The 57671-nt window shown below is 53.5% G+C and carries 51 protein-coding genes and 1 tRNA gene (2 of these 52 cut by a window edge); 22 read left to right on the top strand and 30 right to left on the bottom strand.

Annotation, left to right across the window (positions count from 1 at the left end; translation table 11 throughout):
• The 5 genes from CWO84_RS04760 to rpoH all read right to left on the bottom strand — a co-directional run.
• On the bottom strand, nucleotides 1-152 hold the 5' portion of the coding sequence (locus tag CWO84_RS04760) for an AlpA family phage regulatory protein (protein WP_117433613.1). 118 nt of this gene lie to the left of the window's left edge; only the first 152 of its 270 coding nucleotides appear in the window; the start codon lies at nucleotides 150-152; its stop codon lies off the left edge, out of view.
• A gap of 104 nt (nucleotides 153-256) precedes the next feature.
• Nucleotides 257-979, bottom strand: a complete 723-nt coding sequence (locus CWO84_RS04755) for a hypothetical protein (protein WP_101051918.1) — start codon at nucleotides 977-979, stop codon at nucleotides 257-259.
• Entirely contained in the window at nucleotides 980-2233 is a 1254-nt protein-coding gene (locus tag CWO84_RS04750) for an integrase arm-type DNA-binding domain-containing protein (RefSeq protein ID WP_101051917.1), read from the bottom strand.
• A gap of 186 nt (nucleotides 2234-2419) precedes the next feature.
• Nucleotides 2420-2504: transfer RNA gene (locus tag CWO84_RS04745), tRNA-Leu, on the bottom strand.
• A 48-nt stretch (nucleotides 2505-2552) separates the two neighbouring features.
• Nucleotides 2553-3407 carry an RNA polymerase sigma factor RpoH gene (rpoH, locus tag CWO84_RS04740; RefSeq protein WP_101051916.1) on the bottom strand — a complete coding sequence of 285 codons (855 nt, stop codon included), beginning with the start codon at nucleotides 3405-3407 and terminating at the stop codon, nucleotides 2553-2555.
• Nucleotides 3408-3647: 240 nt separating this feature from the next.
• On the opposite strand from rpoH, the gene CWO84_RS04735 reads away from it, so the two are divergent.
• From CWO84_RS04735 to CWO84_RS04725, 3 genes are all read left to right on the top strand, one after another.
• Nucleotides 3648-5309, top strand: coding sequence for a glutamine--tRNA ligase/YqeY domain fusion protein (locus tag CWO84_RS04735; protein ID WP_101051915.1), 1662 nt, complete (start codon nucleotides 3648-3650; stop codon nucleotides 5307-5309).
• Nucleotides 5310-5323: 14 nt separating this feature from the next.
• Nucleotides 5324-6208: a fructosamine kinase family protein gene (locus CWO84_RS04730; protein ID WP_101051914.1), complete on the top strand. Its 885-nt coding sequence runs from the start codon at nucleotides 5324-5326 to the stop codon at nucleotides 6206-6208.
• 189 nt (nucleotides 6209-6397) lie between these two features.
• Nucleotides 6398-7069 carry a response regulator transcription factor gene (locus CWO84_RS04725; RefSeq protein WP_346426960.1) on the top strand — a complete coding sequence of 224 codons (672 nt, stop codon included), beginning with the start codon at nucleotides 6398-6400 and terminating at the stop codon, nucleotides 7067-7069.
• Nucleotides 7070-7086: 17 nt separating this feature from the next.
• Here the strand turns inward: CWO84_RS04725 and CWO84_RS04720 are convergent, their stop codons facing one another.
• The 14 genes from CWO84_RS04720 to ilvA form a co-directional block, all read right to left on the bottom strand.
• Nucleotides 7087-7536 carry a hypothetical protein gene (locus CWO84_RS04720; RefSeq protein ID WP_205800343.1) on the bottom strand — a complete coding sequence of 150 codons (450 nt, stop codon included), beginning with the start codon at nucleotides 7534-7536 and terminating at the stop codon, nucleotides 7087-7089.
• Nucleotides 7537-8760 (bottom strand): type II secretion system F family protein, encoded by a 1224-nt coding sequence (locus tag CWO84_RS04715; RefSeq protein ID WP_101051912.1) that lies wholly within the window; start codon nucleotides 8758-8760, stop codon nucleotides 7537-7539. It lies immediately after the preceding gene.
• A gap of 1 nt (nucleotide 8761) precedes the next feature.
• Nucleotides 8762-10414 (bottom strand): GspE/PulE family protein, encoded by a 1653-nt coding sequence (locus CWO84_RS04710; RefSeq protein WP_101051911.1) that lies wholly within the window; start codon nucleotides 10412-10414, stop codon nucleotides 8762-8764.
• A gap of 4 nt (nucleotides 10415-10418) precedes the next feature.
• The gene (locus CWO84_RS04705; RefSeq protein WP_101051910.1) at nucleotides 10419-11144 is read right to left on the bottom strand and encodes a hypothetical protein; all 726 of its coding nucleotides are present in this window, start codon (nucleotides 11142-11144) and stop codon (nucleotides 10419-10421) included.
• Entirely contained in the window at nucleotides 11122-12936 is a 1815-nt protein-coding gene (locus CWO84_RS04700; RefSeq protein WP_033156646.1) for a hypothetical protein, read from the bottom strand. Before CWO84_RS04700 ends, CWO84_RS04705 begins: the two co-directional genes overlap by 23 nt.
• 288 nt (nucleotides 12937-13224) lie before the next feature.
• Nucleotides 13225-14418 carry a type II secretion system protein gene (locus CWO84_RS04695; RefSeq protein ID WP_101051909.1) on the bottom strand — a complete coding sequence of 398 codons (1194 nt, stop codon included), beginning with the start codon at nucleotides 14416-14418 and terminating at the stop codon, nucleotides 13225-13227.
• Nucleotides 14415-15092, bottom strand: a complete 678-nt coding sequence (locus CWO84_RS04690; protein WP_165786268.1) for a type II secretion system protein — start codon at nucleotides 15090-15092, stop codon at nucleotides 14415-14417. Before CWO84_RS04690 ends, CWO84_RS04695 begins: the two co-directional genes overlap by 4 nt.
• A gap of 134 nt (nucleotides 15093-15226) precedes the next feature.
• On the bottom strand, nucleotides 15227-16969 hold the full coding sequence (locus CWO84_RS04685; protein WP_165786267.1) for an O-antigen ligase family protein: 1743 nt from the start codon (nucleotides 16967-16969) through the stop codon (nucleotides 15227-15229).
• Nucleotides 16970-17424: 455 nt separating this feature from the next.
• Nucleotides 17425-18351: a type II secretion system protein gene (locus CWO84_RS04680; protein WP_101051906.1), complete on the bottom strand. Its 927-nt coding sequence runs from the start codon at nucleotides 18349-18351 to the stop codon at nucleotides 17425-17427.
• A gap of 183 nt (nucleotides 18352-18534) precedes the next feature.
• A complete protein-coding gene (locus tag CWO84_RS24120; RefSeq protein WP_133120646.1) occupies nucleotides 18535-18726 on the bottom strand; it encodes a hypothetical protein in 192 nt (63 codons plus the stop codon).
• Nucleotides 18727-18759: 33 nt separating this feature from the next.
• Nucleotides 18760-19239 carry an SEL1-like repeat protein gene (locus CWO84_RS04675; RefSeq protein ID WP_101051905.1) on the bottom strand — a complete coding sequence of 160 codons (480 nt, stop codon included), beginning with the start codon at nucleotides 19237-19239 and terminating at the stop codon, nucleotides 18760-18762.
• A complete protein-coding gene (locus CWO84_RS04670) occupies nucleotides 19236-21047 on the bottom strand; it encodes a type II secretion system protein GspD (RefSeq protein WP_133120645.1) in 1812 nt (603 codons plus the stop codon). Before CWO84_RS04670 ends, CWO84_RS04675 begins: the two co-directional genes overlap by 4 nt.
• A gap of 47 nt (nucleotides 21048-21094) precedes the next feature.
• Nucleotides 21095-21397, bottom strand: a complete 303-nt coding sequence (locus CWO84_RS24305) for a hypothetical protein (RefSeq protein WP_165786266.1) — start codon at nucleotides 21395-21397, stop codon at nucleotides 21095-21097.
• Nucleotides 21398-21714: 317 nt separating this feature from the next.
• Nucleotides 21715-23253 (bottom strand): threonine ammonia-lyase, biosynthetic, encoded by a 1539-nt coding sequence (ilvA, locus tag CWO84_RS04665; protein WP_205454003.1) that lies wholly within the window; start codon nucleotides 23251-23253, stop codon nucleotides 21715-21717.
• A 190-nt stretch (nucleotides 23254-23443) separates the two neighbouring features.
• On the opposite strand from ilvA, the gene rpiA reads away from it, so the two are divergent.
• From rpiA to CWO84_RS04645, 4 genes are all read left to right on the top strand, one after another.
• Nucleotides 23444-24121, top strand: coding sequence for a ribose-5-phosphate isomerase RpiA (gene rpiA, locus CWO84_RS04660; protein ID WP_101051903.1), 678 nt, complete (start codon nucleotides 23444-23446; stop codon nucleotides 24119-24121).
• A gap of 207 nt (nucleotides 24122-24328) precedes the next feature.
• The gene (locus CWO84_RS04655) at nucleotides 24329-26002 is read left to right on the top strand and encodes a formate--tetrahydrofolate ligase (protein WP_101051902.1); all 1674 of its coding nucleotides are present in this window, start codon (nucleotides 24329-24331) and stop codon (nucleotides 26000-26002) included.
• Nucleotides 26003-26136: 134 nt separating this feature from the next.
• Nucleotides 26137-28014 (top strand): methyl-accepting chemotaxis protein, encoded by a 1878-nt coding sequence (locus CWO84_RS04650; RefSeq protein ID WP_101051901.1) that lies wholly within the window; start codon nucleotides 26137-26139, stop codon nucleotides 28012-28014.
• Between the two features lie 21 nt (nucleotides 28015-28035).
• Nucleotides 28036-28419 (top strand): hemerythrin domain-containing protein, encoded by a 384-nt coding sequence (locus CWO84_RS04645; protein WP_101051900.1) that lies wholly within the window; start codon nucleotides 28036-28038, stop codon nucleotides 28417-28419.
• A gap of 110 nt (nucleotides 28420-28529) precedes the next feature.
• Here CWO84_RS04645 and CWO84_RS04640 read toward each other — a convergent pair whose 3' ends face one another.
• The 6 genes from CWO84_RS04640 to CWO84_RS25140 form a co-directional block, all read right to left on the bottom strand.
• Entirely contained in the window at nucleotides 28530-29075 is a 546-nt protein-coding gene (locus tag CWO84_RS04640; protein WP_033156655.1) for a chemotaxis protein CheW, read from the bottom strand.
• 17 nt (nucleotides 29076-29092) lie between these two features.
• Complete coding sequence (locus tag CWO84_RS04635; protein WP_033156656.1) at nucleotides 29093-30733, bottom strand: methyl-accepting chemotaxis protein; 1641 nt, start codon at nucleotides 30731-30733, stop codon at nucleotides 29093-29095.
• A gap of 120 nt (nucleotides 30734-30853) precedes the next feature.
• Nucleotides 30854-33046 carry a chemotaxis protein CheA gene (locus tag CWO84_RS04630; RefSeq protein ID WP_033156657.1) on the bottom strand — a complete coding sequence of 731 codons (2193 nt, stop codon included), beginning with the start codon at nucleotides 33044-33046 and terminating at the stop codon, nucleotides 30854-30856.
• Nucleotides 33043-33375, bottom strand: a complete 333-nt coding sequence (locus tag CWO84_RS04625; RefSeq protein ID WP_033156658.1) for an STAS domain-containing protein — start codon at nucleotides 33373-33375, stop codon at nucleotides 33043-33045. The genes CWO84_RS04630 and CWO84_RS04625 overlap by 4 nt, the downstream gene beginning before the upstream one ends.
• 31 nt (nucleotides 33376-33406) lie before the next feature.
• Complete coding sequence (locus CWO84_RS04620; protein ID WP_033156659.1) at nucleotides 33407-33775, bottom strand: response regulator; 369 nt, start codon at nucleotides 33773-33775, stop codon at nucleotides 33407-33409.
• Between the two features lie 20 nt (nucleotides 33776-33795).
• On the bottom strand, nucleotides 33796-35004 hold the full coding sequence (locus CWO84_RS25140; protein ID WP_101051899.1) for a methyl-accepting chemotaxis protein: 1209 nt from the start codon (nucleotides 35002-35004) through the stop codon (nucleotides 33796-33798).
• Nucleotides 35005-35132: 128 nt separating this feature from the next.
• On the opposite strand from CWO84_RS25140, the gene CWO84_RS04610 reads away from it, so the two are divergent.
• The 3 genes from CWO84_RS04610 to CWO84_RS04600 are packed head-to-tail and all read left to right on the top strand — an operon-like array spanning nucleotide 35133 to nucleotide 37695.
• On the top strand, nucleotides 35133-35978 hold the full coding sequence (locus tag CWO84_RS04610) for a protein-glutamate O-methyltransferase CheR (protein ID WP_346426961.1): 846 nt from the start codon (nucleotides 35133-35135) through the stop codon (nucleotides 35976-35978).
• Complete coding sequence (locus tag CWO84_RS04605; protein ID WP_033156662.1) at nucleotides 35975-36571, top strand: chemotaxis protein CheD; 597 nt, start codon at nucleotides 35975-35977, stop codon at nucleotides 36569-36571. Before CWO84_RS04610 ends, CWO84_RS04605 begins: the two co-directional genes overlap by 4 nt.
• A 29-nt stretch (nucleotides 36572-36600) precedes the next feature.
• The gene (locus tag CWO84_RS04600) at nucleotides 36601-37695 is read left to right on the top strand and encodes a chemotaxis response regulator protein-glutamate methylesterase (RefSeq protein WP_033156663.1); all 1095 of its coding nucleotides are present in this window, start codon (nucleotides 36601-36603) and stop codon (nucleotides 37693-37695) included.
• Nucleotides 37696-37708: 13 nt separating this feature from the next.
• Here the strand turns inward: CWO84_RS04600 and fucP are convergent, their stop codons facing one another.
• The 3 genes from fucP to nhaR form a co-directional block, all read right to left on the bottom strand.
• Nucleotides 37709-38980, bottom strand: a complete 1272-nt coding sequence (gene fucP / locus CWO84_RS04595) for an L-fucose:H+ symporter permease (RefSeq protein ID WP_240617964.1) — start codon at nucleotides 38978-38980, stop codon at nucleotides 37709-37711.
• 6 nt (nucleotides 38981-38986) lie between these two features.
• Nucleotides 38987-41179, bottom strand: a complete 2193-nt coding sequence (locus tag CWO84_RS04590; RefSeq protein ID WP_225893083.1) for a glycoside hydrolase family 3 N-terminal domain-containing protein — start codon at nucleotides 41177-41179, stop codon at nucleotides 38987-38989.
• 348 nt (nucleotides 41180-41527) lie between these two features.
• Nucleotides 41528-42430 (bottom strand): transcriptional activator NhaR, encoded by a 903-nt coding sequence (gene nhaR / locus CWO84_RS04585; protein ID WP_033156666.1) that lies wholly within the window; start codon nucleotides 42428-42430, stop codon nucleotides 41528-41530.
• A 112-nt stretch (nucleotides 42431-42542) separates the two neighbouring features.
• On the opposite strand from nhaR, the gene ppc reads away from it, so the two are divergent.
• From ppc to CWO84_RS04560, 5 genes are all read left to right on the top strand, one after another.
• Entirely contained in the window at nucleotides 42543-45464 is a 2922-nt protein-coding gene (ppc, locus tag CWO84_RS04580) for a phosphoenolpyruvate carboxylase (RefSeq protein ID WP_205800342.1), read from the top strand.
• Nucleotides 45465-45571: 107 nt separating this feature from the next.
• Nucleotides 45572-46012 carry a hypothetical protein gene (locus CWO84_RS04575; protein ID WP_101051896.1) on the top strand — a complete coding sequence of 147 codons (441 nt, stop codon included), beginning with the start codon at nucleotides 45572-45574 and terminating at the stop codon, nucleotides 46010-46012.
• Between the two features lie 21 nt (nucleotides 46013-46033).
• Nucleotides 46034-48127 (top strand): ABC transporter ATP-binding protein, encoded by a 2094-nt coding sequence (locus CWO84_RS04570; protein ID WP_101051895.1) that lies wholly within the window; start codon nucleotides 46034-46036, stop codon nucleotides 48125-48127.
• Nucleotides 48120-49430 (top strand): HlyD family efflux transporter periplasmic adaptor subunit, encoded by a 1311-nt coding sequence (locus CWO84_RS04565; protein ID WP_033156670.1) that lies wholly within the window; start codon nucleotides 48120-48122, stop codon nucleotides 49428-49430. The genes CWO84_RS04570 and CWO84_RS04565 overlap by 8 nt, the downstream gene beginning before the upstream one ends.
• A gap of 6 nt (nucleotides 49431-49436) precedes the next feature.
• On the top strand, nucleotides 49437-51248 hold the full coding sequence (locus CWO84_RS04560; protein ID WP_240617963.1) for a TolC family protein: 1812 nt from the start codon (nucleotides 49437-49439) through the stop codon (nucleotides 51246-51248).
• Nucleotides 51249-51323: 75 nt separating this feature from the next.
• Here CWO84_RS04560 and CWO84_RS04555 read toward each other — a convergent pair whose 3' ends face one another.
• Nucleotides 51324-51800 (bottom strand): peptidylprolyl isomerase, encoded by a 477-nt coding sequence (locus CWO84_RS04555; RefSeq protein WP_033156671.1) that lies wholly within the window; start codon nucleotides 51798-51800, stop codon nucleotides 51324-51326.
• Nucleotides 51801-51857: 57 nt separating this feature from the next.
• Here CWO84_RS04555 and greB point away from each other — a divergent pair, with 57 nt between their 5' ends.
• The 6 genes from greB (at nucleotide 51858) to CWO84_RS04530 (ending at nucleotide 55021) form a co-directional block, all read left to right on the top strand.
• Entirely contained in the window at nucleotides 51858-52349 is a 492-nt protein-coding gene (gene greB / locus CWO84_RS04550) for a transcription elongation factor GreB (RefSeq protein WP_101051894.1), read from the top strand.
• Between the two features lies 1 nt (nucleotide 52350).
• Nucleotides 52351-52515: a hypothetical protein gene (locus CWO84_RS24300; RefSeq protein ID WP_165385942.1), complete on the top strand. Its 165-nt coding sequence runs from the start codon at nucleotides 52351-52353 to the stop codon at nucleotides 52513-52515.
• Complete coding sequence (locus tag CWO84_RS04545) at nucleotides 52512-52922, top strand: gamma-glutamylcyclotransferase family protein (protein ID WP_033156672.1); 411 nt, start codon at nucleotides 52512-52514, stop codon at nucleotides 52920-52922. Before CWO84_RS24300 ends, CWO84_RS04545 begins: the two co-directional genes overlap by 4 nt.
• The gene (gene dtd / locus CWO84_RS04540; RefSeq protein ID WP_033156673.1) at nucleotides 52919-53365 is read left to right on the top strand and encodes a D-aminoacyl-tRNA deacylase; all 447 of its coding nucleotides are present in this window, start codon (nucleotides 52919-52921) and stop codon (nucleotides 53363-53365) included. The genes CWO84_RS04545 and dtd overlap by 4 nt, the downstream gene beginning before the upstream one ends.
• Before the next feature lie 313 nt (nucleotides 53366-53678).
• Nucleotides 53679-54248, top strand: a complete 570-nt coding sequence (locus tag CWO84_RS04535; protein WP_051669981.1) for a hypothetical protein — start codon at nucleotides 53679-53681, stop codon at nucleotides 54246-54248.
• Nucleotides 54249-54508: 260 nt separating this feature from the next.
• Nucleotides 54509-55021 carry a hypothetical protein gene (locus CWO84_RS04530; RefSeq protein WP_033156675.1) on the top strand — a complete coding sequence of 171 codons (513 nt, stop codon included), beginning with the start codon at nucleotides 54509-54511 and terminating at the stop codon, nucleotides 55019-55021.
• Nucleotides 55022-55083: 62 nt separating this feature from the next.
• On the opposite strand, the gene CWO84_RS04525 is transcribed toward CWO84_RS04530, so the two are convergent.
• Nucleotides 55084-55479 (bottom strand): CBS domain-containing protein, encoded by a 396-nt coding sequence (locus tag CWO84_RS04525; protein ID WP_033156676.1) that lies wholly within the window; start codon nucleotides 55477-55479, stop codon nucleotides 55084-55086.
• A gap of 411 nt (nucleotides 55480-55890) precedes the next feature.
• Between CWO84_RS04525 and CWO84_RS04520 the strand changes: the two genes are divergently transcribed.
• A protein-coding gene (locus tag CWO84_RS04520) for a methyl-accepting chemotaxis protein (protein WP_101051893.1) crosses the window boundary here: on the top strand, nucleotides 55891-57671 show its 5' portion. Its footprint extends 250 nt past the window's final position; 1781 of the gene's 2031 nt are visible here — the first part of the coding sequence; it begins with the start codon at nucleotides 55891-55893; the stop codon falls past the right edge of the window.

The following is a 57671-nucleotide window of genomic DNA, read 5'->3' as shown; positions in this document are numbered from 1 at the left end:
GTGCTTTTTGACACACCCAGCACTCCCAAGACCGATGGCAATCTAACGAAGCCTTCAGCCGGCAAAGGTGCTGGGGTATAAGTGATTTTATTCCGCTGTCTGCGGCGGTTTGCGGTTGGTGCGCGTTGCGCGTTTGCGGGTTTTGATAACATCGTTTAGCCTCCTTTGGGCCTTGTTGATCGATGTCGTCATTTTGCGGGCGTGTGTTTTGCGAAAAAGGGTAAAAACCAAGGGCAAAATTTACCCCCTTAATAGTTTATTTCGGTTTTCTCTTCTTGGGCTTGCTTGCTGCAATCGTATCGTTGAAATATTGGGCAAGCGTAGAATTTTTATGGCTAGAGAGTTTTCTCACCCTGAGTGTTGTTAGCATGTGCCAGCGATACGGATTTATTTTTATTCCACGACTAACCTGATTACATATATTTTCAATATGTTCAATAAGCTTATCACTATCCAAAAGTCTATTTTCCCTTGAATCAAGCCCCTCGGGGATTTCCTGATAATACTCAACTCCCGAAAGCAGATACGAATCGTTTTCTGTCAAAAGCCCTTCTTCCCTGAACATCAAGAACAAATCATAAATTTGCTTTTTCATCATGTCCTTATGGTATTTTTTCCCCCATCCCAACCAATTATTAATAAATTCTCGCCTATTCGTTGATAGCGAGTAAAGCACCCCCATGAGGCCAGAATGAACCCAGCTTGGAACAGGCTGTCGGGAGTGATAACACAGTGAAACCGCATCGGCTATCGCCCCTAAATGACCAGAAGAATAAACATTTTCCAGTTCAGCAAGCTTATCGTCAGTGTCAGAACAACCAAGGACATGCTCCAAGCCATAAATTACCCAATCCGGCAGAGGAATATCGTGTTTCGTACAAAGGCCAAAGGCTTCGCGTAAAGCCAACCTTGATCGACCTTGCTTCTCGTAATTTGTTTTGAGTTCCAACAGGCGTTGCTCAATTTCGTCAATCTTCATTTAAACCACTCGCCTAAATGGAACGATCTCAGCCCCAGCTTTCAGTCCGTCTAAATAATCCGCCCAGGCCTGCATCATTCGGCGGCGTTCGTCCAGGTACTGCGCCCGGTTATAGGCCGCCCTTACCTGGTCCTTAGGCATGTGGCATAGCTGCCGCTCGATTGCATCCGGCGACCAGCCTTGTTCATTGAGCAACGTTGATGCTGTGGTTCTAAAACCGTGGGCGCTCATCACATCCTTTTCGTAGCCTAGTGTTTTCAACGCTGTGCGAACGGTACCGTCGGACATTGGCCGACCGTCGCCACGACTGGACGGGAACACGTACTGACCAACCCCAGTTAACGGTTTGATGGCTTCCAATATCGCTACTGCCTGGCATGACAGCGGGACAATATGTTGCACTTCGGTTTTAGTGACGAAGTAACGCCACTCCATGGCCGCAAGATCGATATCTTTCCATTCCATTTGCCGAATCTCGCCAGGCCGCTGGAACAGGTAAGGCGATAGCCTGAGCGCGGTTTGCACAACAAAGGTGCCTTGATAGTGGGCGATGTCGCGCAGCAATTGGCCGACTTCCTTGGGGTCAGTAATCGCGGCGTTATGAATAACTTTTTGCGCGGGTATTTGAGCGCCGACGGCCTGTGCTGGATCGTAATCGGTGAAGCCGTGGGCGATGGCATAGGCAAAGGCGCCGCTGATGTCTGAGCGCACCCTATGCGCGGTTTCCAATTGGTTTTTGATAATCAACGGCCGCACGATGGCGAAAACATCCGGCGACTTAACCTCGCCAATCGGCATTTGGCCGACCGCCGGGAATACATACAGCTCAAAGCGGCGGAGTTTCTTTTGATGGGTGATGTCGCGGACGGTGTGAGCATTTGAGGCTAACCATTCGCGGGTAACATATTCGAAGCTGTTGATTAGTGGCAGGCCAGCATCAAGGCGATTTTGAGCTTCGGTGGTTTGTTGGATGTCGGCCTTTTCCTGCTTGCGAATTTCGCCGGGGTCTATGCCATTGGCAATCTGCTCGCGGGCGGTCACAGCTTTGCGCCTGGCGTTTTCTAGGGAGGTTTCGGGGTACGATCCAAAGCCAAGCCGATTCTGCTTTCCTTGAAATCGATAGATGAAACGCCAAAGTTTTGAACCGTTGGCTTTGACCAACAACGTCAAGCACTCGCCGTCGTTTATTGTGTAGTCTTTGTCTTTAGGCTTTGCTGCCCTGTAGACCGTGTCTTTATTGAGATTCTTAGCCATCGAGTGACACCGAAAGTGATTCGCAGTGATACGTTTTGGCGTTACTTTAGCCCGTATCATCAAACGTGTCACTGTTTGCGGTGTATGTCACTGCATTTTGTTGCACTTCTTTGGACAACAAAAAACCCGCTAAGCCAGGCGGCTTGCGGGTTTCTGTATGTTCTTGCACTTCTCTAAATCTTTCTTTGGTACCGAGGGTCGGAATCGAACCGACACTCCTTTCGGAACCGGATTTTGAATCCGGCGCGTCTACCAGTTTCACCACCCCGGCAAAGAAAGCGTCATTATACTGATTTTTGCAGAAATGCCAAACTATTTTTTACGCTGCCAATATTACCGCTGCTTTCAGCTTTTTCATGGCGTTTTGTTCAAGCTGTCTGATACGCTCGGCCGACACTTGATAACGGTCCGCCAATTCGTGCAAAGTGGCTTTTTCTTCCACCAACCAGCGGCTAGCCAGAATATCGCGGCTTCTGTCGTCCAAGCCAGCCATGGCATCCATCAGCAATTCTTCCTTGCGGTCTTCCCAGTCGCTATTTTCCAGCAATAAAGCCGGATCGGCACCATGCTGTTCCAGATAAGCGATGGGTGCTTGCACATGATCTTCGCTGTCATCGCCCGTTGGCTCAAGTCCTATATCGCGACCGTCCAAACGCCGTTCCATTTCGTAAACCGTTTTGACGTCCACGTCCAGGTTCTCTGCTATCGCTTTCGCATCGTCTTGCGATAGATAGTTCAAGTCGTTTTTAAACTTACGCAGATTAAAAAACAGTTTGCGCTGCGCTTTAGTGGTAGCAACTTTAACGATGCGCCAGTTTTTAATTACGTATTCGTGAATTTCCGCTTTGATCCAATGTACGGCAAACGACACCAAGCGCACACCCATGTCGGGGTCGAAACGCTTGACCGCTTTCATCAAGCCGATATTGCCTTCCTGAACAATGTCCGCCAACGGCAAACCGTAACCGGCATAGCCTCTGGCTACATGCGCCACAAAGCGCAAATTGGACATCACCAGCTCACGCGCAGCATTCAGGTCGCCTTCATCCCGGTAACGTAACGCCAAGTCCTGCTCCTGCTCGACGCTGAGTTTGGGCATTTGGGCGACTAAGTTCAAATAAGAATCAAACGTCCCAACCGATAAATTGATCGGCAAAGCCAAGCTGTTGTTCATATCACCCTCGTTTCCGCGGAATAAATTAACGTTAACCGAATTCTAGCACTCGAAACACGAGAGTGCTAATAATTTAGTAAAAATCTTTTGATACAGATAGTTACACTGACTTTTGCTTCAATTTTGCTGTGTAAGCAGCTAACGATGCCGCCTTTACGAATTCCGACCAAACTCGTTAAAATGCAGATTAAGTCAGAAATCTCCGCCTAACTCATCAAAACCACAGCCATTTACTCAAACATGTCAGCTTCCGATAGCCCCGTATCATCCAACTTTATTAGACACATCATTGCCGCCGATCTGGCCGCCAACAAAAACAACGGCAAAGTTGCCACCCGTTTCCCCCCCGAACCCAATGGCTATCTGCACATCGGCCACGCCAAATCGATTTGCCTGAATTTCACACTGGCCGCCGAGAACCAAGGCACTTGTAACTTGCGCTTTGACGACACCAATCCGGAAAAAGAAAGCGTCGAATATATGGAAGCCATCGAACGCGACGTGCAATGGTTAGGGTTTAAATGGGCCGGAAAATATCACGCTTCCGACTATTTCGAACAACTCTACGCTTACGCGGTGCAGTTGATTAAACAAGGCGATGCCTATGTCGACAGTTCGACCCCGGAACAAATGCGCGCGGACCGCGGCACCTTGACCGAACCCGGTAAAGAAAGCCCGGACCGTAGCCGCTCCATCCAAGAAAACCTGGATTTATTTACCCGCATGCGGGCCGGCGAATTTGCTGACGGCCAGTATGTGCTGCGCGCCAAAATCGATATGGCCTCGCCTAACATTAATATGCGCGACCCGACCATCTACCGCATTCGCCGTGTTCATCACCAACGTACCGGCGATGCCTGGTGTTTGTACCCCATGTACGACTACACCCATTGCATTTCCGATGCTTTGGAAGGCATCACCCACTCGATCTGCACCCTGGAATTTGAAGATCACCGCCCACTCTACGACTGGGTGCTGGACAAGTTGCAAACCCCTTGCCATCCACAGCAAATCGAATTCGCCCGCTTGCAATTGGAATACACCATCGTCAGCAAGCGTAAACTTCTGCAATTGGTCACCGAAAAGCACGTCAACGGCTGGGACGATCCCCGGATGCCGACTATTTCCGGCCTGCGCCGGGCCGGTTTTACCCCGGAAGCGATTCGCGATTTCTGCGAACGCATCGGCGTCACCAAAAACGATTCCTGGATCGAAATGGGCGTGCTGGAAAACTGCATCCGTGAAGACTTGAACGAACGCGCGCCCAGAGCGATGGCTGTGTTGAGACCGTTAAAAGTGGTGATCGGCAACTGGGAAGACGGTAAAACCGAAACTTATCAAATCGCCAACCATCCGCAAAAACCGGAAATGGGCAGCCGCGAAGTCAGCTTTTCCAAAACCATTTTGATCGAACAAGACGATTTCATGGAAAACCCGCCTAAAGACTTCAAGCGTTTGGTGCCGGGCGGTGAGGTGCGCTTGCGCGGTTCTTACGTGATCAAATGCGAGGAGGCTATTAAAGACGACGCCGGCAATGTTATAGAACTGCGTTGCAGCTACGATCCGGCCACCTTAGGCAAAAACCCCGAAGGTCGTAAAGTCAAAGGTGTGATCCATTGGGTATCAGAACAACACGCCCTGCCTGCCGAGCTACGTTTATATGACCGATTGTTCAGCCACCCCAACCCGGACACGCTGGATAATTTCCTGGACGGCATCAATCCCAATTCGCTGGAAGTGTTGACTGATTGCCGGGTAGAAGCCAGTTTGGCAGCCGCCACGCCGGATACCCGTTATCAATTTGAGCGCACCGGGTATTTTTGCCTGGACTATGCCGACAGCACCGCGGAAAAATTGGTGTTTAACCGTACCGTGACCTTGCGCGACAGTTGGGCAAAGTAGCAAGGTAATTAACCATGGCCGCGCTGCAACCCTTAGTTAGCCATCTCGAAACCCAAACCGGCCAGTCTCTTAACAACCACCGCCTCAGCACTATCGGCGGTGGCGACATCAACAGCGCTTACCGGCTGCAAGCCGCCAATATCGACTGGTTCATCAAATTAAACCGGGCAAGCCTGGCAGAGATGTTTGTAGCGGAAGCGGCCGGTTTACGCGAGTTGGCCGACATCGGCGCGGTGCGCGTGCCCAAGGTGATTTGCTTTGGCGAATGTCAACAACACGCTTATCTGGTGTTGGAATTCATCGAATTGGGCGCGTTGCATAGCCGTAGCGCCAGCTTATTCGGCGAACAACTGGCCTTGCTGCACCAGCGACCGCAAGCCTATTTCGGCTGGCACATCGACAACACCATAGGCTCCACGCCACAGCACAATACTAGATACGACGATTGGGTCAGTTTTTGGCAGCAACAACGCCTGGGCAAACAATTACAGTTTGCCGCCGCCAACGGTTATCGCGGAGCGCTGCAGAGCCAAGGGGGAAAACTGCTGGAAAGAATTGGCGATTTTTTTAGCGATTACCGCCCTCACCCATCCTTGCTGCACGGCGACTTGTGGGGCGGCAATGCTGCCGCAGACAACCAAGGACAACCGATAATCTTCGACCCGGCTTGCTATTACGGAGACCGTGAAACCGATCTGGCCATGACCGAATTATTCGGCGGTTTCAGCCGCGATTTTTATGCGGCTTATCAAGCCGAATATCCGCTGGACCCCGGCTACAAAACCCGTAAAACCCTTTACAACCTTTACCATATCCTTAACCATCTTAATCTGTTCGGCAGCGGTTGCTTGAACCAGGCCAACAGCATGATCGCTCAGTTATTGGCCGAATTGAACTAATCGCGCCCAGCGCCGAATGACCAACAGAAGCGATAGATTGACATAGCCAGTTGCAATTCCCCCTCCCCCATTTTCCCGGCTCATAAAAAGAATTTTTCCCGCATCAATCCAGGAATTTCCTCCTGGATAATAGCCGTCAACTTTAAGGCCGAAACATCAGCTTATATCCAGAGCCCCGTTTCGAAATTTATGACACCAATCCATTCCACCGCTGCCATGAGCAACACCCTAAAAATATTGTTAGTCGACGACCATGCCGTGGTACGCGCAGGATTTCGCATGCTGTTGTCGGTTAGTGGCAATGTCGAAGTCATCGCCGAAGCGGAACGCGGCGAACAAGCCATTCAGCTTTATGGCGACTCCAAGCCGGATCTGGTGGTCATGGATTTATCCATGCCGGGAATCGGCGGTCTGGAAGCCATTCGCCGGATCGTCGCGCGGGATGCTAATGCGCGGATTTTGGTATACAGCATCTATCACGAACAAGTTTACGTGCGGCGCGCCTTGGATGCCGGCGCGCAAGGGTACATCACTAAAAACATGGCACCGAATCTATTGTTGCCGGCGATAGAAAGCATTATGCAAGGTAAAGGTTATACGGAACCCGGCCTGCTTAAACCCGCGAACGAGCCTTCCGCCAATGTGCAGTATCAAGCGCTGATCGATGCATTCTCGCCGCGCGCGTTCGATATTTTCCGGCTACTGGCCCAAGGCCTGACGGTCTCGAAAATTTCCGTTCACCTGTGTTTGGGCAATAAAACCATCGCCAACTACGCGACGCAAATCAAGAAAAAACTGCAGGTGCAGACCACCACCGAATTGGCCCACATCGCCGTCAACCTAAACATACTCAATCAGTAAACCTTATCTAAAACCGCTCAGCGCAATACTCTGATCGAACCCAAGGTACCGGTTTCAACGGTCACGCTCAGCCGGGTAATTTTACTGACGCGGATCGCGTTCTTGGGTTGCGAGGGGTCGAAATTGAATTCATCGCCCTCGCGAACCATAAAAGTACCGACACCGCTGACTTCCAACAGAGCAATAAAGGCCTTGCCGGACGGATTCAATAAGCCGCGTAGTTTAAGGTTAGGCACCTTCATGGTTTCCTGATTTGGCATAAACCCATACGCACCGGCGGCGGTGCCGCCCTGCTCGCCAGCCGTTTCGTACATCAGTTCGCTGGGCGTGAACGGATCGCGCAACTGCTTCGGCGCCGCAGGCGTCAAAGGCAGCGGCGTGGCCGGCGCTTCCAGAGCCTGCGCGGCTAATGCCGCCATTGAAAAAACAAGGCCGGCAATCGGCTTGATTGAATTCGACAAACTCATTTAATGCCCCGATACCAAAGAGAATAAGGCTTGAAAGAATGCATAATAGACAAAGCCTACCATCAAGCCTATGACCAAAATCATCACCGGCTCGATCAGGGCCGACAGGCGCTTGATCGCAATTTCCAACAGCTTTTCGTAATAAAGCCCCAGTTCCTGTAACACCTCGTCCAGCGCCCCGGTCCCTTCGCCTACTGCAACCATCTGCACCACCAGCGGCGGAATGCGTGGATGATCGATGCTGCGCGCAATATCCCGCCCCTCTAAAATCTGGTTCGATGCGGCCAGCAACTGATCGACATAAACCCGGTTGCCCAGCAAATTAGCGGTAATTTTCAACGCTTCAAACACGGTGACACCGCTGCGTAGCAGAATCGACAGCGCCCAGTTCATCTGCGCCATGGCACCGGTCACCAGCAACGAACCGATCACCGGCAACCGCAGCAACAGCCGGTCTATCCACAAGCGGCCGTTACGGGTTTGATAAATCAACATTACCAGCAGCAGCAAAGCAGCCACACCGCCGACCAGCCACAGGCCATGCTGGCGCACGTAGTCGGATATATCCACCAGCAACTGGGTAGAAGGCGGCAAGGCTTTACCTTTGCCCATCAAAACCTTGCTGAATTTGGGGATGATTTTTACCACCATGAAAATACCCACGCCGATTGCCGCCAGCACCACAATCGCCGGATAAATCATCGCGTTGATAGTCTGCGCCCGCAATGCGGCTCTTTTATCCAGATGTATCGCCAACCTTTCCATGATCTGATCCAAATCGCCTGTAGTTTCGCCGGCGACCACCAAATTGATCGCCATTTCCGGAAACACCGCCTTGTGCTTACTCATCGCCGACGACAGCGATTGGCCGACCCGAATGTCCTTCAGCATCAGGCGTAAAGTCAAATTCAAGCGCGGATTGGTCAATTGCGCCTGGGCCAGCTCCAGGGCCTGGGCCACCGGAAGGCCCGCCCGCAGCATAAAACTCATTTGCCTGAAAAAGAATATCAACGCCGTATTCGTTACCGAACGTTGCGAGGCCAACCAGTCCGAAAAATTGGCCTGCCCAAAAAAACCGCTACTGCCGCGTCCCTGCCGCAATGCCAAAACTCGCAAACCGCGCTGGCGCAATTGTGATGCTGCATTACCCATATCGTCGGCTTGCAAGCGGCCACCAATCTCGTTGCCGCGCTCATCCAAGGCGGTGTAAACAAATTCAGCCATCTCAGTTTACGCCGCGCATACCGCGGCTTTTGTGGACCGCCACATCGCGTAACTCGTCCAACGTAGTCATGCCCAACAGCACTTTACGGCAGCCGTCCTCCCACATAAAACTCAGCCGCTCGCCGGCACTGGCTTCCAAGGTTTCCTCATCGGTACCGCGCGCCACCAAGCGTGCCAGAGTTTCATCCAGCCACAGGGTTTCGAACAATCCCAGCCGGCCGCGAAAACCGCTGCCCTGGCAGATCACGCAACCGCCCGGTTCGTAAATCTGCACGGCATCGTCATCCCGCCCCAGTTCCGCCAGCTCGGCTGGCGTCGCCAAGCGTGATTTGCGGCAATGCCCGCATAAGCGGCGCACCAAACGCTGGGCAATAACCGCCGCCACCGTGGAACCGATCAGGAACGGTTCGCAACCGATGTCGATCAAGCGCGTGACAGCGCTCACCGCGTTGTTGGTGTGCAGCGTCGAAAACACCAAATGCCCGGTCATGGCCGCTTTTACCGCCACATCGGCGGTTTCCGGGTCGCGAATCTCGCCTACCATCAGCACATCCGGATCGTGCCGCAAAAACGAGCGCAGGGCGTCAGCAAAGCTGACTTTCGGCCCGGTCTGCAATTGAGAAACCCCGTGCATCACATATTCGATCGGGTTCTCCACGGTCATGATGTTGATGTCGGCGCGGTTGATTTCCTGGAGCGCGGCGAACAAGGTGGTCGATTTACCACTCCCGGTCGGACCGGTCAGCAGCACCATGCCATAGGGGCGGTGGATCACCTTGCGAAAATGCTGTAAGTCGTCTTCCATCATGCCCAAATCGGCCAGCGTCAAGCCGAACGCCTCTTGGCCGAGCAGCCGCAGCGTCATCCGTTCGCCCAGCCGGGTCGGCGCCGTCGCCACCCGAATGTTAAAGCCCTTATCAATAGGCTTAGGCAAATGATAAGAAAAACCACCGTCCTGCGGCATACGCTGTTCGGCTATATCCAAGCCGGCCAGAACCTTGACCCGCGACACCAAAGCGGCAGCCGCGCCGGCGTTGGCGACCAACGGAAAGTCGCGCAATTTGCCGTCCACCCGCAAACGAACCCGCAGACCTTGCGCATCCGGCAATAAGTGAATGTCCGAGGCCCGGTAAAAATAGGCTTCGCGGATGATGCCGTCCAGCATGGCCACCAAATCGGTATCGGTCTCCGCCGTCACCGCGCCGCTTTGCTCGGGCGCCGATTTTCCGGCCAATGCCTGCTTTACCTTTAATTGCAATAAAGCCAGATCGGCCATTGCCAGCGGCAATACCTGCCCCAACAAGCGTTGCACCGAATCAATGCCGCCCCGGTCGCCCGGATCGCCACAGATCAGTAACACCTGTTCACCATCACTCACCGGCAACAGCAATTTGCGCTGTACCAGACTGGGCGGAATTTTTTTTAACAAGGTGTTTTCCACCTGTAGCGTATCCAGATCGACATACGGCACGCCGTATTGCTCGGCCACCGCCCGGTGCAAGGCCGATAAGGGAAAACGATAATGGGCCTGAACCATGCTTAGCAAACTCAAGCGTTGCCGGCGGGCGTCAATACGTAAGCGCTCCAATTGTGCGGCCTCAACCAAGCCGCAGCGCACACCGGCTTCCAGGAGATGTTCGTCATTGATAGCCATACGCTTACAACGCCAAAATCACTTCGGCCAGCAGGGATTGCGGATAGCCGGGCATCGCCAACACCGGCATGCGCTCGACGCTGATACGCAGCACCGCCACTTGAAACGGTAGCCGATCCAAATCGTGAATGAAGCGGTTCAAAGCCAGATAGGTGCCCTCCACCTCCAGGCGCCGCAACGGTCTTTCCAACAACGACCCCGGCGACATGCGCGCCACCCAACCAGCACTCAACGGCGGAATCACCGCAGCGATGGGCGCAGCGGCAGCGGCCGGCGTCACCGTCGCCGGTTTGTTTTTCCGGCTTTTCTTGGTGGTTGCCGGTGCCGCCGCAACCGGCGCGGCATTGTTGCTTACCGCCGCTTTGAAAACCTCGTTGGCGCGCACATGAATCTGCGCATCCCGCGCCACTTTGGAAATATTCACAATCAGAAACTGCGAGTCGTCCGGCGCCAGATGTTTTTCCACGCTGTCCGACTGCTCCTTGATAGCCGCCAGCAAACGCTCTTGTTCCGCTAATTGGCTCTTCAAACGCTCGATGTCCTCATCCGGTTCTTCCGGGATCTCGGCGGTACGCAGGCGCTTATCGGTGGCTTCCGCCGTTTGTTGCAATTGGCCGATTTCCCGGTTGGCCGGCACCCAGCGCAACCAGGCGTATCCGCCGATGACGATCACGCCGATAGCCAAGGCCGATAACCATTGTTCGCGCTTACTCAAAGGGGGTAGTTTCATGGGGGTTTGGATTGGATAAACGAATGATTTTGCCGTCCGGCTCGGCCAATTTGACCAGCCGCAAGGAAATACTGAAGCCGTTGCTCTGCAGCGGTCCTTTGCCGAAAGTCACTTTGGGCTCGCGAACCTGCAAATCCCAGCGGGCGGCGGCATCACCCACCCGTTTGATAAAGGTCTGCGCCGCGCTGTCGCTGAGCGCCCAGGCTTCCAGCACCAGGTTTTCCGCTTCGATGCGTTTGGCGTCGATAGGATTGGGCGGAGCCGCGTTCGGCGCCGCGGCCGGTTTTAATGCCGACTTGTCCGGCTCATCCAAACGCTCGATCACCACCTCATTGTCAACCAGCGTTTGCAGCATACCCAACACACCTTTGACCAAATCCATGCGCTCCGGAATATCTTCGTCGTAGAAGCGGGCCAGATTTTCCAGACGCGACTGTTCGGTGCGCAAACTCTTTATCTTGTCCTTGATCTGGGCGATTTCAGCCGCTTGGGCATTGATGCGCTTAATAGCCTCATCGATACTTTGCCAGCTGGTATCCACCTGCTGCTTGTAGCTCTCAACGCTGCTTTTGCGCGCCCACAAGGACAGCTCGGCCACGCCGACCACCACCAATAGCAGCAGCACCAGCGCCGCGGCCCGCACCTCCAAGCGATCACGCAGTGCCGGCAACGGGCCGCCCAAGCGCACCCCCACGCAACGCTCCGCTTCGGCCAAGCCCAGGGCGTGGTAAGCCGCTCCGGCCATGCCCGGCGAGACCTTATCGCCAACGACAGCATGGGTTAGCGGGTGCAAGTCCAGTTCCAGCATGTGTTCCAAATTAGCGGCCAGCTCGGGTGCCGGCGGCCAACTAGCCAACCACACCGGCTCGCGCGGCGGCGCATGCAGCGCGTGGTAGCTTTCCAGGCAAATATCCAGCGGCGCTTTGTGCAGATTCAAATAGTGGCGCAAGGCCGTAATCCCGTCAGCGGCTATCCGCGTGCTAAACCCCAAACCGGGTTGAGTCTCCAGCAGCACCGCTTGGGTTTCTGTCGGGGGCAATAAGGCCGCGCTGCAACCGGTCAAGGGATACATGGTTTGCAATTTCAAACCCTGCCGCGCAAAAGCGTCCGACCAGCGCTGCAACAAACTTTGGTGCACGCAACTAATCAGCCAATTGAAAGTGCCGGGTATATCTTCCACCGCGCTCTGCGCCGCCCAGCCCACTTCGATCGCCTCGTCAGCGGCTTTCAGCCATTCCTGCCCAGTCAAGCAAGCATTGAGCTGACTGCGCTTGATGTAGCCCAACTCCACCGCCAGATCGCCGAAACGCCGCAAGGAAAACTGCTCGGCCAACGCCAAGCCACCGCCGGCCCTGGATTTGCCTTGCTGCAAATCCATCACCGCCCGGGCCTGTTCCTCGGTCATATAACCTTGGCCCACCAATAAATGCCCCACCGACCAGCGGGTAACGTGCTGCAGCAACAGTGGCTCGGCTTCCCAGCGCGCCAGCTCCAACATCTGCAACAACGGCCGGGGTTTGCGAGGATTGACCGGTAACTCCACCAGCGTGGAAAACACCGCCGGCGACAACAGAATCGCCGAACCGCCGCCCTGCCAACCCTGGCTTTTTAGCGTAGTCAACACATCGCTCAGGCCTTCGGCCATATCCACCTGCTCGGTGTTTGCCTGATACAGCAATTCCATATCCTGATCGGCACGGCGCAGCACGGCGGCGCGCAAGGAAAAACCGTCGGTCTCGCAGACTAATAACTGCGACGGGATAGCAAAAGGGATAAAACGGTTAAATTTCATGGAGGCTTGGCATTAGAGATTTTTTAGCGGTTTCCGGACTGTGGCATTTTCGGCGCTGCCGCTTGGCGCCCCGACGATCCTCGATCGCTGCCATTAAGTTAACAGCAGGAGATTCCCTCTCCCCCAGGGAGAGGGTTAGGGTTAGGGGAATAAATAAAGGAAGAAGCGATATTTTGATCCCCTCATCCCAACCTTCTCCCAGGGGGAGAAGGGGCTTTTTCCTTAGCGTATTGGCAGTGACGGCCCGCAGTGAGAGCACATGGCGGGACCGATTCGGACAAAGTGGACTCATGGAATGATCCAATTTAGGGCCAAATTCAGTGTCTGGCGGGGTAAGACACTGAAACTGCGGATGTTGCTTACAGCCGGAACTGGATTTTCGGCCACACAATCGCCGTCGAAAATTCGGTAGTTATCCGGGTCACCAGACGGTACTTCGTGGCAAATGATTGCATACCCGCGTTGTCCGATAGGCAAAAGTGGCGGCGTGCTCAACTTAAAGCTCTCGGTTTTTTGACTGCTCCCCAATACTGATTCCTTTGTCAAAACCAAGTAATCAGGGGTTCCTTCGTCCGAATCGATGTAATCCGTCAAATCGGATAAATAAAGGCGCAACACCAAATTAACTGGGTTGGGCGTTGGCAATGGTGCCCCACTTTGATTCTCAAACGTCACACTCACTGCCGCCGGTAATGGCACCTGCCAATCGGCGCTGACAATCAGTTGCGGCGCGGCCACGTCATCGGTGGCAACAGCTAAATCCATGCCTTCGCTAGCTAAACTGGCGGTCGCTGCGGTTACGCTGTAATCCCAGCCTGAATCCAGCGCATCAGCGGCCGCATTCGCGCCCTCGTTGCCATAGCCGTCTCTAAAACGCAGGCCGCCGCCGGATTCCGGGATAACCTGTAAATAGGGGCCGCGCCAGCCCATGCCGACACCGGTGTCTTGATCCAAATGCCAATCGCTAACGATTTCGGTGTCGTCGCACGGCGATTCAAAGGTTTTCGGAACGGTGGCGGGAAGCACCTCGTCACCGAGCCTCAATAACTCCGCCAAACATAAGGGCAAGCGCCCCATATCGGCCACGAAGCCGCTAAGCTCCGGCGCGCCGTTCACGGTGCGAGTCGGGTCGCCGACGATGGCTTTACGGATCAGTTCCATCCGGCGTTTGGTTTCGTCGTATTTAGCTTGATCTTCCACGCCCTCGGTCAGCATCAGACCGGTGGACGCCACCAGTGCCATCAAAAAAATCACCAGCAACATTTCCAGCAGGGTAAAGCCGCGCTCGGATTTGTGATGTATCGAACCGACCGCAGGTAGGGTGGATAAGCGCAGCGCATCCACCGGGATAGGTTTGCATGCGGTGGATGCGCTGCGCTTATCCACCCTACTCGCTGTGCCCAAAAGCTGGCATCGATTCCCACGGCGGAGCGCGATAGCCTGCGCTTTGGCGTTTTTGGCGATTTCGATCAATAAGTTCATCTCAACAAACACAGCACGGTATCGTCACCACCGCCGGCCAGCTGGCAAGTGCCGGGCGTTGGGTTATCGTCGGTTTTATCCGGACCCAGGCTGACCAGCCGGGCTTTGTCGGCGTCATCCAAATCCAGCATGAGGTAATTGGCTTGATAGGCATCGGTAATCACCCACAAATTATCGACACCGGCATAACTCATCAGAGCGCTTTTGCGTTGCAAATACGGGCCGTTCCAACCACGATGGGTGTCCGGATTCCAGCCGTTGCCGGAAGGATCGGCAAACAGCATCCAGAAATTGGCCGGCGATTCGCACCAGGCCAGTTTTGCGGCGTCGGTAGTGCCCGCTTCGGAAGGTAAATTGACTAAATCCGGGTTGATTTTGCCGGCGTTTGCCGGGTCCTCGCAGACATAAACCCCCTGCCCCGGCAAATCGTTGCTACCGCTATCGCGGCGAAACTGCAACAACGCATTGCGGATTTCCGCGATTTCAAACCGGGTAGCGTCTTGGCGGCCTTGATCCTGCACGCCTTCGTAAGCCAGCACCGCCATCCCAGCCACCACGGCCATCAGCGCAATCACCGCCAATAGTTCCAGCAGGGTAAAACCAGCTTGCGACCGAATTTTCACGGTTTTGGAACGCACGGCGGCAACATCGCGCCAGGCGACGGACCGTAACATCCCGCTAAAAACAAACAATAAACACCTCATTTACTTGCTTGTGAAAATTAAAAACTTAGCCAGCCCTCGTTTCCGATTCACTGGCATTAAGTTGGCGTCACGCCGGCATCGGCACCCAATCAAATATGTCTCAGTTAAAGTTGCTTGGCAGGCGCGCCGCTGCTGGTGACCACTTTTGCACCCAGCGTGGAGGCCAGCATCGGCAACATGAAATTAACCTTGGCACTGTCCGGGCCTTTAAGATGGAAAAGGTCGACAATAAACTTTGAGGCATCATTCGGATAAGCGGCCAAGGCCCGGCTCAGCGTGTTTTTGGATGCTTGCTGATCGCCGTTCAGGGCTTGCATCAGCGCCAGCCGGTACACTAAATTGTTGGCCGGCACAAAACGCACGGCAACATCCGCCAATACAGTCAGTTGCGGCCGCATCGCCAAATCATCGGGCTGACCGGTAAACGTAAAAATCATCGGCACATAAGGCTCGAGCAGCGGCGCTTGCGTCACCGCTTTTTGACAGACATCCACCAGATGATCGGAGCGTTGCTGAGAGGGTTGCGCCACCGTCGCTAACAACGCCAACTCCATGCGCAGATAGTGGGTTTCATGTACAACTGCCACGGACGCGGCGGCAGCAATGCAGAAGCCGGCTATGACAGTGCCGGTTTTTTTCCAGGCTATCGGCCGGCTCAACTCATCACCCAAGCCCAATACCATCGCGGCAACCCCTAAAAACGGCGCGTACCACAGCGGGTATTCCAACATGCTGTGAATGCCCAAAATGGCCGCCAACAACATCAGCCAAGTTTTAAACGCTTGCTGCGTTGTCCCCTCGCCCACGGCCAGCACCGGACGAATCCAGCGGCTGATAGCCAACAACAGCAGCAATACCGGTAATAAACCCAGTTCGGCCAACAAGTGCAAAATCAAGTTGTGCGCGTGTTCGATGTAGGTGGGGAGTGCCGGAATATATTGACCAGCTTGAAAGTACGCAGTATCGAATTGCCCGAACCCTTGGCCCAGCAAGGGCTGCTGCAAAAACAAGTGCCAGGCCACTTGCCAGATATGCCAGCGCGGCGACGCGCCGCTGGTTGGTTGTAGCATGCGTTCCGCCGAGCTCAGTTGCGCGTCCGGCAAAACACCCAGAGACCACAAACCCTGCAAGGCTAGATAGCCGAAAAGGCCTAAACCAATGGGTTTCAACCAGGCGGAACGGTAGCGCCAAGCGATGACAAAGATGGCTAGCCAATACAATAAAACGCTACGAGAAGGCGTCAGGCTCAAGCCCAGCATCAGGCTAAACCCGCAGAATGCAAATACCCACCGAGGTAGCCGACCAAGCGCATGCCAGTACAGTAAAGACACACTGCCCAAGGCCAAGAAATCGCCGTAGTTGTTGGCTTGGCCGACGCCGCCCCAGTCGCCGATTTCCCCGGATAACCGCCCGAATAGCTCACGCCAGGCCACCAGCGCGGCAGCCGTTACCAAACCACCAGCCAGCCAGCCGCCGACCCGTTCGCCACCAAACTGTTGCCGCAAATGAGCCATCAAAACCATCATCAGCGCAGCCCAAGCCAAATAAGCGATCCCCATATAGGCATGGGGTACGACGACTTGTGGCAACAATGTGGTTTGTAACGCCAGATAGGCGGCCAGCGTTAAAGGCAACCACAGCGTGCGCGGCAGCTGCAAATGCTCGCTACGCCACAAGCCTGGCAATGCCGCCGCACAAGCCAGCAATCCGCCGGCTACCGCCAGCCATTCCAGATGAAAGGTGATTACCGGCTGTAAATGCCAGGGCGCCAGCCAAGGCAAAATCGGCAGCAAGCCTAATAGCAACAGGCTGAGCGGTGGAAGTTTGGAGAAGTAGAGCGATTTCATCGTTTGTTGTCGGTTTTGGTTGTGTTGCGCTTTTCGAAGCATGAGCGGCTCTTACGTCCTTGGGCATAAGCATTCGTCCTTCGGCCTTGCTCAGTATCCTCAAGGGCATTGAGGCGAACGGGATTACGGGCCGGAAAATAGGCCGCCATTCCGCCAGGGCTGCACTTCGAGCACTTACGACTAGCGAAATCCAGATTGCCGAGCGGTAAAACGCCGTCGCCATCCGGTGCCTCCGGACTCGGGCAATCTCTCCCGAGGTGGTGTTTAATAATTGGCTGTGACGCTTACACCCGGCAATGCCTAAAGGCTGCCATTTGCACTGCCAACCTGATCCAAATGCGACCGTCCGAAATGGCGATAGGCCCGGTACCTGCTAGCTCTAAACTCTGCAACAAAGCCCAGAGCTAGCAGGGATTCCCACGGCGGGCCGTGGGAACCGGCGTACCTAGCTAAACTTAGTTAGGATTTTGAGCGGCGATGTTTTCGTCGATCATACGGCCTTCGGTGTCAACCACCGCCAGCAGACGGGGTTTGGTGAACAACTCACCAGCAACGATGTTGTTATCCTCGGCCCCCCCATTCGCGCCATCTTGACCGACGTGGAACAAGGCGATGTAACGAGCATAAGTGGTTGCAGGATTGATGTTTTGGCTCACGAAAGTCGGCGCGGTCGAAATAGCCACAGAAGAATTGCTGGTGCTATGTGCGGCATCGTGACCAAAGCCCAGAGCAATTACCAAGTTGCATTGGTCGCTTTCCAGTGAGTCGTTGATGACGTTTTGACGATCACCGTCCGTAGCCGCCATAGCGGTACCGTCTAGCTTAGCGCCCAGTGCAACTGTGTTGACCTGACAAGCCGCAGTACCAAAGGTTGGCAGGATGGCGACGTTAGCTACGGCGGCCCAGTCGTTCTCTGCGGCGTCACCGTTATTGTTGGTGGCGCCTTCATTGTGTTGCAAGTTAGGTTCTACACCAGTCGTCGGTGTTGCAGTGGTCCGTTGCTGTATTTCCGTAATTCCAACTGCCGCCATCGCGGTGTTTAAAGCTTGACCAAACGGTGTGGCCGAAGTTGGTACCGCCCAGTTGGCAAAGCGCTGAGCAGTCCTTTCAGACAAGAAGCCAGGGCTGACACCACCAGTGGTTACCAAGTTATCCCATTGATCAGGGAAACGTTGAGTCACCGCGCGGTAGTTACGAATCGCGCCGTCAGCGGTAGAAGTGCTATTAGAAGCGGCAGTCGCTTGCGCGCTGTCGCCGATACCGTCATACGCCACCAATGCCGCAGTCGCCAACGTAGCGATCAGCGTGATAACCACCAACAGTTCCAATAAGGTGAAACCCGCTTGTCTGTGTTGCAGTCTTTTCAGTTGTTTGCCTTTCATACTGTTTTCTCAAATGTAAATGCCGCAACTGCCTCACGCAGCCTGTTGGTCATCTTATTTTTTGGTTTTTTGATGTGACCCCATCACACTCGTTTTACACTGCGCATCCGTGCGCGGATTAGTCCTGAATTCTCTGTTCTTGTCCCCGCTCTAAGGCTCCCGCGTGGGGATGCATACTCTGCTTCAAAAACCGCTATCCACCACAAAGCGATATTGTTTGCCGCAGTGCAGAATCACTTCTTTTTGCTGACGCTTGAGAATTTTGACCTCGACCCGGATTTCACCGAAGCCGTCGTGTTGCAATACTTCATCAAGCAATTCCATCAGCTTGCTTTTGACGGGTTGGGCTTGCATGTGGTTATCGTTTCTCGTCATCTGTTTTTTCTCCCTCATTCAATTCAAGCGTGTTCATTGCGCCGGCAAGGCCAGTTTGTAACCGCTATGGCGGGCCTGATTCAGCCAATATTCGGCTTTTTCCTGCTGCTCCGGATCGGGATTGGTGGCGTGCACCCGGTACAGCATGTATTGAGCGTGGGCATGCCCCTGGCGGGCGGCGGATTCGAACCAGCGCCCCGCCAGCGTCATGTCCTGTGGACCACCCAATCCCAGGTAATACAGTTCACCCAGCAGGGCCTGGCTATTGGCGTCGCCGGACCCGGCGGCGCGATGGCACCAATCGAAGGCTTGGGCAAAATTGATCTTGCGCAATTTGTCGCCGTAACGGTAGGCGTAACAGTTTTCGGTGGCGATGTCGGCCGGGGTATCCAGACCCATGTGGTTGGGCTGGCAGGCGCTGGAAAGTGCGGCGGCCAGTGCTAGACCGGAAGCTCTGCTTACCGAGCCCTTGCGGTGGGATACGCGGAGTGTGTTCAAAATGTCGCGGCTCATTGATCCGACTCCCTCAGGCGCGGCGGCGCGCAAAACTCGCCGCAAACAGGTTCGTCCGGATTTTCGGGTTTGGGCACCGGCTTGGCTTGCATGGCGGTGTCCGGTGCGTAGCGGTGGTATTTGTCAGTCGGATCGTATTGTTCGTGGTGATCGTTGCCTTGATTTAATACGTAAGGCGTAATCAGCAACACCATTTCGGATTTGCTGTCGGCGTCGGTGGTTTGTCTAAATATGTTACCGAGCAGCGGTATGTCAGCAAGGTAGGGTACCTTACGTCTTTCACGAGAAAATCTGTCGCGAATCAAACCACCCACCGCGACGGTATAGCCGTGCCGGGCGAAGATTTCGCCTTCCATGCGGGCCGTAGTAACGGTATCCACCGGTAATTCAACCACGACTCCACCCGTGCTATTTGTTACCGGAATGGATGCGGCTCTCTCGTTTAGTGTTGAGTTTTCCTGCCTGAGCTGGATGTGGATAGTACCGTCGGCATTGATGTGCGGGGTGACTTCCAGAGTGGTGCCAATTTCCTTTAACTCGGTTTCCGGGGTGGAAATGGTGCGAGTGGTATTCAGGTTATCAATGTTATCGATGGAATAGCCACGCACCATGATGCGTTCCTCGCCGATGAACAGGTTAGCCGGGCGATGATTGGATGCAACCAGCATGGGGTTGGAAACCACGTTGACGCGGTTGTTCTTCTCCAAAAATTCGATATTGGCCTTAACCTTATCACTAAGAAATTCGTAAACAAAGCTGCCGCCGCCGGTCATGGCCGCCGCGCCACCCATGATCAAGGGATTGAGGCTGTCACCTTGAATCTTGGTATTTTTGATTTCGAAGTTGAACAAGGAGCTAAAGTCTTCGCCAACCTTGACGTCGATAATCTTCATTTCCAGCATTACTTGATTTTGCGGTTTGTCGAGTTGCTCAACCAGGCTGGAAATGGATTTAAGAATGGCATTGTCGCTGGTCTTGACGATCAGCTGGTTGTGTTCGGCGTTGATGGTGACGTATATCACTTTGTTGATGCCGGACACCTCGGACAGCTCGCCGGGATCGACACGTTTGCCGTCGGCACCGAGTTCCGCGAGTTGTTCGACGCTTAAATCCTTGGGTACTTCTTCGCGGAAACCTTGCTGTAAATTGCCGTACCGACCGCCGGCTGCGCCTTGATTGCCCATGCCGCCGGAAAAACGGTTGTTACGTCCGCCGTACATATTGCCGCTGCTGCTACCCCCAAAGCCGCCTTGAAAACCTCCGACTCCGCCGCCCATGCCGCCACCGAAGCCGGTATTGCCCATACCGCGGTTATTGCCGAAACCGCCGCTACGGCCGTTGCCGCCACGCCCATTCATGCCACCCATGCCGCTCAACATCATCGCGTTGCCGTAAGACACTCGTACCCGATTGCCATACAGACTTTCGATAGCCATAGCCACCGCCATGACATTGGGGTTGCGCAATTGAAACACGCGCACGTTGTCGTCTTGGCCCATCACCAGATCTTTGCTGTACTCTTCCTTGGTCATCAGTCTGAAGGTACCGGCATCGCCGTTATCCTGGCGGTACCAAAGATCGCTGATGCGGCAAATCGTGCGAATGGCGTCTTCCAAGCTGACTTTTTTTAAAAAAATCGTCACATTCTTTTTGCCGGCTTCCGGGGTCGCAACGATATTGACGTTGGCGTCTTCGGACAGGACGCGGATGATGTCGGAGACCTGGGAGTTTTTGAACTCCAGCTCCTGAATTTCGAAAGACTTAGCGGCAGCAAGCACGGTAAAGCCTGCCGACAGCAGCATGAGCATGCATAACACCCTGATGTGCTTTGGTTTGACGATTTTCAATTACACCCTCAGTAACTTGATAATTCATGTTTTGCACTTATCGAAAACTTTGGCGCACCCGGACGCTTTAGTCCCAAGCCGCTTGTCGTTTGCGTATCAGCAGGCTGTTTAAAATTTGAATATAAAGATGCTTCCGCCACGTTGTAAAAACCGTTGATCAAGCCGTCCTTAACCGAGCCCAAACCGCATGGATAAGTCGAAGCGTGCCCTCCATGGCTCTGGCTATCCGCATCCTGGCGGGAACGACGGTTTTTTGGGTCTGACAGAAGCATCTTTATATTCAAATCGCCATAGCACAAAATGGCGCGCATTGTATGTTGGCGAATTCCCAGTTGTCGTTAGGAGGAAATCCCGAATTATTTGCCAATAATTCCGGGCGTTAAGAAGGGCGATGCAATAATTTTCCGTAATACCGCACGCATTAATTTGCAAGACCCGCGGCTTTCGGGCCTGGGATCTCGACATAAACGCAGTGGCAGCCGGTTAATCAAGCGGCTAGTGAACCGGCATTATTTAACGCCGGTATCTCGGCCTGGCAAAGCTTGTCGAGACCAGTTGGGGACTGGGGCTGCGACAAATTGTGTGGCAGCGGTGGGACAGGAGGGAGAAATTTGGAGCGGAAGTATTTTTAGTTTTTGATCTCGGCAGACTCACTACCGCCGACAAACAGGCGATAGGCCGGGTTGCCGGTTTCATCTCGATACGCAAGCGCCAAAGCCGATAAACATTGCTCGAAGCGCCTGCGTTGTTCGCCGTCGATCTGCAGACCGATCAACACCTTGCCAAACGCGGCGCCGTGATTGCGGTAATGAAACAGGCTGATATTCCACTGACTGCCCAGCGACAGCAGAAATTTCAGCAGCGCGCCGGGACGCTCCGGAAACTGGATGCTGTAGACGCTCTCCTTCAACTCGAATGGCGCATGCCCGCCGACCATATAGCGGATGTGGTCTTTGGCCAGTTCGTTGCCGGTCATATCGGTTACCGGAAAACCGTCTGCGACCAGCTGTTCGATCAGATGCTGGCGGTCGTTTTCCGCGCCGCTGCTGCTGATCCCTACAAACACTTGGGCCATGCGCGCGTCGAAATAGCGGTAATTGAACTCGGTGATGCTGCGCTTGCCGATCATTTTGCAAAACCTTAAAAAGCTGCCCGGCACCTCCGGTATTTCCACCGCCAGCAATATTTCCCGATGCTCGCCTACCAAAGTACGCTCGGCGACATAGCGCAAGCGGTCGAAATTGATATTGGCGCCGCTGTCGATGGCAATCAGCGTGTGCTGTTGCAGGTGTTGCTGTTCGGCGTATTTTTTCAATCCCGCCACCGCCAGCGCGCCGGCCGGCTCGGCAACCGAGCGGGTATCGTCGAAAATGTCTTTGATCGCCGCGCAGATCTCGTCCGTGCCGACAGTGACGACCTGATCGACATACTGCCTGGCAATGCGAAACGGTTCTCCACCAATTTGCTTCACCGCCACGCCGTCGGCGAACAAACCGACTTGTTCCAATATTACGCGCTGGCCGGCTTTTAAAGCTTGATTTAAACAATCGGCGTCATCAGGTTCCACCGCGATGACCTTGATGTCCGGGCGTACGAACTTGACATAGGCGGCGATGCCGGCCACCAGACCACCTCCGCCGACCGGCACGAATATCGCGTGAATATCGCCGTTGTGTTGGCGCAGGATTTCCATGCCAACAGTGCCTTGCCCGGCTATCACTTCCGGATCGTCGTAAGGATGGATAAACGTCATGCCTTTCTCGGCGACCAATTCCATGGCATGGGCATAAGCATCGTCGTAGGAATCGCCATGCAGCACGATTTTCGCGCCGCGTGCCTTGACCGACTTGATCTTGATTTCCGGCGTGGTTTTCGGCATCACAATCAGAGCTTTAATCCCCAATTTCTTGGCCGCCAATGCCACGCCTTGGGCGTGATTGCCGGCCGACGCGGCGATGACGCCGTGCGCGGTTTGTTCGGATGTCAGCGAGGCGATTTTGTTATAGGCACCGCGCAATTTAAACGAGAATACCGGCTGTAAATCTTCGCGTTTCAGATAAACCTTGTTGTTGATTTTCTCCGACAGCGTAGCGGCAAAATCCAGTGGGGTTTCCTCGGCAACGTCGTAGACTTTTGCCCGCAATATCTTTTCTATATATTTTTGCATTATTGTCCTCGGCAACTGCTGGCGCACTTGCCGTCCATACTTGGGTTCTGGGGCTGTGGAGGCGAAGCTGCCTGGAGCCGGTTAGGCGTAAAAACTGCTGAGAGATCAGCGTCAATCGGTTATTATCCCACACAATGACGGGTTAAACGCCGTGTCAGATTTATAAGAGCAATCCATCAGGACCATCACCATGACCCAAGACGAATTAAAAAAACAAGTCGCCCAGGCTGCCCTGCAATATTTGAAAAACGTGCCCATCATTGGCATGGGTACCGGCTCGACCGTCACGCATTTGATCAACTTGCTGGCCGACTGCGATTTCAAAAGAGACATCGAAGGCGCGGTATCCAGCTCGGCGAAAACCACCGAACATTTGCAATCCATTGGCATTCGCGTCATCGACCTGAACCAATCCGGCGATCTGGATATTTATGTGGACGGTGCCGACGAAGTCACCCCGCATAAAAAAATGCTGAAAGGCGGCGGCGGCGCACTGACCCGCGAGAAAATCATCGCCGGCGCCAGCAAGAAATTTGTCTGTATCGTTGACGAAAGCAAATGCGTGGACGTGATGGGCAAGTTTCCGTTACCGGTGGAAGTATTACCTTTGTCGCGCAGCTTCGTGGCTCGCCAATTGGCTAAACTGGGCGGCCAACCAGAATTGCGCATGAACAAAGATACCGGCGCCAGCTACATCACCGACAACGGTTGCGAGATTCTGGACGTGCATAATTTGAGCATCCTGGACCCTATCGAGTTGGAAAAAACCATCAACAATATCCCCGGCGTGATCACCAACGGTCTGTTTGCGATCCGCGACGCGGATGTGGTGTTGGTCGGTAAAGGCAGCGAAGTCATTACTTACTAAACCGCGTTACCCGCTATTGCGATAGGTTGTCCGGCGCGACGACCTCAGTCGCCGAAAAGCCGGCAGCGCCTTACCCATAAAGCCTTGCCGGCTTTTCCCCATTAAATTTCTGGCTGCCCCAGCCTTAGAACTCTACAATATCCGCCCATCGCAGCCGCCGGCTGCTCTGCTTTATTGCCACATTTCTCAGAGTATTTAGGAACTACCATGTCTGACATTGAAATTGCCCAACAGGCAAGCATGCGCCCAATTATTGATTTGGCCGGCGAAAAATTCGGCATTCCCGCCGCACATCTGGACCCTTACGGTCATTACAAAGCCAAGATTTCCCTGGAATATGTCAACAGCCTGACCGATAAAACCGACGGCAAACTGATTTTAGTCACCGCCATCAGCCCCACCCCGGCCGGCGAAGGTAAAACCACCACCACGGTAGGTCTAGGCGATGCCTTGAACAGGTTGGGTAAAAAAACCATTATCTGCCTGCGCGAACCTTCGCTGGGCCCTTGCTTCGGTGTAAAAGGCGGCGCGGCCGGCGGCGGTTACTCGCAAGTAGTGCCGATGGAAGACATCAATCTGCATTTTACCGGCGACTTTCACGCCATCGGTGTGGCGCACAATTTATTGTCGGCGTTGATTGATAACCATATCAATCACGGCAACAAACTGGACATCGACCCGCGCCGCATCCAATGGAAGCGGGTAATCGACATGAACGACCGGGCGTTGCGCAAAATCACCATAGGCCAAGGCGGGCCGGCCAACGGCTATTTGCGCGAAGACGGCTTCGACATCGTCGTCGCATCGGAAGTGATGGCCATCCTCTGCCTGGCCACCAGCCGCGCCGACTTGAAGGAGCGCTTGGGCCGCATCGTCATCGGCTACAAATCCGATAAAGTCACGCCGGTTTATGCCAGCGATCTGAAAGCCCACGGTGCGATGGCGGCGATCTTAAAAGATGCGATCAAACCTAACCTGGTACAAACCCTGGAAAACAATCTGGCGATTATTCATGGTGGCCCGTTTGCCAACATCGCCCACGGTTGCAACACCGTCACCGCCACCAAAACCGCGTTGAAGCTGGCCGATTATGCGGTCACCGAAGCCGGCTTTGGTGCCGACTTGGGCGCGGAAAAATTTCTGGACATCAAATGCCGGATGTCGGGTTTAAAGCCCTCGGCGGTGGTATTGGTCGCCACGGTACGCGCTTTGAAATTCCACGGCGGCGTGGCTAAAGACGATTTGAACCAGGAAAACCTGGCGGCACTGGAACAAGGTTTTGCCAATCTGGAGCGCCATCTGCATAACATTACCCAGCATTACGGCCTGCCCTGCGTGGTCAGTATCAATCATTTCACCTTCGACACCGACGCCGAAATTGCCTTGTTGCAGCAGAAATGCGAAGCGTTGGGCGTGAAATGCGTAGTCGCCAAGCACTGGGCCCACGGAGGTGCCGGCGCGGAACAGCTGGCTCAGGAGATACTGAACATCGTCGATCATCGCGAACCCGGCTTTAGCTACGTTTACGACAGCGAACTGCCGCTGTGGAATAAGATCGAAGCCATCGCCACCAAGCTATACGGCGCGGCAAACATCAGCGCCAGCCCGAAAATTCGCGCCGAGTTGAAGGCGCTGCAAGCCAACTACGGTCATTTCCCGGTCTGCATGGCGAAAACCCAAATGTCGTTTTCCACCAACCCCAATGCCAAGGGCGCGCCGTCCGACCATACGGTGGAAATCAATGAAGTACGTCTGGCTAACGGCGCCGGCTTCATCGTGGCGATTGCCGGTGACATGATGACGATGCCCGGCTTACCCAAAGTACCGGCCGCCGAGCGTATCGATATTAGCGACGACGGCGTGATCAGCGGTTTGTTCTAAATATCGCTAGGCAAATTGGGTCGATTGTTCGAATTTTTTGCAATGCAATCGGCCCGTTTCCTTCAACCTTACACGTAGCAGGTATAAGCACCCTGGACTATGCTTGAGCATATGAATAGTCGCCGGGAGTGGACATGCTTGACCTGAAAACCGTTAAATTCAGCCACAAAATAGCGGCCCTATCGCTGATACCCTTAGCAGGCTTACTGCTAATGGCCTCCTTCGTGGTCTACACCCATATTGTGGAGATGCAGTCAGCGGCAAAGATTATCTCCTTAGCCAACTTTTCCGTGTACGCCAGCGATCTGGTGCATGAATTACAAAAAGAACGCGGCTTGTCGGTCGGGCATTTGGGTAGTGGCGGCCAGAAATTTAAACAAGAACTGGAGCAACAACGCTTAGCCACCGACGAAAAACTGAAACAACTGAATGCTTTTCTCAAAGCATTCGACACCAAAGCCGCCGCCACCAATCTGGCGGCTGGTTTGGCTGCGGTAGACCGGCAAATCGACCAACTCGACGAGACTCGCCAGTCGGTCACCGCTTTAAGCGCCAGCGGCGAAGTTACCATCAATTACTATTCCAATCTAAATGCCGCCTATCTGGCCATCATCGCCCAGTTGCCGCAATTGAGCACCAATGTAGAAATCAATCACAAGCTGGATGCCTATGCCAATTTTCTGAAAGGCAAGGAGCAAGCGGGCGTGGAGCGGGCCGTGTTGGCGAACACTTTTGCCAAGGACGCTTTTGGCCCCGGCATGTATGAAAAACTGGTGACCCTGATCGCTTTTCAGAATACTTATCTGGATATTTTCGCCTCTGTCGCCCCCCAGCAGTACCTGGATTTTTTACAACACACGTTGCGCGGACAGTTTATTGACGAAACGGCGGCGATGCGCAGCAAAGCTCTGAGCAATGCCGATAAAGGCGGTTTTGGGGTAGACCCGGCCCACTGGTTTGCCATGCAAACCGGCAAGATCAATCTGTTGAAAGACGTGGAAAACTATATCGCCAAAGACACCATAGACTCGTCCAAGGCGATTGAAAACAGCGCCAGTCGCCGATTGTTGTTCAACGGCGTGTTTATTATTGTGGTAGCGGGGTTGTCTTTTTCGCTATTTTGGATACTGCGTAAGGACATAGCCGCTCAGTTGGGCGGAGAACCGTGGCAGGTCAATAATCTGGCGGTCAATATCGCCGCCGGGAAACTGGAACGGCGCGGCATGCCGCAAGCGGAGCAACATGTCGGCATTTTTGCCGCAATGTTGACCATGCAAAAACGTCTGGCCGATGTAATCGGCACTATCGGCAGCTGTTCGGCGCAAATCGCTCAAGCCTCTACTGAAGTCAATAATGCCGCGCAAACACTCAGTCAAAGCAGCTGCGAACAAGCGGCCAGTATCGAACAAACCAGCGCCGCACTGGAACAATTGACCGGGTCGGTGGAACACAACCACGAGAATGCCCAGACTACGGAAAAAATAGCGCTTACCGCCGCCGAATCGGCGCAAAGCGGTGAACAAGCGATCAGAGACACCGTGGAGGCGATGAACAAAATCGCCGAAAAAATCGGCCTAATCGAAGCGATTGCCTACCAAACCAACTTGCTGTCATTAAACGCTTCGATCGTCGCCGCCAAAGCGGGCGAACACGGCGCCGGTTTCTCGGTGGTAGCGACCGAGGTGCAAAAGTTGGCAACCCGCAGCCAGGATACCGCCAACGAAATCGGCGAACTAGCCAATACCGGCCTGGACATCGCCCTAAACGCCGGCCGTATCTTCAGCCAAATGCTGCCCAGCATTCAAAAAACCGCTACGCTCGTACAGGAAATAGCCATCGCATCCGACGAACAGGCTGCCGGCGTCCGGCAAATCAGTCAAGCGGTAGGACAATTGGATACGGCCATTCAGCATAACGCGGCAGCTTCAGAGCAATTGGCCGCCACTGCTGAAGAATTAAACGATCAAAGCCAAACGCTCATGCGAGAAGTTGGCTTTTTTAAGATGCAATAACAAAAAGATGACGGAAATAACATGAACGAATTCGTTTGGGAAAATCAATATTTGCTCGGAAACGAAGCCGTTGACCAACAGCACAGAGAGATTTTCGATCTGGCAAACCAATTGGTGAGCTCGAAAGATACGCAAGCGCTAGCCGAAAATATTATGTTGCTTTATCAACACGTTAGAGAGCATTTTCAAGCTGAAGAAGCCTTTATGAAACAGCACGACTATCCGGAATATCAACATCATGTGCAGACGCATAATGTGATGCTGGAGAAACTGATCGCGTTTAGTCAGGGAATCCATCAGCAAAAACGACAGGAAATAGACGTGTCCGGCTTCATGCGCGACTGGATTACTCATATGGCAGAGGAAGATGCTGCCATTAATACTTATTTAAAAACCCAGAAATAGCGGCAGATCATCCAACAGGATAGCAACGAGTGCTGCTACCTAGCCGTGAAGAAGACAAGCTGCTGGGAGAATGCCGGAAAATTCTTCCAGCATAGCTCCCAGATCAAAACCTAGTCCGCATTTGCGAGCAGATGGTCTTGAGATTGCGCCAAGTCGTTTAGTAACGATAGCTCGTCCAACGACAGTACCCGGCTAATCGCCAAAAGTATAATAAATACGTCGTCGACACGGGCCATGGCTTGAATAAAATCGGTACGAATATCGGTACCGAAATCCGGTGCCGGCTGGATATTGGCGGGCGGAATTTCCAAAATCTCCCGGACTTCGTCCACCAACATGCCGATCAGTTGCGAACCCTCGCCCGCTTCAACCGCCACCAACACAATACAACTGCGCTTGCTCACTTCCGAGCAATGCCGGCTTAATCGTGCCGATAAATCGATTACCGGCACCACGCTGCCGCGCAAATTGATCACGCCGTGAATATAGTCCGGCGTCAACGGCACCCGGGTCACGTTGGCAATTTCGATAATTTCCTTCACATCCAGAATGCTGACGGCAAAACTTTCTGTCCCCACTAAAAAAGTCAGGTATTGGCCTACCTGCTCCTGAACCGCCACTGCCTGGCCGGTTTCTCTCCGAATCAGATTACTCATGGTCTGTTCTCCAGAGATTAAAAGCGCTCAAAGTCTTTGTCGTTAAAATTAATCGACCCATCCGCTAAAGCCGGAGCCGCAGGCTTAGCAGCATAGCTGGGACTTACCGGACCTCTATTTGGGCGAGGTGCAGGCGGAGTCGATCTGTAATTTTGCGCTCTTTTGTCCTCCTCCAATTTAAAGAAGGCCACGGCGTGCTGCAGTTGGGTCGCTTGGCCATTTAATTCTTCTGAGGTCGCTGCTAATTCTTCTGAACTGGCGGCGTTTTGCTGGGTAGCCTTATCCAATTGGCGCATGGCTTCGTTGATCTGATTGATGCCACTGGATTGTTCGATCGACGCGGCATTAATTTCTTGAACCAAATCGGCGGTTTTAGCGATATTAGGCACCACTGCGCTGATCAAACCACCGGCTTTCTCAGCTATCGCCACGCTATTAGTGGCCAATTCATTGATCTCTTCGGCGGTGACCCGACTACTTTCCGCCAACTTACGCACTTCTGCCGCTACCACCGCAAAACCTTTTCCGTGCTCACCGGCGGACGCGGCCTCGATGGCGGCGTTTAACGATAGCAGGTTTGTTTTGTAAGCAATGTCTTCGATTAAACCAATTTTTTTGGCGATGTGTTTCATGGCCGTTACCGTTTCGTTCACGGCATTACCGCCATCGCGGGCTTCGCTGGCAGATTTGGTGGCCATTTGTTCGGTGATGTGGGCATTTTCGGTATTTTGTTGTACCGACGAATTAAGTTGTTCAATCGACGAAGTCGTTTCTTCCACGCTTGCTGCTTGCTCGGTGGCCATTTGACTCATCGATTGCGCCGTGGCACTAACTTGCTGCGATGCGCTCAACAAGGCCTCTGAATTGGAACGCACTTCCTGCACCACTCTGACCAAATGCCCGCGCATATCTTTCAAGGCGTTGGCAACCACGCCGATTTCGTCTTCACGATTGATATTAATGGCGGTACTAAATTCTCCTTGCGCCAGTGCGTCCACTACCCGTTGCAGTTCATTCAAGGGCAGAATAATGCCACGAGTAATTACCCAGCCCAGAATCCCCGTGAATATCAAGATCGATGCACTGATCACATTCACTATAAAGGTTGCGCTTTCCTTTTCAGCCGCCGCTTCGTCAGCAGACTTTTTGCCCTCTTCAATGACATATTCTTGGAAACTATCGATTTTGCTGTTGAACTCCTCAGCGATTGGCGCACCCGCTGTCAGCGCCGCTCGACTATCGGCATCATTATTTTTTCGAGAGACCTCGATAATTTTATCGATAGACAACCCATACTCCTTATAGGTTTTTGTCATTTCCTCGAACAACTTGCGGTCTTTGCCCTCGTCGACCGTTTTTTCCACCAGTGCAAACGCCTTCTCAATACCATCCTGCGCATCCTTGATCGTTGCTTCGACTTTTGCCTTTTCAGCAATATCCTCGGTCAATACATGCCGATAGACCCGAACCCGCAAACGTCCCAGTCGCTGGCCGGCATCACCGAGGGCCGAGAGCGCCGGTACGGTCTTCAAATTTGCAAAATTTGTTTTTTCATAGACACTGGTCATACTGCGTTGGCCTATCCAGGCGACAGCCGCCAAACCAATAATGGCCACCACGACCAGTAAAATCATTTTTCTTACCACGGTCATTTTCATTTTCTTATTCCTTATAAATTAAAGCCGGAACAGAGTGCCTTCAAGTAACGGGGAATTCTCCCGACAAAAGTGCAGCCTTTCACTGGCAAAAATAGAATCTACGGTCTTAAAGGGGACAGTTCACTGTTCATACATTGGCACTTTTCGGTGCTTAAAACTGGTTGCCGAGTCAATCAGACCCTGCACATCTAAAATTAAAGCTACATTACCGTCGCCCAACACCGTAGCGCCGGTAATACCTTTAAGTTTTTCGAAAACCCTGCCCAAAGGCTTGATGACAGTTTGATGCTCGCCATGCAATTCATCGACAACAAACCCGGCTTTGCTTTGCCCGAATTTGACCACCACCACGCTCTCGCGCTTCCTAGTGGTGTCATGGGAACCGTTCCGAAAGTAATCCGCTAAACGCAAATACGGTAAAACCTGGCCGCGTAAATTAATGTAATGCTGTAATTCATCAATCTCGCATTCGTTGGCGTTCATCTCGATGCATTCGTCCACCATACTCAACGGGATGATGTAGCGGTCCTGACCGGTGCCGACCATAAAACCATCGATAATTGCCAGGGTCAGCGGTAAGCGTATGGAAATGGTGGTGCCCTCGCCTTCTACGCTGTCTATCTCGACGGAGCCGCGTAAGGCTTCGATATTTTTTTTCACCACATCCATGCCGACACCGCGCCCGGATAAATTGGTGGCTTGATCCTTGGTGCTAAGTCCGGCGGCGAATATCAGATTGTGAATGTCTTGTTGGGACAAATCGTGATCGGGTTTAATCAAACCGTTAGCTAATGCTTTGGCGAGTATTCTGTCGCTATTTAAACCAGCGCCGTCATCGGCGATTTGAATCACGATATGCCCGGATTCGTGGTAGGCATTGAGTTGCACGGTACCTTGTGCCGGCTTACCTACGGCGAGCCGCTGCTCGGGACTTTCAATGCCGTGATCGAGGGCGTTGCGGATCAAATGCGTTAACGGATCGTTGATTTTTTCGACGACCGTTTTATCCAACTCGGTTTCGCCGCCGCTGATAAAAAGTTCGATGTCTTTATTCAATTCTTTACTAACGTCGCGCACCACCCGTTTAAACCGGGAAAAGGTTTCGCCGATTTGCACCATGCGCAATTCCAATGCGGTATCGCGAATACTGCCGACTAAGGCATTCATGCTGGCGGCCACGTCGCCGGCATCGCTGAGGCCATGCCGCTCAACGATCAAATTCATCGCCGCACTGGAAATCACCAGCTCACCGACCAAATTGATCAAATGGCCCAGTTTGGTAGCATCGACCCGGATGTAATTGGCTTCGCTTGCCAGTTTTTGTTTGGTCTGTTCCTGTTTTTTCAGCGCTTGATCGACTAATGGCTGCTGTACGACATGTTGCTCGACCAGTATCTCTCCCAAGGGTTTGCCGGGGACGATAACCAGTTCGGAATCAATATTGGCCTGCTGACGTTGCAAAGCATGGTTGACATCATTTTGAGTCAGCGCCCCAACCTGCACCAACATATCGCCCAAGCGGTTGACATGATTGTCATCCTGGGCATTCAACAGATTTAAATATTCCTCCAGCTTGGAATTAGGCGGCAAAATTTTGATATCGCAATCGTCCGAGGCAAAATCAAACACCGCCTCTATCGTCTGTTTATTCGCATCGCTCTGAAAAGCAATTTTGAAATGCAAATAGCAGCTTTCCGGGTCCATGTCGTCACCGACCGGCATTTCCGGGGCTACAGTAAGAATTTGTTTAATCTCACCCAAGGTGCGCAGATAGCGAATAAACGACAAGGGGTCCATGCCGTTTCTGAAGGCATCTTTCTGAAACTCTAGAGAAATTAGCCAGTTATCGTCCACCGATATTTCACCGCCGCCTTCAATTTCCAGCTGGACGCTATCGTCGCTTTGCTGCATGTCGGTCGTTTGCCGTCCGGTCAATTGCCGAATCAAACGTTCTCCATCCGCCGCCAAGCTTGCCGGTAACTCGGAGTCTTTCTGCGTCAAACAATGTTCGATCAATTTAGCAGTGTGATCCTTGCTGTCCAACAAGACAGAAATCAATTCCGCGTCGATGCCGCGTTCGCCGTTACGCACTTTATCCAGGACCGACTCCGCTTCATGGGTAAAGCCGACAATGGCGTTAAAACCAAACAATCCGGAAGAGCCTTTGATGGTATGCATGGCCCTGAATAAACTGTTGATGGTTTCGCTATCGTCCGGTTTACTCTCCAGAGACAACAAAGCGTCTTCCATATCAGTTAACAACTCTTCAGCCTCTTGGGCGAAAACCGTTAAGGCCGCATCTAATTCGCTCATGATGTTTTCCAATCTGCGGAGATTACGATAGGGTCGCCGAAATGCTTACTCAGGTTGAGCAGTTCCAGCACTTCAACGACCGCCTCGCTATGCTGAATAAGACTAAAGCGGATATCGCGGCTGACGGCTTCCTGCTTCAGAAACATCAGCAGTTGCACACCGGCGCTATCGATTTCAGTGACATCGGCAAGATCGATTTGCACGTCTTTAGCCGAGCTTAGATACGGGGATAGTGCTTGTTTGTGTTCCAGCACCGAGTAGATGGTCAATTCACCCTGAATGGCTAGATGGGTGACACCCTTTTTTTGTTGTTTTAGGTGGATAGCCAAGGTTTTCTCCCCTTGTGCAATGGGGTTGTTTTTAAGGCAACACCAATTTGGACACCGCGTCGAGTAAAGTGGGGGCTTGAAACGGTTTGGTCAGCCAGGCTTTCGCGCCGGCGGCCTTGCCAGCCTGTTTTTTATCGTCGGCGGCTTCGGTAGTCAGCATCATCATCGGGGTGAATTTGTATGCCGGGAGTTTTTTGGCTTCCGTCACAAAGGTTATGCCATCCATATTCGGCATATTCACATCGGTAATGATCAAATTGATTTTTTGTCCGGTTAATTTACTCAGTGCATCCCTGCCGTCGCAGGCCTCAATCACATCGTAGCCGGCACCCTTTAGGGCAATGCCGACAACCTGTCGAATGGATGCCGAGTCATCAACAATCATGATGGTTTTAGCCATTAGTCAATCCTTCATCAAATTTAGAAAAATGTAATCTCATCGTTGGCGGAAGTGCTTTGGTGACTGACCGCCGCACTTGAAGAGTGATTCAACAACTCTTCCGGCATCGTGTAACTAAGCTCCATTCTCGACAATGTGGCGCCGACATCCAAGCTATTTGCTTGGCGCTCGCCGCTGCTGCGCGTGGCATCTACCGCAGTTTGCAGGCTGTTTAGATTATGTTCGACATGCGACAGCATTTGGCTGACCCGATCCTGAAACTGGAACGCCGTCAACACCGAGAAAATCTCGTCGCGAATTTGCGCGCTGTTGCCGCGTAACTGATCCGCATCGTTTCTGAACATATCCAAAGCCACCCGCAAATCGTCCAGAGCGGTGCGGATGGCGTGTTCGGCATCTCGGATCGCTTTGTCATCGGAAGAGCCGGATGCCTCGGACATTTTCAACGTCGAGGCCATGGCTTTGTTGATATCGGCAATGGCGTGGCTGATTTTTTCCCCGGTGGAAGACGAAAATCCGGCCAGTTTACGGACTTCGTCGGCTACAACCGCAAAACCCCGGCCATTTTCGCCTGCGCGAGCGGCTTCGATAGCCGCATTTAGAGCCAGTAAATTGATTTGCTCAGCGACCTTGCGCACTTCCTGCGCCATCGTGTCCAGTTGACCGGTATGTGCGGACAATTTACGAACCTCGTCGACTACCGCATGCTCAACGTCCTGGATTTCACTTAAAACTTTTAACACCGCCGTCAAAGCATCCCGGGTTTCGCCGAATAACACATCCACGCTACGACCTTGACGATTCTGCGCACCGCCGGAAATCAGTCTCTCCAATTGATTAACCATAGCGGCGAAACGGCTGGTCAGGACGGTGATTTCCTGTTCGGTATGCGTTCTGGATGTTTGTACTTGTCTGAGCAAAATGGGCACTACTTGCAGAAACAACCGCTCCAGCTCGATGGCGTATGCTTCAAGCTCTTGCAGTTTTAAATCTTCGTCGCCACGCCAGGCGTTATTAGCTTCATTCAGAGCGGTTTGCTGTTTATTGTACAAAGCAGACCCAATCAGGACGCCGGCAAAACCAAGCGCGGCGGTAGCTCCCAAGCTGATCAAACTGAAACCGGTTTGCACGCAGGCCAACAATCCACCAGTCACTCCCAACCCAACCGTCAACAGATAAAAACCAAGTGGACCGGGGCTCTTGGCTACAGGATAAGGTTTTCGAAGCATGGGAATTCCGTCTGGGTTTTGGGTATGTTAAAGATAGTAGAGAGTTTTAAATTTGCATTCAACCCACTACCATCTTAGGTTTTTCGTTAATGTTAAGTTCTCAGCACTTCCTGTAATTATTTACTGACATAATTACGTCGCATATCCTTACTAACGGAGACGGTTTTATTACTATTGCCCCGATCACAACCGAAGAATTCGAACGCTTCAGACGTTTGATTTACGACCATGCCGGCATCGCTCTGACACCGGAAAAGAAAGTCATGGTAGCCAGCCGGCTAGCCAAAAGGCTGGACTATTACCAGCTAGAACATTACGGCGAATACTACCAATTGGCTACCAGTCCCGATTACCCCCATGAATTTCAAACGCTGGTCGACATTCTGACCACCAATGAAACGTATTTTTTTCGGGAACCTAAGCATTTCGAATTTTTTCAACAGCACATTCTTAAAATCTGGCGCGGCGAGCATTTTAGGGTTTGGAGCGCGGCTAGTTCGACAGGAGAAGAAGCCTATACTCTAGCAATGGTATTAGCGGAGAACCTAGGCACGCGCAACTGGGAGATTTTCGGCTCCGATTTGAGCACGCGAGTGCTGGAAGTTGCCCGCCATGGCGTCTACCCACTGGATAGACTGGATCATATGGATAAGCGCCTGTTAGAAAAATATTGTTTACGCGGCGTGCGCAGCCAGGAAGGTTTTTTTCGCGTGGACAACAAACTACGCAGCCGCGTCAAATTTGACCAGGTTAATTTGATGAGTTCACTGCCGCATACATTGGGGAGGTTCGACGTAATTTTTCTGCGTAATGTTCTAATCTATTTTGACCAAGACACCAAAAAGCAGGTCGTCGAACGACTGATTACCGCGCTGAAGCCTGGCGGACATTTCATCATCAGTCATTCGGAAAGCCTGCACCGGGTCACCGAACAGTTACAAATGCTGAAGCCTTCTATCTACCGGAAACCATGAAAATCCTGCCCTTCCGAGATACCCAGCGTATCGTCATCGATCCGGGCGAATTCTATGCCTCCCGCCAGCCGGAAGTCATTTCAACACTATTGGGCTCGTGCGTGGCTGCCTGCCTATACGACCCGATCAATCGGGTATTTGGTATGAATCATTTTTTGCTGGCTTATCGTTCCTACTCCAAAAACATGCCTATCATCGAATCCGAAGAGGGCCGTTACGGCATTTATGCGATGGAATTGCTGATCAACGAAATGATGAAACTGGGTGCCAACCGGCTCAATCTACAAGCCAAATGCTTCGGCGGCGGCAACGTATTAAAACTGCGAGAGGACAAAAACCGCAAGGAAACCGTGGGCGACGTGAATGTTTTATTCATCAAAGAGTTTTTAAAAAAAGAAAACATTCCTATGCTTAGTGCCTGTCTAGGCGGCAATATCGGCAGAAACGTCCATTTCGTCGGTACTGATTATTCGGTGTTTATCAAAAAAATCGACCACAATCAGCAACTGTCTCTTGAAAATGAAGAGCGCCGCTACTGGAAGAAAAATATCGACGAACATGAAAAATCCAGAAGCAGTGCCGAATTCTGGTAAATCATCCAAGACCATTAACAGGCAACACTATGACAGACACAAAAGTATTTATTGTCGACGACTCCGCCGTGGTCCGGCAGGTATTAACCGGATTGCTCGATAGCCTGCCTGGCGTCAAAGTGATCGGTGCCGCGCCGGATCCCATCTTTGCCCTGACCCGCATGGAAAAAGACTGGCCGGATGTCATCATCCTGGACATCGAAATGCCACGCATGGACGGCATCACCTTCCTGAAGAAGCTAATGCACGAACATCCCACGCCGGTCGTGATCTGTTCGACGCTCACGGCAAAAGGCGCGGAAGTGACGATGCAGGCCATGAGTGCCGGTGCCGTCGACATCATCACCAAACCGACCGTCAACCTGAAGGGCTTTTTGCAAGATTCGAAAACCCTGCTGGCGGATGCGATTAAAGGTGCTGCGCATGCCAGACTAAAAAAATCGGCTATCCCAAGCGGCAAACCTCTGGATGGCAGCCCGAAATTAACCGCCGACGCCGTCATTTCCCCGACCAGCCTGATCTCGATGACGGAAACCACCGATCGCGTCGTCGCCATTGGCACATCAACCGGCGGCACCCAGGCTCTGGAATACGTATTGACGCGATTACCCCGTACCACGCCGGGAATCGTCATTGTGCAGCACATGCCGGAGGCATTTACCGCCGCATTTGCCAAACGGCTGGACAGCCTGTGCCAAATTACAGTTAAAGAGGCCGAGCAAAACGACCGGGTCATTCCCGGCCTGGCTTTGATCGCGCCCGGCGGCAAACACATGCTGTTGCGCCGCAGCGGCGCCCAATACCGGGTGGAAATCAAGGATGGCCCCTTGGTAAGCCGCCATCGGCCATCGGTGGATGTGTTGTTCCGCTCGGCCGCGCAAGCTGCCGGCAAAAACGTACTGGGCATAATCATGACCGGCATGGGCGACGACGGCGCCCATGGAATGAAAGAATTACACGATACCGGCGCACTTTGCGTGGCCCAAGACGAAGCCAGTTGCGTGGTCTACGGCATGCCCAAGGAAGCAGTAAAACTGGGCGGCACCGACGGCGAATTGCCTTTATCAGCTATCCCGAATTTGATCATGCAATCGCCGAATCGGGCAAAATTCTTGAAAGGTTAAAGGCCGGTTTTATCTACAAGCGGCGACAGCGGTAACCGTAATAGGCGATATATAAATAACAGAGTAAAGGGATGAAAAAAGCCTGCTGAATGCCAATACGATCCGCAAACGCCCCTTGCAGCAAAGGTAAAATAGCCCCACCGACGATGGCGGCGCAGAGTATGCCGGAGCCTTGGCCGGTATGCCTGCCCAAGCCGGTCAAAGCCAGCGAAAAGATGGTGGGAAACATGATGGAATTGCACAAACCTACCGCCAGGATGGTAACCATAGCCAGTATGCCGCTGCCCAACATCGTCGCCAACACCAAACCAGCCGCCGCCAAGGCGTTAAAGGCCAACACTTTGCCGGGATGGATTTTCTGCATCACCGCCGACCCAATAAACCGGCCGACCATCGCCCCGCCCCAATAAAACGACACGTATTTGCCGGCCTCTTGCTCAGCCAAACCGGCTATATGCGGCTCGCCGAGAAAGTTAACCAGAAAGCTGCCAATCGACACTTCACCGCCGACGTACACAAAAATCGCCACGGCGCCCAATACCAGGTGCGAATATTGCCAGGCGCTGCCATCCACTGCATTTGGGCCGGTTGCCTCGGCTTGCTGGTTAATCTTAGGCAACTTCAACATCGCAAACACTGCCGCCATGAAAAACAAGACTGCCGCGAGACATAAATACGGATTCTGCACCGCCGCCGCTTCCGCGGCCTGATACGCAGACAATTGCTCGGCGTCGAGCAGCTTTATTTCCTCGGCGCTTTTCACCGCATTCGACAAAATAAACAATGCGCCAAAATACGGCGCCAGCGTGGTACCCAAGGAGTTAAACGCCTGCGTCAAGGTTAAACGACTGGACGCAGTGTGCGGATCGCCCAACACCGTCACGTAAGGATTGGCGGAAACCTGTAGCAAGGTAATCCCGGACGCCAACACAAAAAACGCCGCCAAAAACAAAGGATAAGAATGCAAGCCAGCCGCCGGATAAAACAGCAAACAACCGCCACCGGCAATCGCCAAACCGACGATGATGCCGCCCTTGTAATCGATTTTTTCCACCAGATAGCCGCTGGGCACCGACATCAGAAAGTAAGCGGTAAAGAAACAAAACTGGATCAGCATCGCCTGGGTGTAACTCAGCGTAAACACCGCCTTCAAATGCGGGATCAGGATGTCGTTAAGACAGGTGATAAATCCCCAAATAAAAAATAGCGAAGTCAGAACCGTCAGCGAGCCTGCATGCGAGGGTCTATCAAGGTTTTGTCGATCCGGCATGAGTGAATCCTGCATATTGATTTAGGGTTTGAGGACCTGGAAACGTGCGATCTCGTTACCGACCATCACCTCAAACTCGCCCGGTTCGACAATGCGCCGCATATCCACGCCGATAAAAGACATATCCTGCGGCGTTAAGCTAAATTGCAAGGTCTGCTCCGCGCCGGGTTTTAACTCAACTTTTTTAAACGCCTTTAGCTGTTTCACCGGCCGCGAAACCGAGGCCGCGACATCGTGCAGGTAAACCATCACGGTCTCCTTGCCGGTCAGCGTGCCGGTATTTTTCACCTTAACCGTCACGTCGATATTCTCGCCCATGGCAATATTGTCTTTGCTCAGACGCAGGCCGCTGGTCTGGAAGGTGGTGTAACTCAAACCGTGACCAAATGGATACAAAGGCCGATACTGATTGCTCTCAAAAGCCTCTATCGGCTTGTGATCGTACATCACAATATCGCTAACATCGCGCGGATAGGAAATCGGCAACTTGCCGCTGGGATTGGTGTCGCCGAACAAAATATCGGCCATCGCTGCCCCGCCTTCCATGCCCGGCAAAAAGCCCAACACCACCGCCTGCGCCTTGTTGGCAATTTCGGTGATGATGCGCGGCCGGCCGCCGAACGTGACTAAAACCACCGGCTTGCCGATTTCGAAAATCGCTCTAGCCAGTTGCAACTGTACCGGGTCCAAATGCAGGGATTCGATATTGCCTTCGGTTTCGGTGTAGGTTTTTTCGCCCAGCGCCAAAATCACCACATCGTGCTGCCTGGCTTGAGTCACCGCCTGCTCGATATTGATTTCGTCGCTGAAATTTTTGCCGCCCACGTACGTCACTTTGCCCGTGGTTTTCTGCTGAATGGCTTGTATCAAAGTGGGCTTGTCTTTGGGATATAAATGCTCTGCGGCGCCCTGCCAGGTAATCGTCCAACCGCCGTTCATCACGCTCAACAAGTTCGCGGTCGGCCCGGTGACCAAGATGCTGGCCTGCTTGCTCAAGGGCAGAATATGTTGGTCATTTTTCGCCAGAATGATCGCTTCCCGCGCCGCTTGCCGGTTAGCGGCCACCGCATCCTCAGTGACAAAGTTACCTTTTACGGCCAGCTCAGGCTCGTGCCTGTCAAACAAACCGCTTTGATATTTCACCCGCAAAATACGCGACACCGCTTCGTCGATACGGGTCATCGGCACTTCGCCGGTTTTGGCTAAATCCAGCAATAAGTCGTAAAACGAATAATCGAACGGCACCATGCTCATATCGATGCCGGCCATCACCGCCATTTTTACCGCTTCGCGCGGCGAGGATGCCAATTTATCGCGGGTATACAAGCGGCTGATGTCGGCCCAATCGGACACGGTAAAGCCTTTAAAACCCATCTCAACGCGCAAAATGGTGTTCAGGTAGTAATGATTGACGTGGCCGGGAATGCCATCCACCTCGGCGGAATTGACCATCACCGTCGGCGCTCCGGCTTTCACGCCCGCTTCGAAGCCCGGCAGAAAATATTCGCGCAAAGCTCGTTCGCCTATCCAGGCCGGGGTGCGGTCCTTGCCGTTCAAGGGATAGCTGTAGCCGACGTAATGTTTCAAGCAAGTTGGCGCTTTGTCGGCGTCCGCAAAATTATCGCCTTGATGACCTTGAATATAGGCACTGCCCATCGTCACCGCCAAAAGCACGTCCTCGCCGTAAGTTTCCCACAAGCGCGGCCACAGCGGTTGCCGGCCGATGTCCATAACCGGCATGAAATTCCAATCCAAACCCGAGGCCTTGGCTTCCCGCGCAGTCACTTCGCCTTCCTTGAAAGCCAAATCGGGATTAAACGTCGCCGCCATGCTGATGGCTTGCGGAAACAGCACTGCGTTTTCGGTGTAAGTTGCACCATGAATCGCGTCGATACCGTACAGCACCGGAATTTTCAGCCGGCTTTTTGCCGCCACGTCGCGTATCGCTTGGGTCATCCGCCGCCATTTTTCGATGGGCTGGGTTTGATTATTCGGCGTGGTGGGCGTGTTGAGTATCGAACCGATATGCCGGTTCAAAATGGCGTCTTCCAGTTTGGCCTGATCGATGGGATTGTCGGCTACCTCGCCATTCACGACCGAAACCACGCTAAAGTCGATCTGCGTCATCTGTCCGACTTTTTCTTCCAGGCTCATTTGCGCCAATAAGGCCTGTACCTGCGCTTCAACATTGTCGTTTGTTTCTTTTGCACTCACGCCGGACTCCAAAGCCAAGAATAGGGAAAGAATTAAGAAAGCTAATTTTGTTTTCAAGAGATTGATTTAAGGTTTGATCGATGCCCGCTCAATCGTTTTATCTACCTGCCGGCCGCACGGCAAAAATCCGATCAACGATAGCAAGGCATTTGTAGTTATCGGTAAAAATAGGCACATCATAGCCGGCGATAATTCGCTCATGTCAGCGGCAAGTGCCCATCAGGGACCCGGAATAGTTTATCCAGACCTGAAGATGCTGTCTTATATTTTAAGAGCAGCGGTGGCGTAGAGCCTGGCTTGGTGTTTTTCGTGGCAACTGCCACACCGGATGAAGTTTTCTCAGGATTGTTATTCCGGAAACAACTTATCCCGCGCATTCTCCAAAATCGCGGTCACGGCCGGATGCTTGAGTTTGCGGCGCATGGTGATGGCGTAAAAACGTTCATGCACCGAGTCGATACGGCCGATGGCTTCCACGCCGTATTGGCTTTGGATTTCGGCTTCGACATTACTCGGTGCGACAAACAAACCCACGCCACCACTGCCAAAGGTTTTGATCAACGCGCTGTCTTCAATTTCGGCCTGGATAGCCGGGCTGATACTTTCGGCGTCGAACCATTGATCCAGCGAGCGCCGCAGCGAAGTGTTGGCGGTGGGCAGCAGGAACGGTGCGCCGCTCAAGCAGCGTGGGAAATTTTGCCTATAGGTCGCGGCCAAAGCCGGCGCGCCGAACACGGTAACCCCGCATTCGCCCAGCAGATGGTTAAACGCTTTGGCGCCACTGGTTGGTGTCAGCGGCGCATCGGACAAGACTATATCCATCCCTTGCATGACCATCTCACTCAAAAGCCGCTCGGTTTTGTCCTCGTAACAAAGAATCTGCACCGACTCTGGTAAGCGGAATGCCGGCGCCAGCAAGCGATAAACCACCATTTTCGGTAACGCATCCGCCACGCCCACCACCAGACGCAGAGCCCTGCCGGTCGGCCGGCCTTTTAAGGTGTTAGTTAACTCTCGGCCCAGCGAAAAGATTTCTTCCGCGTAATTAAATACCACCCGCCCAGTGTCGGTGAGCACCAGTTTACGGCCTTGTTTATAAAAGAGTTTTTCGCCAATTTGCTGTTCCAGCACCGCTAATTGGCCGCTGATGGTAGGTTGCGCCAAATGCAGTTTCTCGCAAGCGCGAGTGATGCTTTCTTCACGCGCGACATTCCAGAAATAAAACAAATGTTGGTAGTTGATACGTTCCATAGCGCTCAATGTATAGTAATTTACGATGAATTAATTCTAAACATTCTATTTAACAATATCAAAATGCTGCGCTAGGCTATCACGCAACCCTAACCTACCCTGAGAACTGCACATGCAAAAGCTAAAAGCACTGCACAGCGAAGACATCGCGCCAAGTACCGGAGCCGCATTAGCGGAGTATGACAAGTCGGCGTTTGAATTGGATAACCTCGGCGCCAGCCAAATCCTCAGTGATCGCTTATCGGATGCTCACGGCGACGACAAAGAATTACGCAGTTCGATACGCCTGCTCGGTTCGATCTTGACTAAAGTGCTCACCGCCCAAGCCAAACCGGAGGTGGCCACCGCCGTCGCGCAGTTGCAACGCAAGTTTGCCAGCTTGCTCCGAGAGGGCAGCGCCAACCGCCGCCGCCAGTTCATGGAGATTCTGGAAGGCCTGGATGCAGAAGAAATAGGCGAAGTGGTACGAGTGTTTAACGGCTATTTCAGCCTGCTCAATATCGCCGAAGAATCACATAACCTAAATTTGCGCCGACAAAATCAGACCGGCCGCTATTGGCCCGGCTCGTTTCATGACACGCTGATTAAACTACGCGACAGAGGCGTCAGTGCCGATAAATTACAGGTGTTATTGGACGAAATGCTGTATTTGCCGGTGATGACCGCTCACCCCACCGAAGCCAAACGCCGCACAGTCAAAAGCGCGTTGCGCAATGTCTTTCTCAGCCAGGAGGCCTTGGACGATCCACGCCTACGCAGCCAGCAACGCAGCGAGGCCTTAGACAAACTGCAAGCACAGATTCAATTGCTGTTAAAAACCGACGAAGTGCGGGCCCGTAAACTGGGCGTGGCCGACGAAATCGACGCTGGTTTGTTTTATTTTTCACTGTCGCTATTTCAGGCTACCACCTTGGTTTACCGGAACTTACAACGCGCACTTAGCGATGTGTTCGGCGCCGACGTGGCTAGCCAAATCCGCATCCCCAGCTTTTTGCGTTTTGGTTCCTGGATAGGCGGCGACCGCGACGGCAATCCAAATGTAAAACCGGAGACCACCGAGCTGGCCTTACGCATGCAGGCGCAAACCATCATGCAGGAATATCTCGCCCGCCTGGATCAATTACGTGGCCAGTTGTCGCATTCTTATGGACTTTGTGACTTGGCCCCGGAATTTATCGACAGCCTGCACGCCGACCGCACCCTGCTAGGCCCGGTAGTCGCGGAGTTGGAAAAGCCCTATCTGCAGGAACCTTACCGGCACAAACTGATATTGATGAAATATCGCATGCAATCCACCTTGCAGCGCGTGCAACAACAGTTACAGGGCCAAGCGGAACAAGCCAATCGCCTTGCCTATGCCAGCGTGGCCGAGTTTTTACACGATCTGCGCTTGATCGATGCATCCTTGCGCAGCCACGGCGACGCCAATATCGCCGAGCTGGAATTAGCCGATCTGATCCGCTTGGCCGACGTGTTCGACTTTCACTTGATGCAACTCGACGTGCGGCAAGAATCGACTCGCCACAGCGAAGCAGTCGCGGAAATTCTGGCAACCGCATTGAACATTGACTACCTGGCGCTGGACGAAGCGCAACGCATAGCATTGTTAGCAGAGGCGATTGCCGCACCGGGTGGTTTGATATTCGACGCCGCCGCGCTGACGCCGGCCAACCGCGAAACCCTGGAGTTGTTTATGGTGATGGCGAAAATGCGCCGGGAAATAGGCCCGAACTGCTTTGGTAAATACGTAATTTCCATGACCCATTCCGCCAGTCATGTCTTGGAAGTCTTGCTGCTGGCGGCGCAAGCCGGCCTGGTCGGCAAAATCGGCGGGCATTGGCATTGCCATATCGGCGTCAGCCCCTTGTTTGAAACCATCGACGATTTAAATCGCATCTCCGAGGTACTGACCCAGCTATTCGATACCGAGTGCTATCGGGAATTGTTGCGCGTCAGCGATGACCGCCAGGAAATCATGCTGGGCTATTCGGACTCCTGCAAAGACGGCGGCATCCTGGCTTCGGCCTGGGGCTTGTCGCGCGCGCAACGGCAAATTATTGCGATCAGCGAGCGGTACGGTTTGAAATGCCGCCTATTCCATGGCCGCGGCGGCACCGTCGGTCGCGGCGGCGGCCCGACTCACGAAGCGATTCTGGCCCAGCCGCCCGACACCGTGCGCGGCCAGATCAAATTCACCGAGCAAGGCGAAGTGCTGTTTTATCGGTACAACAATATGGAAACCGCGGTCTACGAATTAACCATGGGCGTTACCGGCTTGCTGAAAGCCAGCGTCAGCCTGGTGCAAGCCGTTCCGGCGGATCATGCGGAAGATTTGGCAGTCATGGACGAATTGGCGCGGATCGGCGAACAAAGCTACCGCGACCTGACCGAACGCACGCCCGGCTTTTTGGATTATTTCTACGAAGCCAGCCCGGTCGGCGAAATCGGCGGCTTGAACATCGGTTCGCGGCCTTCGCACCGCAAAAAACTGGATCGCTCGAAAAACTCGGTGCGGGCGATTGCCTGGGTGTTCGCTTGGGCGCAATCGCGGCAGACGTTTCCGGCTTGGTACGGCATCGGTTTCAGTTTGGCCAGCTGGTGCGCCGGCAAGCCGGAGCGCCTGGAAACCCTGCGGCGAATGTATCGGGACTGGCCGTTTTTCCGCAACCTGCTGAGTAACGCGCAAATGGCTTTGAGTAAGTCGGACATGAACATCGCGCGAGAATACGCGCAATTGTGCAATGACCCGGAAACCGGCAAACGGGTTTACAACCTGATAGCCGGCGAGCACCAGCGCTGCGTGGAGTGGATACTGGAGATAGCCAACACTGACCGCTTGCTGGCGGAGAATCCGGCCTTGGCCGCATCCTTGCAGCGCCGCGATGCTTATCTGGGGCCGCTAAACTATATCCAGGTTTTTTTGATCCGGCGGCTGCGGGAAATGAATACCGAGAATCCCGCGGACAGTCCGTGGATGAAACCCTTGTTGCGCAGTATCAATGCGATTGCCGCAGGTATGCGCAATACCGGTTGATGTTATTAGCCCGGCCCTGAAATACCGGCCGTCCTGAACGGGTCGAAGGACGCGCCCCCTGAAAAGGGGAAAGGGCTTTTCGGCAGACTCTAAAAGGGAGGAGAACCATGCAATACGCCTACGCATTGGCACACTGGTTTAGAGTGATCATTATCAACACCGGGCGCTGGCTGTTTGAAAACAAGCCTGCCATGGCAATCTTGACCCTGATATTTTTGTATAAATTTGGCGACACCTTGCTACCCTTTCTATGGCTCATTCTGCACTTGGCCATTGAGGTGGTCGAGATGTTGTTCGAGCATTTTTTGGAACACGTGTTCGGGGTAACGCCGCGCCAAGCCGAGTTCATTGTGTTCTGGACCGGTCTGACTTTGCTCGGTACTGTGGTTTGGCGCTTGTCATATAAAGCTTATCTCGTGATAGTGCGAGCATGCGAAGCTGCTTGGCAGAACTGGTGTGAAAAAGCCGGCCCGGCCAAATTGCTTGCCACACTAAAGGTTACACTTTTGCTGGGCATACTCGGCAAGACCATGCTGTTATTCGTTTAAACCGATAGGATTTCGTTACGTATGAGCATCACCGCCGGAAACAAGGAACACCCGCACAGAAAACAGTCGACGCAAACCTTGCTGGGATTCTTATTCGACCTGCTGGAAATCCCCAGCCAAGCCCAAGGCATCCGGGAGCGTTGGCTGGACTCAGTCAGCGACGACAGCCAGACAGCGCTGAGCCGCATCGGTGACCATTTGGGTTTGAATATGGAGAGCACGCTGCTTACGCCGATTGCGGCCGCCAACGCCTCATCCCCGCATACGCCGCTGCTCACCAGCCTCTCGGATGGCTGCGGCTGGCTGGTGTTGTGCGGATTTCGCGGCGGCAAAGTCAGAGTGGCCCTTGCTCAAGGCGAGGTGATCGAAGAGCGCTACGTCAAACCGGCTGACATCGCCGCACTATTGGGCCGAAGCGACGCCGGCATCAGCGAGTGGCTGTTAGTGCAAGCCCAGGCGCCGCTGGAGAATGCCGTCAGCCAAGACCATCACAACCACATGCCGCCATTTAGCCGCTTGCTGGAGCTGTTACGCGCTGATCGCCACGATCTCTGGTTATTATTGGGTTTGGCTTTGGGCTCCGGATTGTTGGCGCTGGCTTCGCCGGTGGCGGTGCAAGCGCTGGTCAATACCGTAGCGATGGGCGGTATGGGCCAACCTTTGATCGTATTGGCGACCATACTGTTTTTCTTTCTAAGCTTCGGCGGTGCGGTTTTTGTGCTGGAATCTTATCTGGTGGAGATCGTGCAGCGGCGGATTTTTGTACGGCTGGCCGCCGACTTGGCCTATCGCTTGCCCAGGGTGCGCAGCGATGCCTACGACAGCCAACACGGCGCGGAACTGGTCAATCGCTTTTTCGATGTATTGACCTTGCAGAAAGCCGGCTCTGCACTGCTCTTGGACGGTTTGAGCACCGTGGTGCAAACTTGCGTCGGCCTGATCATGCTGGCTTTCTATCACCCCTTCCTGCTGGCCTTCGATGTGGTGTTGCTGTTATCTATCACGGCAATAATATTTTTGTTGGGCCGCGGCGCGGTCACCACGGCGATTCAGGAATCGATCAGCAAATATGCCTTGGTCGCCTGGCTGGAAAGCGTTGCCGGGAATATTCAAACCTTTAAATTCGGTAACGGTGCAGTGATGGCCGCCAACCGCACCGACCAACTCTCGCTGGACTATTTAACGGCCAAACGCCAGCATTACCGCGTGCTGCTGGGCCAAGTCATCGCCTCCGTGGCGCTGTACGCCATCGCCAGTACGGCCTTGTTGGCTATCGGCGGCTACTTGGTCATAGACGGCCATTTAACTTTGGGGCAATTGGTGGCGGCGGAACTGATCGTCTCGTCAGCTTTGCTAGCCTTGATCAAATTCGGCAAACACCTGGAAGGCTTTTACGACTTGATGGCCGGCACGGACAAGATCGGCCATTTGCTGGATTTGCCCTTAGAAGATTCGGCCGAGTTGGACGCAGAATTTAACGGTCCGGCGTCACTCACAATCAGCGGCTTAAAATTCGGCTTCGGCGCGCAGCGGCCATTATTCTCGGATTTTGCGCTGCACATTCAGCCTAGCGAAAAAGTCGCGATTTCAGGCGGTCCCGGCAGCGGTAAAACCGCGCTGGTGTCGCTAATCAGCGGGATGCGGCAAGCACAAGCCGGCCGGATACAAATCAACGGCCAAACACTGGATGAGCTGCGCCTGAGTACTTTGCGGCAAAACATCGCCGTCGTCAGCCGACTGGAGATATTTCACGATAGCCTGCTGGAAAATATCAGGCTTGGCGATGCGAACCTGAGCGTTGCCGATGTCCAAGAGGTCTTGGCCAAAGTCGGCTTAACTAGCTTGGATTTGGATACCGTCATGAGTCCCGGCGGCTCGCCACTTGCCCACAGCCAAGCCATACAAGTCATGCTGGCTAGAGCCATCATCGCCCGGCCGACTTTGTTGATCGTGGATGGCATACTCGATGGCTTGGATAGCGGTTTACAGCAACAGTTGGCATCCGCACTATTTGCCGCAGACGCGCCCTGGACCCTACTGCTGCTGACCGGATCCAAAGAATTGGCCGCACTTTGCGGGCGCGAGATAATTTTGCCGGGAGCCGCCCATGACTGAGTTACAGATCAGGCTGTCCGCGCTATCGGCAGCCCATACTCCTCGCCTGGTCAGTAGTCTAGCGCGGGCTTGCGTCTGGTTATTTCTGTTGACCCCTCCAGCCTTGCTGCTCACCCCGTGGCAACAAAACATCAACGGTATCGGCCGGGTCTCCGCCTTTGCGCCGCTGGAACGCCAACAGAACTTGGATGCGCCGGTTTCCGGCCGTATCGTCAGTTGGCATGCCAAAGAAGGCGCCAAAGTGAAGGCCGGCGATTTACTGATGGAAATCACCGATGTCGATCCGGAATTGCTGGAACGCTTACAACAACAACGCGCGGCAGCCGCAGCGAAATTGGCAGCCAAAGAAGACGAGCTGCGGGCGTATCGCCTGCAAATCGATAATTTGATTGCTACCCGCGATTTACAAGTGGCTACCGCGCAATACCGGCTGGATGTGGCACGGCAACGTGCGCGCTCCGCCAGTGAAGCCATTGCCTCCGCCCGTGCCACGCTGGAAACGGCCAGCGTGCAAACCCAGCGTCTGCAAAGATTGATCGGCGACGGCCTGGTATCCCAACGCGATTACGAAGTGGCACAACGCGACGGTATCGTCGCGCAACGCAGCTTAAACAGCGCCCAAGCCAGTCTGGAAGGCGCTTTGGCCGAACAACGCGCCGCCGAAGCCGAAATCGGCCGAATTCGCGCCGATGCCCAAGCCCGTATCGACTCGGCGACGGCCTCTGCCAACAAAACCCAAAGCGAACTGGAAGACAGCCGCAGCAGCCTGTTAAAGAGCGAAGTGGATGTTTCCCGCCAGCAATCCCAACAAATCAGAGCGCCGCGCGACAGCAGCATCCTCAGGCTGCTGGCCAATCCGCAGAGCGACATTGTCAGACAAGGTGATCCCTTGCTGGTGTTGGTGCCTGATATGGATGTGAAAGCCGTGGAACTGTGGGTAGACGGCAACGATGCCGTATTGATCACCCCAGGCCGGCATGCACGTCTGCAATTCGAAGGCTGGCCGGCCTTGCAATTCGCCGGCTGGCCCGAAGTAGCCGTCGGTACCTTCGGTGGCTTAGTAGCCTTCGTGGACTCCACTGACGACGGCAAGGGTAAATTCAGGGTGCTGATCGTGCCCGATCCCAACGACCGCCCCTGGCCGACAGAACGCTTCGCCCGCCAAGGCGTGAGAGTAAAAGGCTGGGTGTTGTTGAACCGGGTAACGATGGCTTACGAATTGTGGCGGCAACTGAATGCCTTTCCGCCGCAGATGACTATGGAAGCGCCTGCGACCGATTTGGTCAGGCAAAAACTGAAATAAGCGCTCATGAATCGTTTCGCATCCCGTCAACACCCATCAGGGGCTACGGCCAAACACTTGCAAGCCTGCCGGCGGCGCATCGGCGCACTCTTGCTGATACCTTTGCTGGTCAGTTGCGGACAATATCTCGACACCAGCCCCGACCGGAAACTGGTCAAGCGCGTGGAAGAACGCCTGAAACCTGATGAGGGTTTACCGCTACCGGCGATTTCGCAACTGCCGCCGCAAACTGTGGAGCAGGCCTTGCCCAAGTTTAAGGAAGGCCGGCCCAAGTCGGCGACTATCCTGCCGCCTCCCAGCGCGACGAAGCCGGAATTACCGAAGGCAGCACCGGAAGCGAGCAAGCAATTGTCCATCACTGCGGTGCGCAGTATGGCTTTGGAAAATAACCTGGATTTAAAAATCGCCCAGGCCGATCCAAAAATCGCCGCCACTTCAGTCAGCGAAGAGCAAGCCAAATTCGACGATTTGATCTTCGCCAAGGCCAAATACGGCAAGAAAAACACCCCGGCGCAAAATCTGGATGTCGTCAGCTTTACGCCGGTGGATCCCACTTCGCCGCTGAAAAATGAAATCGACAAACTCACCGCCGTGCCGCAGGAAACCGAGGTGCTGGATATGGAAGCCGGTATCGTGATTCCGTTGCGTACCGGCGCCAAAATTACCGTCAGTTCACCGTTCGACGGCAAACGGCAGTTTCGCGGTGTCGCTTCGGACCAGTATCAAAATGCGCTGCGGTTTTCCATCAGCCAGCCCTTACTGCGCGATGCCGGGATTTCCAATAACGTCGCCGGCATCCGCATCGCCCGTTACGAACAACAAGCCGTCGACGTAAAAACCCGTCTGCAGGCGATTCGGGTGTTGGCCATGGTTGAGCGCGCTTATTGGAGTCTGTATGTGGCTTGGGGCGAATTGGACGTGCGCCGCCAGCAATACGAAAACGCCTCCAACAATCTGAGCATGGTCAGGAAGCGCGTGGCGGAAGGCTTGACAGCCAACGTGGAAATCAACCGGGCCGAAATCGGCGTGGCCGAGCGGCTGGAGTCTTTGATCATCGCCGAAACCAGCCTGAAAACCCGCCAGCGCCAACTGAAATTGTTATTAAACGCGCCGGACCTGGATCTGGATTCACAAACGCTGCTGATTCCCGAGACCTCGCCGACCCTGCTGGAATTTAATCTGGACCGCGAGCAATTGGCGCAACGCGCGCTGGACGGCCGCCTGGAATTGCTGGAACTGGAATTAAAGCTGGCCGCTGACTTGACCAAAATCGACTACCTCAGCAATCAAACCCTGCCGATGTTCATGCTGGATTACAACTACGCCGCACTGGGCCGCGATACGGCGTCCTACGGTGGCGCTTTTGATCAGACCTTGAGCGGCAATTATTCGGATTGGTCGGTGGGCGTACGCATGGAGATCCCACTCAGCAACGAGCTGCGCCGCGCCCGTCTGGATCGGGCCGTGCAAGAACGCATGCAACGTCTGACCACGCAACAACTGCGCGAATTGAGCGTACGCCGGGAAATCTACGACTCGCTGGATCAAATGAGCCAGAACTGGCAGCGGATTTTAGCCACCCGGCAAAACGTGGTACTGGCCGGTTTGAATTACGACGCAGAACTGAAACAATTCAAAGAAGGCTTGCGGACCATGACCGAGGTACTGGAAACCCTGACCCGGCTCGGTGAAGCGCAATTACGCGAAGTGCGCGCCATCGGCGATTATCAAGTGTCGATGATAGATCTGGCGTTTGCTACCGGCACCTTGCTGGGACATAGCCGGGTGGATTTGGGCCTGAGCGCGAGTGCTCAGTAACAACGGCAGTGAGTCAATGTAAGCGATAAAAGCCGCGCGTTTATCGCTTACCGGTCTGATGTTGGAAAACGACGGTTAGTGATGGCAACCTGAACCGTGGATATGGCCGTGAGCCACTTCGTCGGCTGTGGCCGGTCTGACATCCATGACTTCCACGTCAAACGTCAAATCTTCACCGGCCAATGGATGGTTGCCGTCGATGGTAATATCGTCGCCGTCGATCTCCACGATGGTAATGATGCCCGGACCATGGCTGACATCGGCGTGAAATTGCATCCCGACTTCAATATCCATCCCGTCGAACATTTTCTTGGAAACAACTTGAATCATTTCTTCGGAGACTTCGCCGTAGGCTTGATCGGCAGCGATGGTGACGTTGAATTTATCGCCCGCTTGCTTGCCGTTTAAAGCGGCTTCCAAACCCGCAATGATGTTGCCCGCGCCATGCAAATACAACAAGGGTTCCTCGCCTCTGGAACTGTCCAGCTGCTCACCGTCTTGGTTGGTTAAGGTATAATGTATGGAAACAGCCGTTTTGTCTGTGATTTGCATATGCGTATTCGCTAGATGAAAAAAGCCGACATCATATAACCTTTTCCCCGAAAAAACATGTCACGCTGGCGACCGCCCCGCCCCAAATCTTCACCTTACATCACCGCCGAAGGCTATCGGACCCTGGAAACCGAGTTGAAACAGCTTTGGGAACGGCGCAAGCACGTAACCATAGCCCTGTCCGCCGCCGCTGCGGAAGGTGATCGTTCCGAGAACGCAGAATACATCTACCGCAAAAAAGAACTACGAGAAATCGACCGGCGTATTCATTATCTGCAAAAGCGCTTGCCGTCGTTGACTGTCGTGTCCGAGAAGCCGAGCAATCGCGATCAGGTATTTTTCGGTGCCTGGGTGACTTTGGAAACGATGGATGGAGAGGAAATCACCTACCGCATCGTCGGTGCCGACGAAATCGATACTACGGGTGGTTTGATCAGCCTGGACTCACCTCTGGCGAAAGCCTTATTGAAGAAGATGCTGGACGACGAAGTGACAATCCGCCATGCCGAGCAGGAAACGCGGTATTACATTACCGCGATCAAGTATTAAGATGAGTACGCAAGCCGCCTTTACCCGATTCAAGTGGTTCGTGATCATTCTGCTGCTGACCATCGTCGAAATAGGCCCCTTTCCGCTGATGGGTTTGACGCTACTGTATGTCATCGCGTTCCGCCCACGCTGGTTCAAGGCGTTGGTCGATCAGATCTATTCATGAGCTGCGCGCAATACCTGTTTGTCTACGGTACGCTGCGCAGAAACCCGGACGATCAAACTCAACACCCATTTCTAGACGATTGCGATTACATAGGCCCTGCGTTTATGCACGGCGATTTGTATGAAATCGATAATTATCCAGGCGCCGTAACCCGCGGCACAACGCAGATCAAAGGCGAACTGTACTTACTTGGCACCCCCGAACACACACTGTCTGTATTGGATATTTACGAAGAATGCGCCACGCATTTTCCGCAGCCGCATGAATACATCCGCCGCCAACTTTTAGTAAACCTGCCCGACGGACAAAGCGTTTGCGCTTGGACCTACCTATACAACCGTCCGACGACCGGTTTGCAGCGGATCTTAAGCGGCGACTATCTTCATCATCTCAAGGACAAAACATGATCAGCATTATCCAGCGCGTGACTCAAGCCAAAGTCACGGTCAACTGCAACGACATCGGCGTGATCGGCACCGGCATTATGGCGCTGGTGGCTGTCGAGAAAGCCGACACCCCCAAGCAAGCGGACCGCTTGCTGGAGCGGATTTTGAATTACCGCATCTTTGCGGACGCGGACGACAAAATGAATCTGAGTCTGCGCGATATTCAAGGCGGCCTGCTGCTGGTACCGCAATTTACCTTGGCGGCCAACACCGATACCGGCAACCGGCCCAGTTTTGCCTCGGCCGCGCCGCCGGCAATGGGCCGGGAATTATTCGCGTATTTGCAAAAGCGCGCGCTGGAGATTTACCCAAGCAGCCAGTTCGGCGAATTCGGCGCCGACATGAAAGTAGCGTTGATCAACGACGGCCCGGTGACTTTTACCTTACGTTGTCTGGAAAAGTAATTTTGCATACCGTTTGGATTCGGGAATCACTGCCTGACCGCTCACCCGGTCGAATTACCAACCCGCCCTTAAATATTATCGCTCCCGCAAAGGCGCAAGCTCAGCCGCTAGAGTGGATTCGCCGTAAGATGTAACGGCTCCCGCCTTCGCGGGCGTGACAAACCCAAGGAAATTGAGGAACGGCTTGGCAGTCACTGTCAGATAGGCGCGCTCGCCAATAAATTATTCTGTGTTAAATAACACAATTTTATTTGCCTAACGTGCACCTTACCCCTACAATTGCGCCTCCTTTATCACCCACAGAGAAATACTTATGAAAATTCAACATTTGCTAATCGCCTTAACCTTGCCGGCTTTGCTGACCCTGACAGGCTGCGAATCCGCAAAACCGGTCGAAGCAACTGCTGAGCCTGCGGTCGTGACGCCTGTAACCGCTGCACCGGCTGAAACTGCTGCCCCCGCGCCAGCGGCGGCACCCGCCATGTCTCCGGAACATTGCGCTAAACATAAAGCCGATGCCGCAGCGCACAATTGCGTTGAACATTGCGCCAAACACAAAGGTAAAAAAGGCAAAGCTTGCCTGAAACATTGTGCCGACAAAGCCGCAGCCGAACACGATTGCGCGAAACATTGCGCCGATCACCCAGGTGCTAAAGATAAAGTCTGCGCCCAACATTGCGCGCAAGATGCCCATGCCAGCGCCCACCAATGCGGTGCCGAGCATTGTGCCCATCACGAAGCCGCCGCTGCCGCCAATTGCAGCAGCCACCATTGCGCCCATCATCAAGGCGGCGCAGCCCATGATTGCAGTGCGGATCATTGCAAAAAGCACGGCGGCGACATGGCCGATTGCTGCGGCTCCGCGCATAAATGCGATAAATAATCTGTAACCTCAGATCCGATTGGGCCTCACTGCGGTGATGTAGTGACCGCAGTTAGGCCCAGTCAAACCAGTCCAGCCCGCTCGAAAAGCCCCCTACCGCCCTCTTCACTCGGCTAGATCCAGCCTCTTAACTCTCTCCCATTTATTCTTTAGCCGACGAGCGCATCTTTTAGATTGCCGAATCGTTTACATCTGCGCTAAATTCTCAAACTGTGCCACCTCAGGCGGCCGGACATTTTTATGCAGCAACAGAGGAACTTATGGCCGAATCCAATCAAAATCCCGCTATCGCCGCCGCGATCATTGGTGTCATCGGCTCGATCAGTGTCGCTATTATCTCTAACTGGGATAAATTGACTGGACAACAAAAGGCCGTAGAATCGCCGCCGGCACAGCAAACCGTGACGGCAATTTCTCCGCCGATTGCCCCGGCAAAACCGGCAGTAGTGGAGCCTGTGCCAGTCATCAACATCAGCGGCGACTGGTATAACCCCGCCGCGCCTACCGCAGGCGGCACCCACATCAACCAACAGAGCGACAGTTTTGAATTCCAGGGCTGGGGAATGTTGGCGCAAGGCGTGGGCTATACATCAAAAGGCAGCGGTAATCTGATCGGGCAAACCCTGACTTACGATTACACCGCGCAGTACCAAAACGGCTGGGTTTCGAAGGGCAATTGCACCGGCACGGTAACGCCGAACGGCGCGAAGATTACCGCAACCTGCACCGATACCATCATGGGTACCTACGTGTCGGCAGGCGTGCGGCAATAAGACGGGACAAGGGGCAGACCACCATCCCAGGGGAATGGCAGTCTACTCTTGAACTAACACATCTAACGAATGGCTAACAGTGCTCTTAACACATCAACGCGGCTAATCATGCCGACAAACTGATCGTTTTGAAAAACCGGGAAACTCCTGGTCGGCGATTCCTGAAATTTGCTGGCGACATCCACCAGACTGGCATCGGCACTCACAAATTGCGGGTCTTTGCTCATGAACTCACCTACTTTTCCAGCCATGCTTTGGTTGTAAGCGGATTCGACAAACACCTTCATGCCGTCTTTTTCGGAAAATATCCCCACCAACTTACCGTGTTGGTCCACAACCGGCACGCTGGTTACTTTGTGGTCCAGCAAAATCTTAACAGCCTGAGAAATTTCGGTATCGGGGGTAACGGTAACGATTTTGGTCGACATGTAATCGACTACAGCTATTTTGGCTAGCATGGTGTACCTCCTGTTATTATTTTTTATTCTACACTTGGACAGCCTCGGGACCGACCGGTTCGGCGACCAGCTGACTTCTGCCCTATGCGATTATTATAAAAATTCCCCACACTAGCTAGCTTTATTATTCCAAAGCAGCAGCCACCGAAATACCGGTTGATTTCGGCGTCGGCCACCCATTCCGGGCTAACGAATTAATGCTGCCCCCCCACCCGCAAACTCCTTGTAACGGCCATTTTCAGTAATGTAGGAATTTTCTGCCAGACCGTTGAGATTTGCGTTCCCGGCCGTGCGGATACGACGACATTCAACGGCGGGCTTTGTAAGTTGCAAAATGATTATGCAACTCGCGTATCAGTCTAAACTTGTGAAACCGCACATTGACGTTTCTGCTGAAAATGGATACCGCTTATGCTTGATCGCCATAGTAATCAGTCCGCACCCCAGGACTTTTCCTTACGCAAACTGTTGACCGTACTGACCGCCACGGTGGCTTTATTGCTGATAGTCGGCAATATGTTTGTGTGGCTTAGCCACGGCAAACTGGAAACAGCGGAAGCCGAAAAACAACGTCTGATAAATGCGACGCTGGCATTTAAAAATGTTCGCTATCACGTCGTACAAATCCAGCAATTTCTCACCGATGCATCAGCGGTAGGCGAAGACGATTACAGCGACGCCTTGGCGGAAAAAAATGCCGCTCACGCGGAACTGACGAGTTTACTGGCGATGATGCCGGACATGAACCCGGCGATTAAGGACGCCGATAACGCCGTGACAGAGCTTTATGCCACCGGCGAACACATGGCTAACGCCTATTTTCAGCAAGGCCGTGAAGCCGGCAACCTGATCATGAAAGCGCCGGAAAATGGCTTCGACGCGGCTTCGGAAATTCTGGCCAACAAACTCAATCAGCTTGCCGGCAGCGTGGAACAGCAAGCCAACGCCGCCTCACAGCAGCAAAATCAGATGCAAAGCCAGATGTTTACGGTCAGCGCCACCGTCGCCGGCCTGGCTTTGCTTTTGATAGTCACCGCCAATATCTGGCTGACGCGAAAATTATTTAGCGTGTTGGGCGGCGAGCCCAGCTATGCGTCGAAAATTGCCGGCAGTATCGCCAAAGGCCAATTAGACATCAAAGTCGCCACTGAGAAAAACGATACCAACAGCCTATTGGCGACCATGAAGCTCATGGGCCAGGAACTAACCCGCCATATGCGCGAGATCAACGCGGTTAGCAAGCAAATCGGCCAGTCTTCCTACCAAATATCCAATATTTCCGGCGGTATTTCCAATGCCAATCGCTCGGAACAAGCTAGATCATCCGAGGTAAAAACCGCTACCGAACAATTACGTAGCACCACCGAAGAAGTCGAACGCTTTTCCGTTGAGATTCGCCACCGCACCCAGCAAACGCAAAACACGGCACAAAAAGGCATTGTCGCCGTTAACGAAAATCTTGATGAAATGCGCCGGGTTGTGAAGGAAGTGGAAAACGCGGAAGCTAAAACCGTGGCGCTGCGCCAAGCTAATCGGCAAATTCAGGATATTACCACCACCATCCGCAACATCACCGAGCAAACCAATCTACTGGCCTTAAACGCGGCCATCGAAGCCGCCAGAGCCGGTGAATACGGCAGAGGTTTTGCGGTGGTAGCCGATGAAGTGCGGAAACTGGCGCAAAACGCTTCCGGCGCGACCGCCGAAATTGCCAGCATTATTGGCGAATTAACCAAAATCATCGAAGAAAATACTCTGGCGATGGGCTCCATCATCCAGACCACCAAACAGGGCATGGAAAAAGCCGAAACCACCAGTGTAGTGATTAGCGAAATAGTCGGTCAGATAGCAGAAAATGCGGGTACGGCGCAGCAAATCTCCCAGGTGTCCAAATATCAACTGGAAAACGTCAACCAATTGCAGACCCGGGTAGAAGCTTTATTCGACGCGCTGGGGCAGAACGAATCCAAAGTGCACATCACCCGAACCATCAGCGACGATCTTTACGTGGTGACCGAAAAAATGCGTACTATGCTGGAACACTTTAGCTTCGATGCGCAGTGGACGGCGACTCCCGCCGCCAACGAGAACCGCAAATTTCCGCGCAGCAGCCAATACTTGCTGGCCCATGTCGAAATCGCCGACTTAGTTCTCGACGGCGTCACTGCTGATTTCAGCATGTCCGGTGCCTG

It is taken from the genome of Methylomonas sp. Kb3 (assembly GCF_002834115.1).
Taxonomy (GTDB): domain Bacteria; phylum Pseudomonadota; class Gammaproteobacteria; order Methylococcales; family Methylomonadaceae; genus Methylomonas; species Methylomonas defluvii.
This window is presented reverse-complemented; position numbering and strand designations above follow the sequence as displayed.

What these genes read in the sequence shown, in the direction of transcription:
- CWO84_RS04755 (WP_101051918.1), bottom strand. Translation starts at nt 979, where the DNA reads ATGAAGATTGACGAAATTGAGCAACGCCTGTTGGAACTCAAAACAAAT.
- CWO84_RS04750 (WP_101051917.1), bottom strand. Translation starts at nt 2,233, where the DNA reads ATGGCTAAGAATCTCAATAAAGACACGGTCTACAGGGCAGCAAAGCCT.
- rpoH (WP_101051916.1), bottom strand. Translation starts at nt 3,407, where the DNA reads ATGAACAACAGCTTGGCTTTGCCGATCAATTTATCGGTTGGGACGTTT.
- CWO84_RS04735 (WP_101051915.1), top strand. Translation starts at nt 3,648, where the DNA reads ATGTCAGCTTCCGATAGCCCCGTATCATCCAACTTTATTAGACACATC.
- CWO84_RS04730 (WP_101051914.1), top strand. Translation starts at nt 5,324, where the DNA reads ATGGCCGCGCTGCAACCCTTAGTTAGCCATCTCGAAACCCAAACCGGC.
- CWO84_RS04725 (WP_346426960.1), top strand. Translation starts at nt 6,398, where the DNA reads ATGACACCAATCCATTCCACCGCTGCCATGAGCAACACCCTAAAAATA.
- CWO84_RS04720 (WP_205800343.1), bottom strand. Translation starts at nt 7,536, where the DNA reads ATGAGTTTGTCGAATTCAATCAAGCCGATTGCCGGCCTTGTTTTTTCA.
- CWO84_RS04715 (WP_101051912.1), bottom strand. Translation starts at nt 8,760, where the DNA reads ATGGCTGAATTTGTTTACACCGCCTTGGATGAGCGCGGCAACGAGATT.
- CWO84_RS04710 (WP_101051911.1), bottom strand. Translation starts at nt 10,414, where the DNA reads ATGGCTATCAATGACGAACATCTCCTGGAAGCCGGTGTGCGCTGCGGC.
- CWO84_RS04705 (WP_101051910.1), bottom strand. Translation starts at nt 11,144, where the DNA reads ATGAAACTACCCCCTTTGAGTAAGCGCGAACAATGGTTATCGGCCTTG.
- CWO84_RS04700 (WP_033156646.1), bottom strand. Translation starts at nt 12,936, where the DNA reads ATGAAATTTAACCGTTTTATCCCTTTTGCTATCCCGTCGCAGTTATTA.
- CWO84_RS04695 (WP_101051909.1), bottom strand. Translation starts at nt 14,418, where the DNA reads ATGAACTTATTGATCGAAATCGCCAAAAACGCCAAAGCGCAGGCTATC.
- CWO84_RS04690 (WP_165786268.1), bottom strand. Translation starts at nt 15,092, where the DNA reads ATGTTACGGTCCGTCGCCTGGCGCGATGTTGCCGCCGTGCGTTCCAAA.
- CWO84_RS04685 (WP_165786267.1), bottom strand. Translation starts at nt 16,969, where the DNA reads ATGAAATCGCTCTACTTCTCCAAACTTCCACCGCTCAGCCTGTTGCTA.
- CWO84_RS04680 (WP_101051906.1), bottom strand. Translation starts at nt 18,351, where the DNA reads ATGAAAGGCAAACAACTGAAAAGACTGCAACACAGACAAGCGGGTTTC.
- CWO84_RS24120 (WP_133120646.1), bottom strand. Translation starts at nt 18,726, where the DNA reads ATGACGAGAAACGATAACCACATGCAAGCCCAACCCGTCAAAAGCAAG.
- CWO84_RS04675 (WP_101051905.1), bottom strand. Translation starts at nt 19,239, where the DNA reads ATGAGCCGCGACATTTTGAACACACTCCGCGTATCCCACCGCAAGGGC.
- CWO84_RS04670 (WP_133120645.1), bottom strand. Translation starts at nt 21,047, where the DNA reads ATGCTCATGCTGCTGTCGGCAGGCTTTACCGTGCTTGCTGCCGCTAAG.
- CWO84_RS24305 (WP_165786266.1), bottom strand. Translation starts at nt 21,397, where the DNA reads ATGCGCGCCATTTTGTGCTATGGCGATTTGAATATAAAGATGCTTCTG.
- ilvA (WP_205454003.1), bottom strand. Translation starts at nt 23,253, where the DNA reads ATGCAAAAATATATAGAAAAGATATTGCGGGCAAAAGTCTACGACGTT.
- rpiA (WP_101051903.1), top strand. Translation starts at nt 23,444, where the DNA reads ATGACCCAAGACGAATTAAAAAAACAAGTCGCCCAGGCTGCCCTGCAA.
- CWO84_RS04655 (WP_101051902.1), top strand. Translation starts at nt 24,329, where the DNA reads ATGTCTGACATTGAAATTGCCCAACAGGCAAGCATGCGCCCAATTATT.
- CWO84_RS04650 (WP_101051901.1), top strand. Translation starts at nt 26,137, where the DNA reads ATGCTTGACCTGAAAACCGTTAAATTCAGCCACAAAATAGCGGCCCTA.
- CWO84_RS04645 (WP_101051900.1), top strand. Translation starts at nt 28,036, where the DNA reads ATGAACGAATTCGTTTGGGAAAATCAATATTTGCTCGGAAACGAAGCC.
- CWO84_RS04640 (WP_033156655.1), bottom strand. Translation starts at nt 29,075, where the DNA reads ATGAGTAATCTGATTCGGAGAGAAACCGGCCAGGCAGTGGCGGTTCAG.
- CWO84_RS04635 (WP_033156656.1), bottom strand. Translation starts at nt 30,733, where the DNA reads ATGAAAATGACCGTGGTAAGAAAAATGATTTTACTGGTCGTGGTGGCC.
- CWO84_RS04630 (WP_033156657.1), bottom strand. Translation starts at nt 33,046, where the DNA reads ATGAGCGAATTAGATGCGGCCTTAACGGTTTTCGCCCAAGAGGCTGAA.
- CWO84_RS04620 (WP_033156659.1), bottom strand. Translation starts at nt 33,775, where the DNA reads ATGGCTAAAACCATCATGATTGTTGATGACTCGGCATCCATTCGACAG.
- CWO84_RS25140 (WP_101051899.1), bottom strand. Translation starts at nt 35,004, where the DNA reads ATGCTTCGAAAACCTTATCCTGTAGCCAAGAGCCCCGGTCCACTTGGT.
- CWO84_RS04605 (WP_033156662.1), top strand. Translation starts at nt 35,975, where the DNA reads ATGAAAATCCTGCCCTTCCGAGATACCCAGCGTATCGTCATCGATCCG.
- CWO84_RS04600 (WP_033156663.1), top strand. Translation starts at nt 36,601, where the DNA reads ATGACAGACACAAAAGTATTTATTGTCGACGACTCCGCCGTGGTCCGG.
- fucP (WP_240617964.1), bottom strand. Translation starts at nt 38,980, where the DNA reads ATGCAGGATTCACTCATGCCGGATCGACAAAACCTTGATAGACCCTCG.
- nhaR (WP_033156666.1), bottom strand. Translation starts at nt 42,430, where the DNA reads ATGGAACGTATCAACTACCAACATTTGTTTTATTTCTGGAATGTCGCG.
- ppc (WP_205800342.1), top strand. Translation starts at nt 42,543, where the DNA reads ATGCAAAAGCTAAAAGCACTGCACAGCGAAGACATCGCGCCAAGTACC.
- CWO84_RS04575 (WP_101051896.1), top strand. Translation starts at nt 45,572, where the DNA reads ATGCAATACGCCTACGCATTGGCACACTGGTTTAGAGTGATCATTATC.
- CWO84_RS04570 (WP_101051895.1), top strand. Translation starts at nt 46,034, where the DNA reads ATGAGCATCACCGCCGGAAACAAGGAACACCCGCACAGAAAACAGTCG.
- CWO84_RS04565 (WP_033156670.1), top strand. Translation starts at nt 48,120, where the DNA reads ATGACTGAGTTACAGATCAGGCTGTCCGCGCTATCGGCAGCCCATACT.
- CWO84_RS04560 (WP_240617963.1), top strand. Translation starts at nt 49,437, where the DNA reads ATGAATCGTTTCGCATCCCGTCAACACCCATCAGGGGCTACGGCCAAA.
- CWO84_RS04555 (WP_033156671.1), bottom strand. Translation starts at nt 51,800, where the DNA reads ATGCAAATCACAGACAAAACGGCTGTTTCCATACATTATACCTTAACC.
- greB (WP_101051894.1), top strand. Translation starts at nt 51,858, where the DNA reads ATGTCACGCTGGCGACCGCCCCGCCCCAAATCTTCACCTTACATCACC.
- CWO84_RS24300 (WP_165385942.1), top strand. Translation starts at nt 52,351, where the DNA reads ATGAGTACGCAAGCCGCCTTTACCCGATTCAAGTGGTTCGTGATCATT.
- CWO84_RS04545 (WP_033156672.1), top strand. Translation starts at nt 52,512, where the DNA reads ATGAGCTGCGCGCAATACCTGTTTGTCTACGGTACGCTGCGCAGAAAC.
- dtd (WP_033156673.1), top strand. Translation starts at nt 52,919, where the DNA reads ATGATCAGCATTATCCAGCGCGTGACTCAAGCCAAAGTCACGGTCAAC.
- CWO84_RS04535 (WP_051669981.1), top strand. Translation starts at nt 53,679, where the DNA reads ATGAAAATTCAACATTTGCTAATCGCCTTAACCTTGCCGGCTTTGCTG.
- CWO84_RS04530 (WP_033156675.1), top strand. Translation starts at nt 54,509, where the DNA reads ATGGCCGAATCCAATCAAAATCCCGCTATCGCCGCCGCGATCATTGGT.
- CWO84_RS04525 (WP_033156676.1), bottom strand. Translation starts at nt 55,479, where the DNA reads ATGCTAGCCAAAATAGCTGTAGTCGATTACATGTCGACCAAAATCGTT.